Here is a 57,671-nt window from a genome sequence, read left to right on the forward strand (position 1 = left end):
TGATGCGAATGGCGGAGTCATCGAGGACAATGCGCTGCTCCGGTGTATCCACGAGATTTCCCAAGGCCCTGGCGGTGGCACGGAGTTCCTGAATGGTCTCCATGACCTGCACGGGCTGCTCGATGAAGGCGTTTCCGACCTGGGTGGTCCACTCCAGATTTTCGTCGAGCCATCTCAACGTATCGGGGTAGTGGGCCAGTGCTTTGACGCTGGGATCCCAGGATTCCGTCTGCAATTCATCGAGAGGACGGTTGGCAGTGACCTGACGTGCGCACAGGACGATGTCCAGCGGAGCGGTGGAGGCGGGCAGGATCAACGCCACCAACGCATCCGGATACAGAGCGATGGGGCCCAACAGTTCCGAAAGCTCCGCAGGGGTGCGTGCCGGGATGGGGACAGCATCCGCCGATTCTTGGGCGGCCAGGGGGCTGACGAGGTAGAGCCCCAGCAGCAGGGGCAGAAAGGTTTTCATCGTGCCCAATCATAACCCCTCCTGCGTAGGGCGGACCATGGGGTGTACACCCCATGGTGGACCCCGGTGGCTGTGGATACCTTTTGGGGAAATGAAATCCGGGAATCCCGTCTCTCCCTTGCCATCCCGCGTTGGGACGGCTCGTTGAGCTTATCCCAATACCTACCATGAAAACGAAATCCTATCTGAAACTTGCTGGAGCCGTCATCGTTCTGAGCCTGGCGAGCTGCGTGGACACCTATGATCACAATGACCGGCATTCGGGCCATGATCACGATGGTGATCGCAATCATGACAGCCGGCATTCAGGGCGAAACACCGGCGATCTCAATCAACACGGAGATTCCCATGGGCGAACCATGCGCGGAAGCGTGTATGGAGGCCAGTCTTCCCGAAGGTACTAGGGTGTAACTCAACGCGGTCCTTGGAGCGCACGGGGCTACAGGATGGTCATCTGCACGCTGTTCTCAATGATGCCCGTGGCGATGGCGTGACGGGTGAGGCTGGCGATGTCATGGATGTTGAGTTTTTCCATAAGGCTCTGGCGGTGCTTTTCCACGGTCTTGACGCTGATGTGAAGGATCTCCGCGGTTTCCTTGTTGGTCCTGCCTTCAGCGATGAGTTGCAGCACCTCAGTCTCCCGGGAGCTCAGCCGGGAGGGGTCCTTTTTTGAAGGAAGATCCCCTTGGGTATGGGCCTTTTGGGCATGGTGGTTGCGGCGTCGGGAGATGGTGGGGCTGAAGAAGCGGTTGCCCTGGTGGACCTCCCGGATGGCTTTTGTGAGGGTGTGGGCGGCGGTTTGCTTGATCAGGTAGCCGGATGCACCCAGGGCCATGACCTGCTCCACATAGGCATCATCACTGTGTGCGGAAAGGATGAGGACCTTGGGCGGGGAGGCGCTCCTCAGAATCTGGCGTGCGGCCTCGAGGCCGTTGAGGCGGGGCATCGCGATATCCAGAACGACCACATCGGGGCAGAGATCGAGACAGAGTTCCACCGCTTGATGCCCGTTCTCCGCCTGGCCCACGATTGCGATGTCATGTTCAAGCTCCAACAGAGCGCGAAGGCCTTCGCGGACGATGGTGTGATCTTCTGCGAGGAGTACGGTGATGGGGTTCATGGGGAGCGAGGTGTAGAGCCAGGGGGTTCTTTGCCCACAGCGAGTTTGGAGGGGCGAGTGCGGGAGGGAAGTTTCTTGCCTGGAAGCTCCACCTGAACGGTAGTTTCCTTGCCAGGTGCGGAGGTCACGGCGAAGGTGCCCCCCACCATTTCCACCCGTTCCTTCATGCCCAGCAGGCCAAGGCATTTGCTGCTTCTGGCGAAGGCGTTGCCCTCCACCTGAAAGCCGCGGCCGTTGTCATGAATCTGCATGCTGACGGTGTTCGCATGGAGGCGAATGGAGACATTCGCCTGACTGGCTTTCGCATGGCGGGCGACATTGGTGAGGGCCTCCTGGGCAACGCGATAAAGGACGGTCCGGCGGGTGCTGTCGATGGTGTCAATTGTAGGAGAGACCGAGAAGCTGACCCTGATGCCGGTTCGTTGCATGTAGGAGGTCAAATAGGATTTGAGCGCGGGGATCAATCCCAGATCGTCCAGAAGCGTCGGCCGCAAGTCACGGGCAAAGCGATGGACAATCTCGACGGACCGCTCGATCACCCGCTGGGTCATCGCGATTCTCCGTCGCAGGTTTCTGGCGTTTAAGTTGCTTTCGGTTTTCAGGGTGATCAGCCGCAGATTGATGCTGGTCAAAGCCTGGGCAACGACGTCATGCAATTCACGGCTGATTCGTTTGCGTTCCTCCTCCTGGACGGTGAGCAGCCTGCGAGAGAGATGGCGCAGGTCCTCCTGCATGTGGCGGGACTTTTTGAGCAGCTGGCTGGAGGTCATTTCACTGGTGATGAGCGAGGCCTCCACGGACTTGCGGTGGACGATCTCGTGTTTCAGTTTGTCGTTGGAGGCGGCCAGTTGATGAGTGCGGCGGGTCAGGCTGTTGACGAGTTTTTCCAGTCGAATGTTTGCCTGCCGCATGCTCCGGTGGGTTTCTTCAATGGGCGTGATGGCTTCGGTGAAGAATGCTGTCCCGCGTAGGGTTTTGGACTTCTTGCGGGCCGGAGAGACTTCGCCAGATAGCAGGGTCTCCAGGGCACTCTCATGGATCTTCGCAAGAGCCAGAGTTTCCATGCCTGTTTTAGTGGCCTTGATGCCGAAGAGCCGGGCGCTCTTCAGACCGGATTCATTGGATCCGTTGTGATCGAGATGTTCGCGCAGGGAGGCCAGGTAGGTCCGTGACAGGGAAGAATTTTTTGTGTTCATGCGTTTTCCCTGAGTCGATGGCGGGGCTGTTGCCTGCTTAGACCCTGTTTTCCGAATTTCCGTTGGGTATTTACGCCGAAATCGTGGATGGTCGTGACTTCGTGATGGCGGCAGGATGCAAGCAAGCCTCAAAAGGAGGCTAGGAACGCTTAAGCTGGCGCCCCCACCACGCGTCGTGACGGGTCATGGGTGGTCCCATGGGAGTATTGTGGTAGAACCAGTGAACCGGTTTGTAGAACGTCACAAGATCTTCAGGCATGGGGCCGGAGATGCGTCCACTGGAGTACAGTGCCTGAACGGGACCAAAGCTGAACAGGTAACCGGCGGCCAGCAACAGGAGGAAGATGACGATGCTCCCCCGCCGGGATGATGAAGGGAAGTGTGTGCTCATCCTGGAATGTACGCGATCTGCCGCAAAGCCCAATGGGGTGAAGTGCCCATGGGGACGTTTGTTGCCCCTGGTGTACGGCCGTGATTCTCGTGTTGTCTCCAGAGGTTTGTTGAGTTGGCTTTGAATGGTAGGGTTACACCCCATTTCGACTTGGGAGATGGTCGCCGAGTGTCAGGACCATGCACCATATTACCTGCAAGTCCGTACTGGCCATCCTGTTCTCAGGGGCCCTGTTTTCGCTGGGTCACGTTCGCGCCCAACTGGTGGAAGTGACCGCCGCCCCAGTCACATCGGAAGGGACTGTCAGCAAGGTCTCAGCCCAATCCATTATCATCACCAAGGCCACCGGCGACCAGCCAGTGGAATACCTGTCCAGTGAGACTACCCACTATGTGGATGCCGAGGGCAATCCTGTGGACATTGCGATGATGAAGTCCGGGCTGCCCGTGACGGTTTACTACACCGAGACGGGCGAATCGTTGGTGGCGACCAAGGTCGTGCTCGGGAGAGCCCAAGTGGTGAATTCCTCTGCTGCCGCTGAAAGAGACGCAGTGGCTGCCATGAACACGGCCGGAATCATCAGTGAATTGGGAGAGTCAAGATTCTTGATCAAGTCGGAAACAAGCCCTGATCCCGTCAGCTACAACTACAGCAAGACCACCACCTACATGGATGAAGAGGGCAAACCCGTGGATGTGTCGGTGGTGAAGACTGGAGTCCCCGTCACGGTCTATTACACGAAGGTGGGCGACTCCATGGTGGTTTCCAGAGTGGTGGTGCGGAAGGCGAAGCTGGCTCCCACACAGGAAATTGAGCGGAAGAAAACCACCACCACGGAAACCACAACGGACCGTTAATCGGTCCCCTCCCACACAAACAAGATGAAACTATCATCCCTTATCTGGACGCTGATCCTGGCGGGCCTTTGGCTCACCAGTTGCAGCTCCCCCCGTCAAAACCAGTCGAGGATGTCGATGGACTCGACATCGACGACTACCCATTCCTCCAAGTAACCTGCGGAGTCCAAACTTATGAAATCCATTCTGATCATTGGCGCGGCGGTTCTTGGTGCTCTCCTATGCCTGTCAAGTTGTGAGACAGTGCAAGAGAGTGCACCACCCACTCGCACCACCACCACCACTACGGAGCAGACCACCTACCGCAGTCCCTCGGTGGGAGTCACAGAGACTCAGACCGTACGGGCCTACTGACAGCCGGGAGTCCTTCCTCAAAAACGTGTCGGCGAAAGCTGGCGCGTTTTTTTGGCACCGATGGCTGGCGCAGCTGATCAAGGGGGAGTGAGGGCGAAATGGCACCGCAACCATGATTTCAGGAAAGACCTGAATTTTGTGTTTTGAGTTTTGAGGAATTTTTGCGAATGCTGGGGCATGCCCGCTGCAAAAGATCGCATCAAACCTCATCTGGAAGACGCCTGGCTGGGCGATGCTGTGCTGGAGTTGTACGCCCGCTCCTGGATCTTGCGGCAGTACGGGAAGGTGGACGCCGATTTGAAGAGCCGTTTCACCAGCAACCAGTTTCTCAACGCATTGGGACAGCCCACGATGGTGGAGGCTGAGGTGGGCCGGATTTACAAAGAAGGGGGCCTGGAAGGAGCGTTTGCGCACATTCAGACAAAGATCGAGCCCCTGTTTGTGAAACAAGAGGGCAAGCGCCAGCGTTCGCAGCGCTGATGACATTTGCCTTCCTCTCTCTGAAGAACCGGTGCGCTGCTCTGGCGCTGTGCCTGTTCTCCCTTTTCGTCGCCGTGTGCGACGGAGCTCCGGCGACAACGGGTCGTCCCAACATCATCTACATCCTCGTGGATGACATGGGTTATGGCGACCTGGGATGTTTTGGCCAGAAGACGCTCACGACACCCAACATTGACCGCATGGCGGCGGAGGGGGTGAAGCTCACCCGGCACTATGCGGGAAGCACCGTGTGCGCTCCCTCCCGCTGCGTTCTCATGACCGGGCTGCATACGGGGCACTGCCGGGTACGTGGCAACGGCCCGTGGACGATGCCTGACAACGACGTCACGGTGCCCAATCTTTTGAAGAAGGCGGGTTATGCCACGGCGTGCTTTGGCAAATATGGTCTGGGGAAACCGCTGCCGGACGACGACCCCAATCGCAAGGGGTTCGATACCTTCTTCGGCTACGTGGACACCAGCCACGCCCACAATTTCTATCCCACCTATTTGATCCGAAATGGACAAAGGGTGACCTTGAACAACGTCACCGAGCCGGACAGCCGCAAGTCAGGGCATGAAGATACGGGTTTCGCCACAGCGGATGGCCGCAAGCAGTTCGCCCCGCAACTGATCGCCGATGAACTGCAGACCTACCTGCAGGGACGGGCCACGGGCAAGGAGCCGTTCTTTGTCTACTACGCGCTGAACATGCCCCATGCGAACAATGAGGCGGGCAAGAACTCGCCGATGAAGCATGGCATGGAGGTGCCCTCCTATGGCGAGTATGCGGGCAAGGACTGGCCGGACGTCGAGAAGGGGTTTGCGAGCGCGATGCGATTTGTGGATGACCAGGTGGGGGCCGTGCTGGCCGCCTTGAAAAAATCGGGCCTGGATCAGAACACGCTGGTGATGTTCGCCTCTGACAATGGCCCTCATGCTGAGGGAGGGCACAGCTCGGACTTCTTTGACTCCAACGGCGCGTTCAGCGGGATCAAGCGGAGCATGACAGACGGTGGCATCCGGGTGCCGCTCGTGGCCCGCTGGCCTGCTGCCATCAAGGCCGGCAGTGAGAGCGAACACGTCTCTGGATTCCAGGATCTGCTGCCCACCGTGGCGGACCTGGCAGGCACGAAACTGGAAGGGGAAACGGACGGGCTCTCCATGGTGCCTACTCTGACCGGCAAGGAGGCGGAGCAGAAGCAGCACAAGTACCTCTTCTGGAACTTCGATGAACAGGGGGGCAAGCGGGCCGTGCTCAAGTGGCCGTGGAAGCTCATTCATCTGAATACGGGAGCCGCTCGCCCGGGCAAAAACGCAGGCGGAAAAGCACAGCCGGTTCAGCCCAAGTCACTGGAAGTGCAGCTCTACAATCTGGAGGAAGATGTGGGTGAGCAGAACAACCTCGCCAGCCTCAAGCCGGATGTTGTCGCTGAGCTGGAGGGTTATATGAAAGAAGCCTGGCGGGCACCGCAGACCCAGCCAGAGTAGAGCGAAAAAAAGCTCCAGCCTCCTCATCATGGGCAGGCTGGAGTCGGGGGGCGTGCGGGGAGGGGGCTCAGGGTTTTATTTCCTGTACCGGTGATTTGCTGGCGTCATCATGGAGGCGTTCGACCGCCTCTTTTCGGGCCTTTTCCGCAGCGGCACGGGCATTTTCCAGAGCTTTGGCGAGATCCTCGGCGCTCTCTTCCAGTCTCTTCAGGGTCTCGGACTTGTTGCGCTCCAGGTCTGTCTTGGACTTCTCCAGCTGCTTGCGAACGTCCACAAGATTCTTCTCCACGGACTTGATCACGTCGGCTCCCACGCCGGCTTTCTTCAAGGCTTCCTGCACCCGCTCAAGCTCCACGGGAGCGGGGCTGCCATCCGTGGTGGCGGTGATGACGTTGCCTTTGGAATCCACCACGAGGGCCCTGGTCTGGAAAATGAGAGGATCCATATAGGCACCGGCCACGCTCGGGGTGTTCGTCACAAAGGAGGACACACTCCACGGATCGTCTCCTCCCAGGCGGATGCCCAATTTCACGTCCAGCACCAGATCGATCCCCTTGCGGAAGACGGTCAGCTTGATGGTGTCCTGCTCCTTCTTGCCCGAGACGAGGGCGCGCAGTTGGGCGGGGTTTACCAGCAGCTGGTCATCCAGCTTGGCGAGGATGTCGTAGCGCTGAAGTCCGGCTTTGAAGGCGGGGCTGTCTGGCACCACGCTGCGGACGAGGACGCCGGTGCCAGCGGCCAGGGGCGGTAGCTGGGCGCGCACCTCCTCTGGTGCTTCATCGGTGGCGACTCCCAGCCACGTTGTTGGCACCGGGGGAGTTGTGGGCATGGCTGGAAGGGCGGGGACGCCGGCGATCGCCAGACCGTGTGGCCCCGGGAGCCGTTCGGTGAGCATCTTTCCTCCGCCGACCAAGACCTTGCGGGCATTGCCCACATTCACACGCCGGACGATTTCCTCGCCATCCCTGTGGATATGGACCGCTGCTTCCGTCTGGCCTTCCTCGGGAGGGGAAACCCTGATGGAGAACTCCCTGGGTGCGCCAGAGGGGATCGGTCCTTCCGCGCCTTCAGGACCGGCGGCCGCCAGGAGCGTGAGAAATTCGCTCTCCAGCTCGACAGGGAGTGTGGGTTGCGTGGGGACTGGCTGGTGAAAGAGAGGGAGGCTGGTCTCGGCATTGGCCGGGACGAAGATGGTGCCCTCTTGGGCGGAGACAAACGGCAGCGGCAGGGCGCAGGCGAGCAGCCTGGCAAGAACAAAGCGTGGTGTTTTCATGGGATCGAGGTGGGGTGGGGGTGAAAGGGTTGAGGTGTCAGGGCTGGCTAGTAGGTCTGAAGGGCCACGGGGATGATCTCTGTGCGCGATTCCTGGCGCTGGAAAGTGCTGACGCCGTCGTCGCCACGGTACGTCACATCATCCACCCAGAAGGTGCGCATGAGCTGAATGGGGCGCTCAGGATCAGTTTCCAGAACGCCCACTTTTTCCACTTTCACCAGGGTGCTGGTTTGCTCGATGGGGAGAAAGACCCGCAGATCCTCCAGGGATTCTACAGGAGTTTCGGTGGCGACTGCGGGTGGGGGAATAGGAGCGGAGACTGTCTCGGTATGTGGGGGAAATCGGAGGAAAAGCACTGCCACTGCGGCCATGGCGGCGGCCAGATACCACCAGTGGGGGCGCTTCGGGCGGGCATGCTGAAGCCGTGCGGTCAGGGCCTCCGGAACCGCTGCGGGCTGGAGTGCCTGGAGGCGGCGCTCAAGTTCGTCATCTTCGATGTTCATGGCAAATGGGGTGAGGCGGGCTGGGAAACCTCGGGTTGTTTCATCGCCTTGCGCAGATGGTCGAGGGCGTACCGGTAGCGGGAGGCGGCGGTGTCGGCGGGAATGTCCAGAGAAAGGGCGATCTGCTGGAAGGTCAGCCCGCCCCAGATCCGGACGATGAGCACCTCCCGGAGGTGATTGGGCAGGCGCTGGACGGCTTCGTCTAGGGCGGGATCAATGCCTGGTCCGTCGGCAGGCTGGTCCAGCCACAGAATTTCATAGGCGGTCTGTTCCCGGCGCTGCCGACGTTCCGTGCTGCGGAAGAGGTCAATCGCCCGGCGGCGGATGGTGGCGTACACCAGGGCATCGTCCGGTGCCTTGTGCCCGGCCCTCCGCCAGGTTTCCACCAGGGAATCCTGAAGCACGTCGTGTGCGTCCGCCTCGCACCGGGTCTGAGACCGGGCGAAAAGCAGGAACTGGCGGGAGCGCTGGCCGAGCCACGAGTTCCAGGAGGTGGTTGAGGTTGAGGGGGAGGCGTCCACGCAGGCGTGAGGTGATTCACGGGGGATAGCGGCACTGGCGGGGACTTTTGTCTGTAGAACGGGAAAAATGTTGAGACGGGTTGTCAAATGACATGACCCCGCGTGATGAACGGCAGTGCCGGGGATGAATGAAATTACCCGGTTTGGCTAAGTTGACCGCAAGCGGTAGCCCCAACCCGTCAATTTGATGTCAATCCAGCAGCACGGGGCGAGAAACAGGCTTTCCACGCCATCCGTCGCCCAGGAGAGCGGAGGCTTTTCGGGCAGTAGACTGACATGGACGGGGTCGACAATCTCCATCACGAAATCATCCATCCCATCCGTGAGGCGAGGACCGACAAGCGTGACGCGATAGCGGTCTGGCACGCTGGAGCGTACCACCAGATAGGGCAGTGGATAGGCGATAAGGGCCACAGCCAGAATTGGCCAGAGGCGATGGACGCGAGGAGGCACCGCATGAGTAAGGCAGAGACAGCCGGCAGGCGTCAATGGGAGGTTTCATGACCTCAAAAGGCAGGGAGAGACCGTCGCAACGTCTCCGGGGGGCAATTCTTTCCTAAAAGACACAAAAGCCGCTGCACCGCAATTCCAGTATTGCATTTCCATGTCTAATCGGATTGCATGCCAATTCGCACGCATTCCACAACCACATGTTAGCGAAACCTGCATCCACCCCGATGTCGCCGGGCCTTTATGCCCCGCATTCCCTCCGTAACGCGGTCATTCGCTTCGCGGGCAATTCACAGGATGGCATCCAGTCCATCGGCGGCTTCCTGGCGAGATTGGCCGGACGCACCGCTCAGGAGGTCATGACTTACATGACCATCCCTTCCACGATCAGTGGTGGGCCGTCCATCTTCCAGGTGCACATTGGCTCCGGGGAGGTGTTGCATGCAGGGGACGAGGCGGATGTGCTGGTGGCCTTCTACCAGCACAGCTACGACAGCCATCTGGGCGCGCTGCGCGATGGAGGCGTCTGTCTCTATGACAGTGGGGAAGTCAAAGAGGTGCGCCATGAGCGCGGCATCAAGCACATCGGCATTCCCTTCACCGCGGCTACGGTGGAGGCGGTCGGCGGCTCCACGAGGGATCGCGGAAAGAACATGTTTGTGCTGGGTCTGGTGTGCGCGGTCTTCAACCTCGACAAGGAGAAGCTCATCGGCATCGTCAGCCGGCAATTTGGCAAAAAGGATGAGAGCGTGCTGCGGAACGCCATGCTCGCCTTTGACGCGGGCTTTGCCTACGAGGTGGGGGATCTGGAGCGATTCGCCTTTGAGCATGGTGAGGCCGGTGACGGGCACCGCATCAGCACCGATGGGAACCAGATGCTGACCGCGGGGCTCATCGCCGCGGGAGTGCGATACGGCGCGGCTTATCCCATCACCCCCTGGTCGTCCATCATGGAGTCTCTGCGCGCAGAGTTGCCCAAGTACGGCGGCATCTATGTGCAGGCGGAGGATGAGCTGGCGGCCGTGAGCATGACTCTGGGCGCGGCCTTTGCCGGGCACCTGGCGGTGACGGGCAGCGCGGGCCCCGGACTGAGTTTGAAGATGGAGGCGTTGAGTTATGCCAGCATGGCGGAGCTGCCGATCATCGTGATCAACGTGCAGCGCGGTGGGCCTTCGACTGGCCTGCCCACGAGCGTGGAGCAGAGTGATCTCATGCAGGCCATCTACGGCAGTCACGGGGACTGTCCGCGCATCGTGCTGGCACCGCAGGATGTGGAGGACTGCTTCTACATTGCGCTGGAGGCCGGGCGTCTGGCCCGCAAGTACTCCTGCCCGGTGATCATCTTGAGCGACCAGGCGTTGAGCAGCCGCATTGAAGCCTTCGCCGAGCCAGATCTGGATGTCCACTGGGTGGAGCCACACATTGATCTCTCCACGCGACGCGAAGACTATCGTCCCTATCCGTTGGATCGCACCACTCAGCATGCGCCGCCCGGTTCGCGCATGAGCAGTGGGAAGTATCCCGTGATCTCAGGGCTGGAGCACGATGAGTGGGGGCACCCCAGCGGCAGCCCCAAGATGCACAGCCAGATGACGGGCAAACGGCGGCAGAAGCTCATCGATGCCGCGGCAGAGTTCCCGTTGCCCAAGGTGCACGGCCACCAGGAGGGGGATGTGCTCATCGTGGGCTGGGGCAGCACGTACGGACCGATCAAGGAGAGCGCCGACCGGCTCCCGGCGGAGGGCTTCAAGGTGGGGGCGCTGCACCTGCGTCACCTGCATCCGCTGCCCAACGGGCTGGAAACCATCTTCAACCGCTACGAGCACATCGTGGTGGTGGAGATGAATGACTACGGTGCGTACGGCTATGGCCAGATGGCCACGCTGCTGAGGGCGCGCTACTGCAATCCCGCCATCAAGTCCCTCTGCAAGACAGACGGTCTGGCGTTCCGCATCCGCGAGATTGTGACTGGGGTGGAGAAGCACCTCGCCGGGGCAGGCTGAACCGGGCCTGATGAACCATGTTTCCTTAAACCAATTTCCACTTCCTCACCGCCATGTCCACCGTCCTTCCTTCCGCCACTGTCACCGAGCCCGAGGACCGGCTCACGAAAAAGGCCCTGACCGCCGACCACCCCACGTGGTGCCCCGGCTGCGGGGACTTCGCTGTGCTCAACATCTTCTACCGGGTGCTGGAGAAGCTGCAGTATCCGCATGAGAAAATTGTCTGTGTGGCGGGCATCGGCTGTTCCAGCCGGTTTCCGTATTTCATGAACACGCATGGCATCCACTTCATCCATGGTCGTGCCCTGCCTTTGGCCACTGGCATCTCGCTGAGCCGGCCGGATGTGCATGTGTTTGTCTTCGGGGGAGACGGCGACGGCTTCTCCATTGGCGGCAATCACCTGAACCATGCCGCCCGGAAGAACGTGAAGCTCACGTATGTGATCATGGACAACTTCGTGTATGGACTGACCAAGAAGCAGACCAGCCCGACCTCACCGATTGGATTCAAGTCCAAGACCGACCCGACGGGCTCCGTGGACCGTCCCATCAACCCGATGAAACAACTCCTGGCCAGCGGGGCCACCTTCATCGCCCGTACCCACGCGGCGCAGGTGAAGCATATGGAGCAGATGTTTGAGCGGGCGATCTTGCACGACGGTTTCAGCGTTGTGGAGTGCCTGAGCGAGTGCGTGATGTTCTACGCCGGCGCCTTTGACGACAGCACACCCCGCAAGGGTGGCACCTTCGAAGCCGTGGATGAGACCCAGCACGATGTGACGGACGAGGTCGCGGCCTTCAAGCTGGCCGAGAATCTGGCTCCCGGAAAGTTTGGTGTGTACTACCAGGTGCAGCGTCCCACCAAAAATGATCTGGAGCAGAAGTGGATCACGGACACCCAGGCAAAGACCGGAGGTGTGAGCCAGAAAGATCTGCTGCGAAAGCGGCTGGAGGCGATGCGGTAGGCGGGGTTGAGGAATTAACCACAGGGTCACGGAGAGCACAGAGGGTGACTCTGGTTGGGCCTGACATGACGCCAGCATCTGCGGATGCTGGCGTTTTATGTGGCGGCATGAGAGTGGGTTCGTGATCTCGCAAAGGAGGAGGCACACAAGGGTTGCATCCCCGCGAGATCGAAGCCATGAAGCTGGCACGATGCAAGTGCACACGATTGACCTTCATTTTCAAGGGCTGCCGGAGATCATCGCGGCTTATTTGGTGGAATCTGACGGTGAGCTGGCTCTGGTGGAAACTGGACCGGGTTCCACGTTGCCGACGTTGTTTGAGGGAATCGAGCGGTTGGGCTTTGCTCCTGCGGACATCAAGAAAGTGCTGGTGACGCACATTCACCTGGATCACTCCGGTGCGGCCGGGTGGTGGGCGCAACAGGGGGCGACGGTTTATGTGCATCCTAAAGGGGCGCCCCATTTGATTGATCCGGAGAAACTCATCTCCAGCGCCCAGAGGATCTATGGCGATCGCATGGACACGCTGTGGGGTGAGATCCTGCCGGCTCCGGCGGAGCGGGTGGTCTCACTTCAGGATGGTGACAAGGTGAAGCTGGGCCGTCGGGATCACTTCATTGCGCTCGACACGCCAGGACATGCCCGGCATCACCTCGCGTATGCGCTGGGGGACGGTTGCTTCACCGGGGATGTGGCAGGGATGAAGCTGCCACGGTGCCCGTACCTGAGTGTCACGGCCGCGCCACCGCAGTTTGATCCTGTGGCCTATGATGAGTCTCTGGAGCGCCTGCACTCCATGGGCTTCGCCAGACTTTATCTCACCCACTTCGGTGAGGTGACCGAGGTCGCTAGGCATCTTTCCCAGTACAGCCTGCGGGTGCATCAGGTGCATGAGTGCGTTCAGAACCTTCTGGACCAAGGGCTGCGGGGTGACGCGCTGAGGGAGGCCTTCACCGCCGCAGAGCATGAGGTGGCGGTCAAAAGCGGGGCTGGCAGCGCCGAGTGGCACCTCTTTGAGTCCGCCAACAACGCCGCGATGTGTGCGGACGGGATTGCTCTGTACTGCGAGAAAGCGGGCCGATAGCCGCCGCCAGTCTCCGTCACAAAGACGGCCTTGCCCCGGCTTGACGCCTCTGGCCTCCCGTCCCATCTTGCAGGCTCCCTCAGTCAATTTTGTGCCCATGAACATCTTCGAAGACCTACAGTTCCGGGGCCTGGTGGCAGATTTCACCAGTGTTCCGGAGTCGCGTGCCGATTTGCTCCCGCTGCCTGACCGGCTGGCGGCCAAGCCCATCACGCTGTATTGTGGCTTCGACCCGACGGCTGATTCTCTGCACGTGGGGCACATTGTGCCGTTGCTGGCCCTGCGCCGCTTCCAGCTTGCCGGGCACCACCCCATCGCTGTAGCCGGTGGTGCCACGGGGTCGATCGGTGATCCCAGCGGAAAATCCGCGGAGCGCCAGTTGCTCACCCAGGACCAGATCAAGGCCAACGTGGAGGCCGTTCGCCCCCAATTGGCGAAGTTGCTGGACTTCGACTCGCCCGTGAATCCGGCCCGCCTGATGGACAATGCCGACTGGATCGGCCCGATCTCCTACCTGGATTTCCTCCGCGACGTGGGCAAGCATTTCACGGTCAACCAGATGGTGGCCAAGGAGAGTGTCCGCGCCCGCATGGAAGACCGCGACGTGGGCATCAGCTACACGGAGTTCAGCTACATGCTGCTCCAGTCCTACGACTACTTCCACCTCGCCCAGGTCGCTGGCTGCGAATTGCAGATCGGTGGCTCTGACCAGTGGGGGAACATCACGACGGGCATCGATCTGGTTCGCAAGAAGCTGGGGCGTCACGCCTACGGCCTGACGATGCCGCTCATCACCAAGTCGGACGGCACCAAGTTCGGCAAGTCCGAAGGGGGGGCGATCTGGCTCGATCCCAAGAAGACGAGCATCTACAAGTTCTACCAGTTCTGGATCAACAGCGACGACCGCGACGTGGTGAAGTACCTGAAGTTCTTCACCTTCCTGCCGCATGATGAGATCCGTGCCCTGGAGGAGGAACACGAGGCCAATCCGGGGGCGCGAAAAGCGCACCAGGCTCTGGCCCGCTCCATCACCACGCTGATTCACGGTGAGCAGGCCACCAATGATGCGGTGCGTGCCAGCGAGATCCTTTTCGGGGGCAGTCTCGAAGGCATCTCTGCCTCCACGCTCCAGACCTTGAGCGAAGAGGTGCCCAATGCCGCAGTGACCGCAGACCAGTTGGAGGGCGAAGGCCTGCCGCTGGTGGAGGCGCTGGTGCTCTCCGGGCTCTCGCAGAGCAAGGGGCAGGCGCGGAAGGACGTGGAAGGGGGCGGGGTGTACGTGAACGGAGACCGCGCCACCGCTGCGACGGACCGCCTCGTGGTGGACCGCACGCTGCACGGTCGCTACGTTTTGCTGCGCAAGGGCAAGCGCAACTATGCCCTGGTGTCGGTGGTCTGAGTGCACATCATGAGTGACGTCGTTTCTCCTCCCAGCCGCCCTCGCATCGGCTTCCTCCGGCCTGCCCGGCTCACCAACGGCTACACGGCGGCGGCGCGATTTGCGGCGCACTACAGCGGTCGGGTGGATGCCATGGGCACGGTCTTCGAGCCCGTGGCTTACTCCTCCCATCCGGAGATCATCGCGGCGCAGGCGCGAGGGGAAATTGACTTTGGCGTCATCGCGATCGAGAACACGCTCGACGGCATCATCGTCGAGTCGGTGAAGGAGCTGGAGCGTCTCTTCGAGACGCCCCGCCAGCGTCGCACGTTTGTGGTGTGGGAGGAGTTGCTGCCCATCCAGCACTTCCTGATGAGCCAGAGCGGCGGCTTGATTGGCATCGATGTCATTCGCAGCCACCCGAGCGCCCTGCGCCAGTGCTCCAAGACGCTGCAGCGCATCAAGGACCATCTGGAAATCCGGGTGGAGCAGACAGAAAGCACCGGTGCCGCCACGCTGGAAGCGGTGGCCAATCCCTCTGTGGCAGCGATTGCCTCCCGCGAGGCTCTGGACGTGTATTCCGGCAGTCTGAGGGCGGTGGATCTGGCGGAGCTGGAACGCGATCATCAGCTCGGCCTGGAGCAGACGCGCAGCCTTTCTGACTATTCCAACGGCTTCACGCGTTTCTGGATTCTCGGCGAGGAAAAGCTCATCCAGCGGATGGACAGCGTCACCGTGAAGGACACGGAGAAGAGCCTGAACAAGACCTGTTTTCTGCTGAGCCTGCCCAATGAAACGGGTACGCTCTATGATGCCTTGGGCGTCATCAGTGCGCATGGCGTTTTCCTTTCGATCATCTACCCGTTCCCGCGGGTGGAGCGGGACTTTGAGTATATGTTCTTCGTGGAGGTGGAAGGCCACCTCCAGGATGCCGCCATCAAGGGCATTCACGACAAGCTCAACGAGAAGTTTCCCCAGCGTCCCGACTGGCCGCCGTCGTGCGTGTGGCTCGGCTCCTTCCCGAACACCGAGCTGCTCAAGGAGCTTCCTGAGCATCAGACCCTGTTCCGCAGGCGTTATTATCCCGGTGACATGAACTGGCCGGAAACGGCCTGAGCGTCTTTGCCTTCGCCAGCCCCATCCCTTTTTCCATCTCCCTGTCCTGTGTCCTTTGTTGAAACGTTCAATGCGCTGCCTGTGCGAAAATCGCCGCTGCTGCGCAAGTTGCTGAGCCTGCTGGAGCCCAAGTCACCCCGGCAACTGGAGGCCATGGCTGCAGAGGCCGCTACGCTGACTCGTCAGCATTTCGGCCGGACGATGCGGTTGTTTGCCCCGCTCTACCTCTCCAACGAGTGCGTTAACAACTGCGCCTACTGCGGGTTCTCCCGGGACAATCCGATCTTCCGGGTCACGCTTACGATGGATCAGGTGATCAAAGAAGCCAAACACCTGACGGGGCTGGGCTTCCGCCATATCCTGCTGGTGGCAGGGGAGCATCCCAAGTTTGTTTCCAACGGATACCTTGAGGAGTGCATTCGCGTGTTGAAGCCCTTTGTGCCGACGATTGGCATTGAAGTGGGCCCTACGGAGCAGCCCGAGTACGCCCGCATGGTGAACGAAGGGGCGGAAGGTCTCGTGGTGTATCAGGAGACCTACGACCGTACGGCTTATCAAGAGTACCACACGATGGGCCCCAAGCGGGACTTCGACTGGCGTCTCGAGTGTCCGGAGCGCGGCTATGCCGGCGGGTTTCGCCGCATGGGGCTGGGAGCCTTGTTGGGCCTGGCGGATTGGAAGACGGAGGCCCTCGGGCTGGCCGCCCATCTGGAGTACATGCAGAATCACGGTTGGAAGGCCTCGTACACCATTGCGTTTCCGAGATTGCGTCCCGCCGCCGGTGGATTTCAGCCGAAGTATCCCGTGGATGATGCCAGGTTCATCCAACTGCTCTGCGCCTTCCGCTTGTGTTTCCCACAGGTGGGCATCGTCATGAGCACGCGGGAGTCAGCGGCCTTGCGCGACGCCTTGATCCCCATCGGCATCACTACAATGAGCGCCGGAAGTCATACCGAACCGGGCGGTTACACGGGGCAAGGGCGGGAGGATCTGCACCTGACGGTGCGCGGTCGCCGCGTGGAGCTGGCCGAACACAAGCCCGAAGACGAAGCCACGGGACAGTTTGACATCTCTGATCATCGCAGCCCCGAGGAGATTGCTGCGGTGCTCTCCAAGCGGGGATTTGATCCCGTTTGGAAGGATTGGGACGAGGCGATTCTCAGCAACTGACGTCGGAGCAGGGAATGGAGATGCCAGGGGAGCGCACGCATCTTGCGTGCTGTTTCCGGTATCTTGCCGGGAACGTCAGCCCGCGTGTGGCATAGCGACGTGCAACATCGCATTCGAGCGACGTGGAGGCGTTGAAGACGGTGGGAGGGAAAGCAGATGCTCGCGGCCTTCCCACCTGATCATCCTCTGCGGAGGCACCCAGGGTTGACTCGCTTGAGGCTCGTCCAACCACTGGGCTGTGCTACAAATCCCCTTCAGGGATTAACTACGGACTGAGCCGGAGTCGGTTCCCTGGCGGCCACTCCAAAATGAGCGCGGTTGGGCGGCTCTCCTCACGTCGCATTGTTTTTTCGTCATATCTTGCTGGCAAGGTGGATACCTACCAGATGCCTGCCACTTCCTTGGTTGTCGCTGTCCGTGATGCGCCTGTTCCAGGTGGACCACGCAGCCGATGGGTTGTGGCAAGGCTGATGAATTGATCTAGGAAACAATCCCGGGATTTGGGGGCTTGCCGTGTCGTTGTGTTGTGCGACGCCCTCTCCGGGCGGGTGTCCCTGGTCCTGCCCATGACTTCATGACCACGCCACGCTACCTCACCACAACCTCTATCGCTGGAATCATCGCGTGCGCGATGGTTGCCGTGTTTCCTTCGCCCACCCGGGCGCAAGGCCCCCTGCCGAAGCCTCCCGCAGAGAAGCTGCCAGAAGGGGTGATTCGCGTCAGTCCTTCCGAGTTGAAGATCGACCGGCCTTCGATCACTCCGGGTTGGATACCCAAGCCGCTGCCGCAGGGTGAGGTGGATCTCAATCCGCCGTGGCTTCACGTGAGCGTCCCGGTTCTAGATGGAAACGAGGCCTCGAACCCGGAGCGCAAGGCCAAGCGCGAGGCGCAGAAGTGGAAGCGCCGTTACTACTTCAAACTCTCCCAGGATCCCACCTTCACCCGGGGCGTGCTACAAAGCGAGCCGAAGCGCTGGTCGTTTTTCAACCCCTATCGCAAGCTTCCAGTAGGCACCTGGTACTGGACCTACGGTGTCGCCCGCGCGGAGACACCCGACAAGCCGGTCTGGAGCAAGGAAACTTACTCGTTCATCATCACTGGTCGGGAGTACAGCCCCGAGATCCCGCCCTCTCCGGAGCAGTTCCTGGCCGCGATCAAAAAGCGGACCACTGGCCCGATTACAACCTGTTTTCAGGAAGACATTGGCAATCTGTTGCCGACGCAGACGGATCCAGAGCTGGCCAAACAAATGCTGGCAGACTGCGAAAAAGCATTCGCCGGCCTGAGCAAGCAAGACCCACCTTCCACCGGGCCCCGGGATATGGTTGAGTGGCGGAGGGTCCACACGATCGTCTGCGGTTATCTTTTTACCGGGGACCAGAAGTACAAAGATCTCGCCATCAAATACCTATCGAGCAGTGGCAAGGCTAGTCCGCCTGTTCCTGGCGAATTGCTCGCCCTGCGCCGGCCTGAGGGCTACAAGGGCCTCCCTGGGGGAATTTTGCCGCTCGATATGTTCTACAACGAGCTGTCCAAGGTGGATCGCTTGAAATATGCCCAGCACTTTTACTCTCTTTGCGATGAAGGCAGCGACAGCCCTGACATGCATGAGGTTATTGAGCACCAGTTGTACGACAACCACGGCTGGCAGGGGCGCATCCCTGGCCTGATCAAGGGCTCGGTCATCCTGTGTCGTTATGACTCGCGGTTCGACGACTGGGTGAAGTACGGCTATGAGCTCTATCTCTACCGTTCCCCGGCTTTCAGCCGGACAGATGGCGGCAGCAGTGAGGGCAATGGCTACCTTGGCGTTCACGACGACCCGCTTACAGACATCCCCTGGCTCATCTACAGGCTGACAGGTTACAACCTCTACCGGAACAAGCCTTGGTTCCAGAACTTCGCTCGTTACATGGCGCTCTCCAACCCTGCGGGGAATCCCGGTATTTCCTTCGAGGACTCCGGGGCTGATGGGGGATCGGACATGCAGTATTTGACTGAGGCGCTGGCCTACATGCGTCCGGACAATCCGTGGAATCTGTGGCAGCACAAGTCGATGGGTCGGCGTGACAACCGCTACTTCAGCGCAGATCTGGCCAAAGGGTCCAAGGCATTGGACCTGCTGGCGATCTGGCGGAAGTTTCCTAAACCGGACACCAGCAAGATGCAGGCTCCGCGGGAAAAAGCCGCCGCCTTCGGTGATGTCGGTCTGGTCTGTATGCATACTGACCTGACCCAGGCGTCCAACAACCTGATGCTCAATTTTCGTGCGGGTCCCTATGGATCAGAGGGGCATACTCATCCAGCCCAGAATGCCTTCACGGTGGCTTACGGCGGGCAGGAACTCTTCTGGCGCACGGGCTACTACAACGGAGGCGGGCCGCACAATATATACAGCTACAAGAGCTCCCAGGCGCACAACACCATCGCGGCCAATGGCATGATGCAGGGGTTCTCTCAGAGCGCCTTCGCCTGGATAGCCAGGTTCGCGAATGGCGAGCGCATCAGCTACGCATTGGGCGACGCTTCTGGTGCCTACAATGGCAAGCACCACTACTTTACCATCCCTTACGACCCGGACCTCAAGTCCACGAACAAGGTGGAACAGCGCCGCAACTGGAAGGAGGCCACAGCGGAAAACGGCTTTGGCAATCCCGGCGTGAAACGGTTCCGTCGGCACATGGTGATGCTGCGGCCGCATCACATCCTGATCTATGATGAACTGGAAGCGGCGACTCCGATCCCCTGGACCTTCCAGCTTCATTCAAAGATGGAAATGAAGCAACTCAGCGACTCCACGTTCAAAACGGCCAACGAGCATGCGTTGGGCGCTGCCCAGTTGTTCTGCGCCTCACCGGTGAAGGGGGCGCTCACTGACCAGTTCGTGAGGGCTGCGGTGGATGAAGAGAACAAACGCAAAGGACAGAATCCACCCAACTGGCACGCGACCATCACCACCAAAGAGCCCCTCAAGGCGACGCGATTCCTGACGGTGATCAGTGTCAGCCCCCAAAAGGGGCTGAGTGATGTGCCAGCTCCCTTGCTGCCCAGGAAGACCGACCGGACACAAATCGAAGTGGGTGACTATGCGGTGACGGTCGAGTTGGACCCCAGCAAGCCTTCCTACCTCGAGGTGCATGACCGCGCTTCCACCTGTGCCCTCGTGACCGGGCAGGCCGCGCAGCAAATCACGGTGGGCGGCAAGCAGCGCACTGCTCAGGCCCCCGGGAGCACCTTGCTCTGGGAAAGCCAGACTCCGCGGGGCGAGGTGTTCATCGAGAAGGTGGACCAAGTGCCGGACGTCTTGCGGTACGGGAACCCGTTCTGATGACTCAGCCAAGCCGGACGCGGCGATGGGGCAACCCGATCGCTCGTCCGGCTCTGGCGCAGAGCAGACAGCTGGATCTGCAAGGCAGAGCGACTACTGACAGCACACGTATTCGTCTACCTCGGCCACATCGGTGCGGCCCAGCACGGAGTCCACGCTGCCGGAGCACAACAACTGCCCCACGCCATCGCGGACCCCGATGAATGCGAGGTGATCGGCGACATTACGAGCCTGGCGGAGATTGTGGGTCACCAGCACGATGGTGTGGCGGGACTTGAGCCTTTTGATGAGAGCCTCAATGGCCTCGGTGCTACGGGGATCCAGGGCGCTGGTGGGTTCATCCATGAGGATGACTTCCGGTTTCGTGGCGAGCGTGCGCGCCAGGCAGAGGCGCTGCTGCTGGCCTACGGAGAGTTTTGCCGCCGGGGTCTTGAGACGATCTTTAACCTCGCTCCACAGAGCGGCTTCCTGGAGCGCTGACTCGGCAAGCTCTGTCTGGGCAGATTTACTAAGGCTCTGCAGACGTCTCGCGCCGAAGAGGACGTTGTCCACGATGGAAGCGGGGAACACCACCGGCTGCTGGAACAGCATGCCCACGCGGGCCCGGAGGGCATTCGCATCCATGCCGGATTTGAAGATGGACTGTCCATGCAACTGGACGTCTCCAGTGACCTTCAAGCCGGGAACCAGATCGGTGAGGCGGTTTAGCGCTCGGAGCAGGGTGCTCTTGCCAGCGCCAGAGGGACCAATGAGCCCGAACACCTGGTGTTCTGCGATGGTGAGGGAAACATCTCGAACCAAGGCCCGGCTGGTGGCGGTAACGCAGAGCTCGGTTGTTTGGAGGATGTGGGGGCGCTTATCCATGATGGGCTTCTTCGTGAATCCGCAGGCGGGTGGGCAGGGCGGCGAGGCTGAGGGAGAATACAAGGCCGAGCAGAACGAGGGCGGAGCCCCAAAGCTTGGAGCCCACGCCGGGGTCAAACGAGTCCTGGGCGAGAATGAAGATGTGGTAGGGCAGGGACAGCACCGGACTTTCTTTGATCGCATGGGGCATCGTGGCCCCGGCGAAAATCGTGGCGGTGAACATGATGGGAGCCACTTCGCCAGCAGCGCGGGCCAGTCCCAACAGGCTGCCAGTGATCAATCCGCCCCAGGATTGAGGGAGGAGCACCGCCCAGATGATTTGAGCGCGGGAGAGCCCCAGGCCAGCGGCTGCCTCCACGTACTTCGCTGGAATGGCCTTGAGACGTTCCATCAGCGCCACGGTGACGGTGGGAAGAATGACCATGGCCAGGATGAGTCCGCCCGCCAGCCAGGATTTGCCCCAGCCACACCACTGCACCAGCACAATGAAGCCGAAGATGCCGAAGACGATGCTGGGCACACCGTTGATCGCATAGAGCCCGGTCGTCAGGATGCGACGGCTCGTTTCGCCCTTGAGCCAGACGCGTTCCATCAACGCCAGTGCAATGGCGATGGGGGCGCTGGCCAGGAAGGCGGTCAACAGCAGAATGAGGGTGCCGATAAGGTTCCAGAAAATGCCGCCCGCAGCGCCAACGAGGCGAATTTGCTCGGTGAAGAAGCCCCAGGAGATGGCCGGGCCACCTTTCTGAACGATCACGTAAACCAGTCCACCCAGCAGGGCCAGGGCCAGCAGCGCGCAGGCAAAGGCGACCAGTGCCGTCGCAGCATCGAGGAACTTACGCATGAGGTTTGCGGGTGAAGGCGGTGCCAAGCAGAGTGGCGGCCCCGGTCATGACCAGGAGGATGAGGCCCAGCCCCACGATCGCTCCCCAGTGGATGGCGTCACCGTAGGCAATGTTCGTCTCGGAGCTGACCAGCTTGCTGGTGATGGTCTGGCCGGAGTCCAGCCAGGCGCGGAGGGAGAACCAGTTGTCGGGCAGGTTGTTGTCCTGCCGGCCTACCACAAGGAAGACGGCGGTGGTTTCTCCCATCGCCCGTCCCAGCGCCAGGAGTACGGAGGCCCCGAGGCCACGTCGCGCTTGAGGTACGACGATGAAAAGGATCGATTCGGCTCGCGTCAGACCCAAGCCGCGGGCCGCCAGTCTCTGGGCGGAAGGAATGCTCCTCAGGGCGTCGTCACTGAGGGTCACTACCGTGGGGAGGATCATCACGGCGAGGAGGATGCCAGCGGTCAGTAGGGTGTCGCCGCTCAGGGGCTCGAATTTTTCAAAGCCGTCGTACACCCAGTCGCGCAACAGCAGGATGCCCAGCAGGCCATAGATCACCCCGGGAACGCCGGCGAGGAGTTCGATCAGGACCTTCACTGCCATGCGAAGGCGGCGGGGCAGATATTCTGAAGTGAAGATCGCGGCACCCCAGCCGACGGGAACGGCCAAAACCAAGGCGATGAATGAGACGACCAGCGTGCCGTACACCATGGGCAGCACCCCGAACTCATGCTGCCGGAAGTACCACTTTTTCTCAAGGAGGTAACCCCATCCTTCGTGCTTCCAGACCGGCACACTCTGCCAGATGAAGATGGCCAGCAGCAGCCCCATCGTGGCCACGGCCAGGAGGCTGAAAATCCAGCTTAGCGTTTTTGTCATGAGTGCTTCTATCCGTGTCTGCGCCTTGTTCTGATGATGGTGGAAGGGGCGGCAGACCTCTACGCAAAGTCCGCCGTGGGTCTCACGGCGGACATGGGAAATTGACAGAGCGATGGGGCTGATGCCTGGAAGCGTACAGCCGGGTGGTTCAATATTTCTGCCCGCCCACTGCCTTGAGATTCATGTAGCCGTGCTTGGGAAGCAAGGTCTGGCCGCGCTCGCTCAAGAGGAAGTCGAGCATGGTCTTGGCAGTGCCAGTGGCCGGACCATTGGAAAGCACTGTCAGGGGGCGGCTGAGCGGGTAGGTCTTGTTGGCGATGTTCTCGTTGGTGGACTCCACCTTGCGACCGTCGTCCAGCACCATGGCCAGAGCGAAGACCTTCTGGCCGTCAGCCCAGGAGGCGGAGAGCTGGGACATGGCACCACGGGTGCCAGCCACCTTGTTGCGGGTTTCCTCATTGCCACCCACTTCCGGGAAGCTGACCTGAGGGGCGGCCTTGGGGCTGCCATAGACCCAGTGGACAAACACTTCCCAAGTGCCGCGGCCGGGCTCCTTGTTGAAGAAGGCGATGCGCTGGGACTTGGCACCGCCCACCTGGTTCCAGTTCGTGATCTTGCCTTCGTAGATGTCCTTGAGCTGTTGCTTGGACAGGGCGCGCACGCCGTTGTCCCAGACGTCTTTGGAAACGATGATGGCCACGGAGTCCACGCCAATCGTATTTTCCACGAAGTTGACCTTGGGATACTTGGCCTTGTCGTCGTCGCTGACGTGCTTGGAGATCATGCCCAGTTGCACGAGGCCGTCCGCCAGCATGGAGATGCCGCCGGCGCTGCCGCCCTGGGTGTCCACCTGAATGTCCAGCTTGTTCTCCGCCCGCAGAATCTCAGCGGCTTCCGCGACCACAAGATTCACGGTGGTGGAGCCATTGATCTTGAGGGTGTCTGCCGCCGCCGTGGAGACGAGGGATCCCGCAATGGCCAGTGCAGTCAGAAAGGAAAAAGGTTTCATGGGTGCGCAATTGAGCATATATACGCAATTTCTGGCAAGCGAAAATAGCGTAACTTCCGTCAATCCGGCGTCTGGCGGTTTATTTTGCTGCTTTGTCGAAGCGGAAAGTGCAACAGCCCAGATCCAGGACGTTGTCGTTCTTGGAGAGGTGGGACTGGAAGTCTTCCGCCAGAGAGTAGAAGCGTTGCTGACCTTCTTTCTTGATTTCGAGCAGTCCGGCTTCGCGCAGCACCCGGAGGTGCTTGGAGACGTTGTATTGCGTGATCGTCAGAGTCTCAGCGATCTCGTTCACGCTGCGTTCTTTCTCCAGCAGCATCTGCACGATGCGAATGCGCGTTTCCTCGCCCAGGGCTTTTAGTGCGTGGATGCATTCGAATATCTTCACACTTGTAGTGTTAAGCAGGAGAATGACCGGATTTCAACAAAGAACTAAGTGTGCAAGTGGGGGCAAGGGCAGAGTTTTTGAGTGCCGAAATTGAGACTGCTTATCATGCCCTGCCTGAGGGGGGCTTTTAGAAGCTCACCGTCATGCGCAAACCGTACTCCCGCGGGGCTCCGACGGACCGTGCGCGGAGGGTGGTGTTGATGTTGGTGTAGTACTCTTCGCCCGTGAGATTGGTGGCATAGGCCGTCACGGTGAGCGGTCCTTTGCGCCAGCCAATCGCGGTGTTCAGGAGGCCAAAGGTGCCTTGCTCAAACTCTGGCCGGTTCCGGTCATCATAAGTGGTCGGTCCCGTGATGAGATACTCCACCCGGGTGAAGAATCCGCATTCCAGATGGAAGTCGGCGGCCAGAAGGCCATTCCACTCCGGAGCATAGGGGAGGGTGTTGCCATCCAGGGAGGTCCCGGTGACGGGATCCGTGAAGCGCTTGAACTCGGCATGCGTCCAGCCGAAAGAGCCGGAGAGGGTCAAGCGGCGATGTGCGCTCCAGAGGGTCTCAATCTCGGCACCGTAGGTGACAGCGCGGTCGGCATTGAGCACCACGTAGTCTGCCAGGGACAGCCCGCGCTCGGTTTGGTAGTCGCGGATTTCATTGTAAAAGCCTGCCACATTGACCATCAGGTCTCCATCAAGCCATTGGGTGCGGAGCCCTGCTTCGGTGTTCCAGCATTTCTCCGGGTCAAAGGCCAGAAGCCGCTCATCATCGGCATAGGCGCTGTAGCCTCCCGGTTTGAAGTCGTGTGTGCCCTTGGCATACACCTGGGCGTCTGGAGAGAGTTTCCATTCCACTCCAGCGGTGGGGGTGAGGTGTGTCCACTCCTCCTGCACCTTCGTCCGGGGGGAGGCATTGCGGAACGTCGTTTCGGTGGTGAAAGGCTCCGGTGTCGGCACCGGGATGATCAAGGGGGCGCGACGGGGCAGGGGGACGACCAGAGGAGCCACCGGTTGGACTCGCGTCAGCGTGGAGACGTCTGTGGTCACAACGCTGTCGCGCTCCATGGCCTTCCGTACCCAGTCCACACGGGCACCGGCGTGGAAGGTGAAGGGCTCCCAGCCAGACCAGCTTCCGCCTGCAAAGAAGCCCGCCGTTTCCTCTTCCAGGTGGTAGCGTGTGACCCGGGTGGACGAGATTTCGGAATCGGACACCGCGACGATTTCCACCACCGGCAGCGGGATTCTGCCCAATCTGGGGAGGGTGATACTCAAGGCCAGCGGGGTGACGGTGATGTCCTGTCGCTTGGTGAAAAACGTGCGGACGTTTGCGCCATCCGTCTCGGTGGTTGAGCCGAAAAGGCCGGCGGTCCATTGGAAAGGGCGCTCTGCATCTGCGCTGCTCCAGCGAAATTCCTGGCTCCACGTTTCCTGCTCCAGATCCACGTCGAATACCCCCAGGGGCTCCGCTGTGTAGTCCGCATCCAGGCTGAAGGGGGACATCAGCCAGCGTCTGCGGGAGGTCACGCTGAGGAACTTCCAGTCCTCGTTTCCATAGGCAATCCGGAGCGCTTGCTGCTCTGTCTCACGGTGCTGGCGGCCTTCGTGATCAGGGGAGGCATCGTAGAACCCGGCCCGCTCGTGCGAGGTAAGGCGCGGAGCTCCATCATCGTCGCGACTCCAGGTGCCAGACAGGCTGATTTCCCAACCTTCCGCTGGCGTGAGATACAGGGCGCCATCCACGTCTGAGTGTTCGATGGAATCGAGGCGGGCTCCAGAGTCTGGGTTTTTGAGATAACCGTCCCGGCTCTCATAGCCACCTCCCAACCGGAATGACAGCACGTCTTTGATCAAGGGCCCTGTCAACCAGGCCGAGGTGTTGGTGAAGTTGTAGGAACCGACGGTGCTCTGAATTTCACCCTCGATCTGGTCTCCCGGACGGCGGGTGCGGACGTTGATCAGTCCGCCGTACGCGTTCGATCCGCCCGAGAGCGGTTGGGGGCCGCGGACAAGCTCCACAGACGAGATGGCGGACGCTCGGAGGGCCTGGGAGATGGGGCCTGTAGCAGGCGCATCATCCACGTACACTGCCACAGCGGGAGGCCCGAAGAAAACCGTATTGCCCAGACCGCGGACGCTCAAGACATCTCCGTAGGCTCCGGAGCCCGAGTCTGTGGCGGAAAAATTTGCCGCCCGACGGACCGCTTCTCCCAGATCCTCCACGTGAAACATTTTCAGATCGCTCCCTTGCAGCACCGCTGTTGAGGCAGCGGAAGTGCTTGCTTCCGGGGCAGGGGAGGCGCTGACGGTGACCTCTGGCAAGGAAACAGGGGACTGGGCTAGGCACCACCGAGTCAGGCCAGCCAGCAAGAGCGAAGGAAGCAATGCTGGACGAAAGGGGGAGGATCGGATCAAGCTGGGCAACATGAAAGACGCGGACTCGGGCGCAACAGAACAGCGGTTTCCTCCCTGCTTGGCAAGTCTCATTCTTGCCGTGCCCGGCGGTTTGGGGCTCTCCCGGAATCTTCCTGGTAAATGTTGGGCGGCGGTATTGCGAAAAAACAAAACCTCCCATGGTGCTGAGGACGTATAATTTAAATAGCTTGCACCGGCATCAAGACCCGTTACAATCCGCGCCACTTTTTTCAGCGGCCCGTGTTTGGATACAAAGGTCGTTTGGAGAGAGTGCAGGCTCCCGGCTTGCGCACTTCATTCCTCACTGCCATGGCCACGAAACCTTCGAAAAATACCGCGGCGGACGCCAAGAATGGGGCCAAGTCAGCCCCTGCCCCCAAGGCCGCAACGAACAAAAAGCAGGAAACCGGTGTCAAAGCGCCGCCTGAGAAAAAGAAGAGTGCACCGGTTGCATCCAAGGGCACTCCTGCCCCTCAACCATCCAAGAAACCCGCTGACCCCAAGGCCAAACAGACCACTTCAGCAGCGGGCACCCCAGTTCCTTCCAGCGTGAAAAAATCAGCGACCCCTACAACCGAAAAAGCCACCGCCACAGCCTCTAAAGCCAAGGATGCCAAGGCCCCTGAGAAAAAAGCCGCAGTGAAAGCAGAAGGCGCCGCCGAAGACGCGCCCGCTCCGGCTCCCAAGGCGACAAAGGCCAAGGCTGAGGCTCCCGCTCCGAAGGAAGAGGCCGCCCCTGCCCCCAAGGCAGCCAAGCCCAAGCCCGCGACGAAGGCCAATGCTCCCTTGACGGCTCCTGCTCCCCCCAGCAAGCCCGTGCCCCCTCCGAAGATCAAAAAGCCCATCTTGGATTCCGCTCCCGAAGTGGTGATCAAGCAGGCCTACAACCCGACCAAGCTTCCTCCTTTCATCAAAAAACAGCAGCAGCGCCTCATCGAGTTGCGCAGTGCTCTGCTGGACTCCATGGACCTCGTGGCCAAGGACAGCCTCCGGAACCGCCCTGAGGGCAGCGAGGCTTCCGTGGGTGGCATGCACATGGCCGATGCGGGCAGTGATGCCTATGACCGCGATTTCGCGCTGAGCATGCTCAGCAAGGAACAGGACGCACTTTACGAAATCAACGAAGCGCTCGACCGCGTGGGCCAGGGTGTCTACGGCGTCTGCGAACTTTCCGGCGAGAAGATCAACGACGAGCGCCTCGAGGCCCTGCCGTACGCCCGCTACACCCGGGAGATGCAGGAGCAGATTGAGCGCGACCAGATGGGTGGCCGCCTCCGTCGCGCCCCTGTCCGCTCGGTCTTCGGACTTGAAGAAGACGGGGAAGAAGGTGAGGACGGCGAGGACGAAGATCGTCCCGCAAACAACAATCAGAACGAATCCTCGCTTGACTTCATGAAGGAGTAGGACAATTTAGCGCCCCGTTTATGCCCCGCGACATCATCATCCTCGAATGCACCGAAGCCAAGGCGGCAGGAATGCCGACCTCACGCTACGTGACCACGCGCAACAAAAAGAGCGTGCGCACGCCTGGCCGTTTGGAAAAGGTCAAGTTTAACCACTTCCTCAAGCGCAGGACGCTTCACCGCGAAATTCGCTAAGCTGAACGCCGCTCTGCCCAGATCACTGCTATGCAACCCAAGACCCGCGAACGTCTCTCCGCCTTCCGCCGCGCCAACCGCAAGCTCCCGCGCCGCCGGATGGACATCCCGATGGACAAGTTGAACTACAAGCATCCTGAGATCCTTGCCAAGTTCGCCACTGAGACCGGCAAAATTCTTCCTCGTCGCGTGACGGGTGTGTCTGCCTATGTGCACCGCACCATCACCCGCGAAATCAAGCGCGCCCGCTCCCTGAATCTCATGCCCTGATCGGGGATTTCCCCGTCACGGTTTCTTTTTCAAGAAAAACGTTCCGGCTTGGCGGCTGGAGCGTTTTTTGTTCTGATGCCACGAAGCGCGTGGTGTCGTTTCCTTTCGCTTGCCTCTGACCATGCTGCACGACACCCAAAACCAACGCGACGTTCGGGGAATCCCTATTGATCGTGTCGGCGTCAAGAACCTCAGATTCCCCCTGAAGATTCGAGACCGTGATCACGCGGAGCAGAGCACAGTGGCCGTCGTCTCCCTGGCGGTGGACCTGCCGCACCACTTCAAAGGCACCCACATGAGCCGGTTTGTGGAGGTTCTGCATGCGCACGGGAACGTGCTGACCGTTGCAGACATTGCCGGGATGCCCAGGGAGCTTCTCGCACGACTTCATGCCGAGAAGGCGCATGTGGAGTTTAAGTTTCCGTATTTCCGCACGAAGAAGGCACCAGTCACCGGGGCAGAAGGATTGCTCGATTACGGGGTGAATTTTCAGGTGAACGCCCAAGGGCAGAACGTGGATTTTGTGGTGACGGTGGAGGTCCCTGTGGCCACCCTGTGCCCTTGTTCCAAGGCGATCAGCGCCCGGGGTGCGCACAATCAGCGTGGGATGGTGACGTTTTCAGTCCGGTTTACCGAGCCGGTCTGGATTGAGGACCTCATCGAACTGGTGGAAGCCAGCGCGAGTTGCGAACTCTACAGCGTGCTCAAGCGTCCGGATGAGAAGCTCGTCACGGAACGGGCTTACGACAATCCGGTGTTTGTGGAAGACCTCGTCCGCAACGTGGCCCTGAAGGCCAAGGAAGATTCCCGCATCACCTGGTTCCGAGTCGAAGCGGAAAACTACGAGTCCATCCACAACCACAATGCGTGGGCGGTGGTGGAGTCGGAAGTTCGGTAGGCCGGTAAGTGGTGAGCGGTAAGAGGTAAGTGGTGGATTAGTTCACGAGGCGCGGCTTTAGGTTCTCGTTCTGTGGTTTGATGCCGGAGGGCAGGGAAAGGTTTTTCCTTCCCATTGGGTGAGTTTCTGGTAGGAAGCAGCCATGAACTCCGTCGTTTTTCGTGGTGGCCTTGTTGGAATCTTTCTGGGGCTGCTGACGCCGTGTGGTCATGCGAGAGCCTTTAAAGACAAGTCAGGGCGGGTGATCGAGGCCGAGATTGTGGCCAAGCAAGGGGAACAGGTGAAGATTCGCCGTGCTGATGGACGCGAGTTCACGCTAGCCGTGAATCTGCTCTCACCGGAAGACCAGCAATTTGTGCAATCCTGGCAGACTCCAGGAGCGTCGGCTGGAGGTGTGGCGGCCAAGGTGACGCCGGCGACGGATGCCCGCCTCAAGCCGGGCGCGACCGTCACGCTGACTTTTCCTGATCTGCCCAAGGATCACAATGGGGAGGCCGCCGCCTGCAACGTTCGCATCCCCGAGTCGTTTGATCCTGCCAAACCCGTGCCGCTCCTGGTCTGGATCGGCGGTGGCAAGGGGAGCAATCAACCGGGAGGCGGCTTTCCTCTGGTGGACAAATCGCAATACGTCATCGCGGGCCTGCCCTATCCCAACACCGCGCCTTCACCCAACAAGGCGATGGGTGAGGGGAAGATGGAGCTGATTCTCGACTACCAGCAGACCATGCTGGCAGAGTTGATCAAACTTCTGCCCAATCTTGATCCCCAAGTCAAAGTGGTGGCAGGCTTCAGCAATGGGGCTCACACCATCGGCAGCGCGGTGGCGTTCGGGCGGAAGGAGTACACGGAGTTCTTCAATGCCTTTGTCGTCATTGAGGGCGGGGCGCAGACCAACTCCGCCAAGAAGAAGCTGCGGGACAAGTATGGCTACTTTGCCTGGGGCAACACGGGCAATGGATCCAAGGAATACATGAGGGCCATGATGCAGGCGGCCAAGGATGCCCGGCTGGAAATCACTGAGCACGAGATGGAGGGGATTGCGCATGAGTTTCCCGAAAGCGAGAAGGCACTCGTGAAAGCATGGATTGAAAAAACAGTGATCCCCGGTCTTCGTGCCACAGGCGGGCGCTCCTGACAATCGTCTTGCAAGCGCGGCAATTCCGCCCACCATCGGAGAATGGGTGCACAATGGAAACAGAAATGGCGGGAACTGGCCGCTGACCAAAAAGGCAAGATCGTCGGCAAGCTGACGCGGGAAATTCAGGTGGCGACGAAACTGGGCGGACCGAGCCCGGAGTTCAATGCCCGACTCGCGGCTGCGATCGCGGTGGCGAAGAAGCAGAGTGTGACCCGTGACACCATTGAGCGGGCCATTGCCAAAGGCTCCGGCACGGGGGCGGATGCCGTGCAATACCAGACGGTCATCTATGAGGGCTTTACCCCGCACCGCGTGCCGGTCGTGGTGGACTGCCTGACGGACAACAACAATCGCACCTCCACGGAGATCAAGATGATCTTCAAGGCCGGAACGCTGGGCACGCCAGGCTCGGTGGCATGGATGTTCGACCATTGCGGACTGGTGGAGGCCCACCATCCTGATGCCTCCACGGACATCGAGATCGCAGCACTGGAGGCGGAGGCGGACAATGTGGAGCCCATGGAGCTGGATGACGAGGAGATCGCCAGTCACGTAGGGGCCCGTTTCTTCTGCCCCATGGCCAGTCTGGATTCTGTGACCAAGGCTCTCAAAGCACAGGGCTGGCTGGTGACCACATCAGAACTGCACTACCAGCCCAAGGACTATCCGGAACTCACGGAGGCCCAGCGCGAAGAGGTGACGAAGTTCCTTCAGGCCCTGGACGGACATGCGGATGTCCACCGGGTGTACGCGGCCGTCAAGTGACCTGATATGTCCTCGAACCAGGGCCACTGCGAAGATGTTTGATGAGCTGTTTTCAGAGCGTGGCCTGTCATTGGACCGGCTGCGTACTTTCCTCGAAGTGGCGGAAGCGGGCGGGATCGCCCGCGCGGCCAAGGACGATGCGGTGCGGCAGAGCCAGTTCAGCCGCCAGATCTCAGAGCTGGAGCAGTTCTTTGGGGTGGCGCTCACGGAGCGCCGGGGCAAGCATCTGGCCCTAAATGAGCATGGCCGCCGTCTTGCAGCGGTGGTGAGAGAGCAGCTCTTGGGGCTGCATGACTTCAAATGTGAGTGCCAGAGCCAGCCCGTGCTCTACACACTTGGCGCGGGAGACAGCATCCTTCAATGGCTGGTGCTTCCCTCCCTTGGGGGCTGGGTGGAGAACATGCCGCAGAGCCGTCTCGGGCTGAAGAATCTGCGTTCCGATCATATTGTGGAGCAGTTGCTTCATGCCCGGCTGGACTTTGGCATTGTGCGCGCGGGCACGGCCGTGGAGCCGTTGAAGCAGGTCGTGATCGGCCAGCTTCCTTACGCCTTGTTTGTTCCTGAAACCCTGGTGCCCAAGGCCCGTCGCGAAGATGTAGCCTGGATGTTGGGCAATCTCCCTTGGGCGACCCTGGCCACCGATGCCAGTTTCCTGCCGCGCGTGAAAGACGCCGCAGTCCGGCATGGGTACAACTTTGAAGTGCTGTTGGAGGCGGAGAGCTTCCCACAAGCGGCTCGTGCCGTGGCGACGGGAGCTTTTGCGGGCATCCTGCCCGTGGCGGCCCGGCCAGATTTTGGCGGCCAGAAGGTGCTGGTCCTAAAGCCGCCGTTCCTTACTGCTGTGGCCCGGAAGCTGGCGCTGGTTTTTCATCCCCGGTTGCTACGGATTCGTCCTCACGCGAGAGCGGCCGCAGATTGGCTGACGCGGGAGTTGAAGGAGTCGCTCAAGAAAGTACCGGGTTGATGTTCGTTGGGCCTGGCTTGATGAGGTCGGCCCTTCAGGCCTTATGAGTGCTCTCAGTTTCGTTCTGGCGGGCATTGCGGGTCACGCAAGCGGGAGGCGATGGCCAGGGTTACTGCCATGAGAGCGGCGGCCACCCAGAACGGGGTACGGCCATAGTGGGCGCCTCCGCGGTCGAATCCGAGCAACCAGCCGCCCAGCACGGGACCTACCGTGCGGCCGAGACTGGCGGAGGATTGGAGGAGCCCCATCGCCCGGCCTTGCCAGGCGTTTGTCACACAACGGGAGGCGAGACCATTGAGGGTGGGTTGCACCAGGCTGTTCCCGACGGCAATCAGACAGCTCACCGCATAGAGGCCGTACAGGCCAGTATCCAGAGGTAGCAAGATGAAGCTGACCAAGAGGATGGCCATGCCGCTGAGTGCGAGCCGGATCTCTCCGTAAGCGGGCAGCAGCTTGCGCATGACCCCGCCTTGCATGATCACCCCCACGAACCCGATGGCGGCCATGACGTAGCCCACATGCTGCTCGTCCATGCCAAAGCGCTCCTGGGCGAAGAGCGAGAACACCGCGGTCATGATGGAGAAGGCGGCGAGGCAGACGAGGTAAGACGCCGCCACCGTGAAATACATGGGGCCATCGGCGTGCTTGGGCAGTGCCGTGAGAGGCTGGGGTGCGCCATGCTGGTGACGCCGTTCCTGAGTCAGGCTTTCAGGCAAGGATGTCCAGATCAACACGGCATTGATCAGGCAAAGAATGCCCACCAGGAAGAAGGGGGCGTTCGGCGAGATCTGGGCGGCGATGCCACCCAGTGCAGGGCCGATGATGAAGCCGATCCCGAATGCCGCGCCAATCATCCCCATGGCACGGGAGCGTTCCTTGGGGCTGGTGATGTCGGCAATGTACGCCTGGGCAGCAGCCACATTCCCGCCCGATGCGCCGTCCACGATCCGGGCAAGGAAGAGAAGGGGCAGGGTATGGGCGAATCCCATGAGGAAGTATCCCGCTGCCGACCCCAGCACACTAAAGATGAGCACTGGCCGACGGCCCACGCGGTCGGAAAGCTTGCCCCATAGCGGAGAGGCCAGGAACACCATGAGGGGGAAAACCCCTATCAGCAGTCCATTGAGAAACTCGCTCGCGCCAAAGGTCTTGGCATACAGCGGCAACACCGGAATGCAGACGCCAAATCCGATGGTGCTGAGCAGGATGGTGAGGAAGACAACCGTGAACTGAGTTTTGCGGGAAGCGGCGGACACAGGGCGGGAACACTGCGTGTTTTTAGCTGGGCTTGCAAGTTTGCCTGAGAAAGAGAATTCAAAGCGGCTTCCTTAGAGGCGATATGGAATATTCCCGAGGGGGCAAGGCATCTCCTCCTAGCAGGATACGGGATTGGCAAATGACTGATCGGATTGAGATCGAGCCACTTAGAACGGAAAATACGTAATCCTACGGATACCCTTCGGCACGCCCTGCGCTATGCTCGGTGAGCGTCGTTTCAGCCTTTCACCAGTGTGTCAGCATGATCATCGGGATTTTTCATCAAGGCGTCACGGACTACGAATTCTTTACATAAGTCTGCGCGCCGCGCTCGTGCATGGAAATCCGATACTGGCCCCGAGTCTGCTTTTCTCCCCCCCAGAACCGCCTCAAAAATCCTCCCTCTTTCATGAGCATCCGCAACGAATCCCTGGCCAGTTCCAGTGCAGAGGCAGCAATGCCTTTGGCAGGTGATCTGGCGCAGCGATTCTCTGCCACCAGGATTCTTGAGGCTGCGGGATTGGTGCTCACGGTATTGCCACCCAGTATTCAGAGCCAGTTGGCCACCACCAGTCTCTGGGTGCATGATGAAGCCCTGGCGAGGATCCAACGTTTTCGTGGGAGTGTCTATGAGGAGCAGGGGACCCTGCCGCTGGACGCAATGCGCGTGGGGCGGCGTTACACCCTGGCCTGTGATACGCAGAACTTCCACCTCGTGCTCAACGAGTCGAACGGACCTCTGGCGGCCAGCCTGCGCTTTCGGTTTTATCGGCCGGGAACCACGGCCTCAGGGCTCAAGTTATTTGAGTCGGTGAGGCGCATGCCGCCCGCTCAAGGAGTCCTCTACACCAGCACCATCAATGCTGCGGTGGCAGAAGGGCGTAGCGAGGGACGATGGGTCGTGGAGGTGAGCGGCCTGGCTGTGGCGTCAGCTTATCACGGTCACCCTGCGATCCGGTTGTTGCCGCTGGCTGCTCTGGCATTGATCCGGTCCATGACGCCTTCATTGGTGTTTGCGCTGATCCCCCAGATGCCCTTTGCGTCATTTATTTTTGATGGGTTTCAGGAGCAAGTTTTTGGATTGGGCTCGGTGGATACGATGAGACTGCCAGCTGCCATCAGCTCTGAGCTGGACCCTCTCATGGAACACATGTTGGGATCTCATCCGCATCTGGCAAACTGCCAGCCAACGGATGGCGATGAATCGCTGCCACCGCTGTTTTTTCAGCAAACCGGCAGCCGTCCCGGAGTGGGCACATATCGTTGAGTTAGAGTGGCTTTGGAAAAGCCCGGCAACGTTGGGCGGAAAGGGGCTCACAATGGCTGCTTGCACTTTTGCAAGCATTGCCGAGAAGGTGGGGTTTTCCGAACGATACTGCCAACATGACCCGTCATCAGCGTCTTCAAACCTGGGTGGATGAGTGTGCCGCCCTTTGCCAGCCGGATCACATCCAGTGGTGTGATGGATCACAGGAAGAGTGGGACTTGCTTTGTGAAAAACTGGTCCAGGCAGGCACCTTTCGCCGATTGAATCCCGAGAAGCGTCCGAACAGCTTTCTCGCCTGGAGTGACCCGAACGATGTGGCCCGTGTGGAGGACCGCACTTTCATCTGCTCGAAGCGCAAGCAGGATGCGGGTCCCACCAACAACTGGGTGGAGCCCAATGAGATGAAGGCCACGCTGAAGCGGGTTTTCCGTGGTTCGATGAAGGGACGCACCATGTATGTGGTGCCTTTCTGCATGGGGCCGCTGGGTTCCAAGTTCAGCGTCATCGGCGTGCAGCTCACCGACTCCGCCTATGCGGTGGTGAACATGAGGCTGATGACTCGCATGGGCAGTGCGGTCATTGAGCAGCTCGATGAAGATGGTGACTATGTGCCCTGCCTTCACAGCGTGGGAGCCCCCCTTGAGCCCGGGGCCAAAGACGTCACGTGGCCGTGCAGCAGTGAGAAGTACATCGTGCACTTCCCTGGTGAGCGATCCATCTGGTCCTACGGCAGCGGATACGGCGGCAATGCTTTGCTCGGGAAGAAGTGCCTCGCGTTGCGCATCGCCAGCGTGATGGGGCGTGATGAAGGCTGGATGGCTGAGCACATGCTCATCAGCGGTGTTGAGTCCCCTGATGGCAAGAAGAGCTATGTGGCGGCTGCCTTTCCCAGTGCCTGTGGCAAGACGAACTTCGCGATGCTGGTGCCTCCGCCAAGCTATGAAGGCTGGAAGGTTACCACGGTGGGGGATGACATCGCCTGGCTTCGCCCAGGGCCCGGAGGCAAGCTGCATGCGGTCAATCCTGAAGCGGGCTACTTCGGGGTGGCTCCGGGAACCTCGTGGGACAGCAATCCCAACGCCATGGCCTCGATGCGGGCTAACGCCATCTTCACCAATGTGGCTCTCACGGACGACAACGATGTCTGGTGGGAAGGCTTGAGCGAGCCGCCGGACCATCTGATCGACTGGACAGGCCAGGAATGGAGCCCCGGCTGTGATCGTAAAGCGGCGCATCCGAACTCCCGCTTCACCGCCCCTGCTTCCCAGTGCCCGACGATTGACCCTGACTGGGAGAAGCCGGAGGGGGTGCCCATTGACGCCATCATCTTTGGCGGGCGTCGCGCCACGACCATGCCGCTGGTGTTCCAGTCCTTCAACTGGGTCCACGGCGTCTTCATCGGGGCCAACATGGGCAGTGAGATGACTGCCGCTGCCGCCGGCACGGTGGGCAAGGTGCGCCGCGACCCCATGGCCATGTTGCCGTTTTGCGGCTACAACATGGGCGACTACTTCAAGCACTGGCTGCACATGCGGCGACGCATCAAGGACCTGCCGCGCATTTTCCATGTGAACTGGTTCCGCAAGGACGCCGAAGGCAACTTTATGTGGCCTGGCTTCGGCGAGAACATGCGCGTGCTGGAGTGGATCGTAAACCGCGGGCGTGGGCGCGGCAGGGGCCACGAAACGCAGCTCGGCTGGATGCCAAACTACGACGAGATCAACATGAGCGGGCTGGAGGGGATGACGCCGGAACGCTTCGAACAGCTCATGAAAGTGGAGCACAAGGAGCTGCGCCAGGAGTTGCTCAATGCTGAGGAGCTGTATTTGGATCTATACGACTACCTGCCCAAGGAACTGGTGTATCAGCGGGAACTGCTCGCGGGAAGGTTCTAAGGCCTCGCAAAACTTCAAGGTGGGAGCGGGTTTCGCGGGCTCTCCTTGAAGATTGAAGTTTGGCATTTGAAGTTTGCCCCCTCTGGGGGTAAGCGTTTTTATGACTGCTGCCGCTGACTCCCTCTCCCTTCTGGGGCGCTCTGAATCCCGACTGCCCGCTTCTCCGGATGAGGCCAAGCTGGAGACCTTTCCCAACCGCACCCCGGGGCGCAACTATCGGATCACGCTCAACTGCCCGGAGTTCTCCTCCCTGTGTCCGGTGACCGGGCAGCCTGACTGCGCGCATGTGGAGATCGTGTATGTGCCAGACCAGCTTTGTGTGGAGACCAAGTCGCTGAAGTTCTACCTCGCTGCGTACCGAAATTTCCCCTCGTTCAATGAGGCCATTGTAAATCGCATTCTGGATGATCTGGTGAAGGCGACCTCGCCCAAGCAGATGACCGTGCGCGGTGATTTTGGTGCCCGGGGTGGCATCCAGCTCAGCTGCGAAGCCCGCTACCCGGACTTCGAAGATGAGGATACTGTGGAGTGTGGCGGCGGTGGTTGCGGTCACGCTCATTGATTGATCTTTGTTTGATCTGCCATGAAGACCCTCGTCCTCCTCAGCGGTGGCATGGATTCTGTGACGGCTCTGTATTGGGCCGCACGGGAGACTGAGGTCGCGGGTTGTGTGAGTTTCGACTACGGCTCCAAGCATAATGCGAAGGAGATCCCCATGGCAGCATGGCATGCCGAGCAACTGGGCGTGCGGCATGATGTCATCCGGCTGGATTTCATGGATCAGCTCTTTGCATCAGATCTGTTGAAGAGCGGCGGAGACATCCCTGACGGTCACTATGAGGAGCAGAGCATGAAGCGCACGGTGGTGCCGTTTCGCAATGGCATCATGCTTGCTATTGCCTGCGGTCTGGCCGAGAGCCAGGAGGCGGGGGGCGTGGTGATTGCGGCTCACAGTGGTGATCATGCGATCTACCCGGACTGCCGGGAGCCCTTCATGCAGAGCATGGCCTCTGCCATGAAGTACGGCACCTACGCTCAGGTGGAGTTGCTCCGGCCCTTCATCGCCCAGGACAAGGCGGGTATTGCCAAGCTCGGCGCTGCCTATGGGGTCGATTTTGTCCACACCTGGTCCTGTTACAAAGGGGGTGACATTCACTGTGGCACCTGCGGCACCTGCGTGGAGCGCCGGGAGGCGTTTCAGGACGCGGGAGTGCCAGACCCCACGGAGTATCTGGACCACGGTCCGCTGCCTGCCAGGCCTTGAGGGCGGAGAGGCACTTACATACTTCTTACACACTGCTGACGGCAGTCTGACTCACGGTGCCGTAAGATGGCGGAGGATGTGGAGAACCACGCTGAAGCCACGATCAATCATGGCGGGGCGGGGTGAACCTCCTGCTCAACTTTGCGTCATGAAACTACCTCTCTTTACTTTGGCAGGCGCGGCCCTTTTCGGCGCGCTTGCAGGCGTCCTGCCAACGGCCGCCGTTGCCGGGTCGCCTCCGGCTCCGGCCTCGACGCCAGCGATGGACCTTTCCGTCGAACTGGCGCACCCGCAGATCCTCGCGGGACGCAAGATGACCACCTACCTGAAGGTGGGCTTGACGGGACAGGAACTGGAGGCATCGGCAAAACGGGCTCCGGTGAATGTGACCATCGTGATCGACAAATCGGGGTCCATGGGCGGGGACAAAATGGTTCATGCCCGCGAGGCTGCCAAACAGGCCCTCGACCGGCTCGGAGCGGGGGACATGGTCTCCGTCGTCGCTTATGACGATGCAGTCTCCCTCATCTCACCTGCGACTGATCTGACGGATCGTGAGCGGGTGAAGGCGGCCATTGACCGCATTCAGGCGGGTGGATCGACCGCCTTGTTTTCCGGCATCAGCAAGGGAGCCGAGGAACTTCGACGCAACAAGCGGCCCAACCAGGTGAACCGCGTGGTGCTGCTCTCTGATGGCATGGCCAACGTGGGGCCTTCTTCTCCTCAGGATCTCGGTCGGCTCGGCGCATCCCTTGCCAAGGAGGGCATCACCGTCACCACGCTGGGCTTGGGGCTGGGTTACAACGAGGACCTGATGACGGAACTGGCCCTGCGCAGTGACGGCAACCATGCCTTCATTGAGAACAGCCGGGACCTCGCGGGCATCTTCCAGACGGAGTTCGGCGACATTCTCTCTGTCGTGGCCCAGCGGATCCGGGTGCGTGTGCAGTGTGCGGAGGGCGTGCGTCCCGTGCGCGTGCTGGGGCGCGAAGCGGACATCCATGGCCAGGATGTGGAACTGGAGATGAATCAGATCTACGCCCGCCAGCACAAGTACCTCCTGCTGGAAGTGGAGATCCCTGAAGGGGCTGCCGATACCGATGCCCCCGTGGCTACCGCGGAGGTGACCTCCGTGAATGCGTTGACCGGTGCTGAAAATCGCAGCCTAACGCGTTCCGTGGCCCGCCGGGTGAATGATCCGGCTCTCATCGCCAACACAGTGAACAAGGCGGTCTTGGTCGAGGTGGCCCGCGCCATCTCCACGGAGAAGGAAGCTCTGGCCGTGAAGCTGAGCGACGAAGGGCGGCACGAGGAGGCGACCAAGGCCTACAATGCCGCGTGCTCCTGGTCCCTGAGCGAAGCCAAGCGTCTGGCTTCACCAGAACTGGAGAAGCTGGGGCTGAGCCAGCAGGAGCGGCTACAGATGTTCAACGCCGGCGGGGTCAGCGCCAATGCCGCACGCAAGATGTCGAAGTCCGAAGACCTGAAGAACCGGACTCAAAACGGCCTCTCGTCCATGCCCGAGCCCAAAAAGTAGATTTCATGCCCCTTTCCGCCCTGTCATGACACTTCGGGCCTGACAACCCCCCGGTTTTGGGTGTTCATGGCAGGGCCGGAGTTTGCTCATGCGCTGGAGATTCACGTTTCTGTTTCTGTTGATGGTGGCGGTGCCGCTGGGTCTGCTGGCCTGGCTGGGCTACATGATGGCGCGGCAGGATGCCGCCAGGGTGCGTGAGGCATGGGTGGCCGGTCTGGGGCGGCGGATGGATCTGGTGGACGGGTGGCTCCTGCAGGAGATGAACCGGCTGGGCAGTGACTTTGATGCGCTCCTGCAGGGGGCCGCTCTGGATGAGGCGTCTCTGAGGACCCTGCCGCGGGAGCAGCCGCTGATCCGGCACGCTTTTCTGCTGGATGCGCGGTCGCGGTTGGTGTTTCCTCGACCCACCAGCGACGCTTCCGGTGAGGTGGCAGCCTTCCTGAGGCGCACGGCTCCCGTGTGGGAGTCGGGCGTGCGGTTCGGGCCGCAGCTCAAAGAGGCTCCTCTGGTGGTGGCAAATGACCAGACGCTGGACCTGAACTCCAGCAGCCGGTGGGCGACCTACGTCCGGAACAAGGAGGGGAGGCCCTTGGTTAAAGGAGATTACAACAAGGAGGCACCTGCGCCGGCGGAGAGCGGCTGGCATGTCTGGTTCTACGGCAACGGGGCGCAGATGCTCTTCTGGCAGCAGCGCAATGACGGCCGGGTGGTGGGAGTGGAGGTGGAGATGGCCGCGCTGCTCTCTCTGCTGGTGAACCGGCTCGGTCAGGCGACGGCCTCAGCACCGTCCGACGAGTTCTGGCGGCTGGTCAATGCCGATGGCGCCATGGTGATTCATCAGTGGGGGAGTCCTCCTGCGGGCAAACCGGGGGCTGTGCCGCCTGTGGGTCGGCGGGCCTGTTCCGCGCCTCTGAGCATGTGGCAGCTGGAGGCCTACGCAGGCCAGCGGGGGATGCCGCGGGGGAATGTCCTCCCCGTATTGCTGGGAGCGGGAGCCGCAGGAGTGGCTCTGCTGGGGCTGGCCTGGATGCTGTATCGCGAAGGCACCCGGGAGATGCGTGAAGCCCGGCGAAGGGTTTCGTTTGTGAACCAGGTGTCGCATGAGCTGAAGACACCGCTCACCAACATCCGTCTGTACGCCGAGATGGCCCAGCAGCAGGCCGAGGCAGCGGGGGAGGAGTCGGTCGTGCGCCATCTTGCCGTGGTGGAGGCGGAGACCTCGCGACTCGGGAGACTCATTCACAATGTGCTCACCTTTGCCCGCCATCAGCGGGACCAGCTGGCGGTGCATCCCCAGCGGGTGGTGCTGGATGATCTGGTCACCCGTGCCCTGGATCTCTGGCGGCCAGGGCTGGAAGCGAAGGGGTTCGAGGTGAAAACGGACCTTCGCGCTCCCGAGCCTTTTCTCTTTGACCCGGATGCGGTGGAGCAGATCCTGGGCAACCTGCTTTCCAATGTGGAGAAATATGCCGGAGCAGGGCGCTGGCTGAGGCTGGCAACGGAAGCCAGTCCCCGCACGGTGCGGCTGGTGGTGGAAGATCACGGGCCCGGCGTGCCGAAGGCGAAGAAAGACGCCATCTTCCAGCCCTTCGTCCGGCTGCGCAATGACCTCGCTGAAGGAGCGTCCGGCACGGGCATCGGCCTGGCCATCTCCCGGGAGCTGGCCCAGTTGCACGGTGGTGGCCTGACGCTGGATGATGCCTGGACCGAAGGCGCAAGGTTTGTCATCACCCTCCCGAACAAGCAGTCATGAAAATCCTCATCGCAGAAGATGATTCCTTCACGCGGGCGGCCCTCTGTGAGGTGCTCTCGGCCGAGGGATTCGGAGTGGTGCCAGCGGCCGACGGCCGGGAGGCTTGGGAGCTCTTCAAGAGCCAGCGGCCCGACTTCGTCTGCCTGGACGTGATGATGCCTCATCTGGATGGCTACGAGGTGTGCCGCCGCATCCGGCGGGATGATGACACCGTGCCCATCCTCTTCCTCACTGCCAAGTCGGAGGAAATCGATGCTGTCCTGGGTCTCGAACTCGGGGCGGACGACTACATGGCCAAACCCTTTGGCGTGCGTGAGATCCTGGCCCGCATCCGTGCCATCACCCGACGGACTGGCTTGCTGCGCCGGACTCAGGGATTTGAGGAGGAATTCAGCATGGGAGACCTGCGCATCGTCCCGCCAGAATTGCGGGCCTATCGTGGCGATCTGGAGATAGGCCTCAGCCTGCGAGATCTCAAGGTTCTGCGTCTGCTGAAGCGGCGCTGCGGGCGCGTGGTGGATCGCGATGAAATGGCCGATGACGTGTGGGGAGCCGACTACTACCCCGGCAGTCGTGCCCTGGATCAGCACATCTCACAGCTTCGCAAACGCATCGAGCTCGATGCCGCGCACCCGTGCATCATTCGCACAGTGCATGGGGCAGGCTACCGCTACGAGGGGCCTTGAGACGGGCCCGGGATCTATGAGACGGGGGCGCTTTGCTGGCGCGGGCGGCAGACGGTGCAGTACTCCTCCCCATCTTCGGTGACCCGGAAGTCGAGATGGGGATCATCCATGTCTGTCTTGCCGCACTGGTGGCACTTGTGGAAATGCGGCGTGTCGCGCTGGTTGGCGGACTCAAAGCGCGACCGGCGCTCCACGACCACTGCCTTTTGCTTCACGGATTTGACCAGGCCAGGGCCAAACGCGATGAAGAAATTGAGCATCGAGAAGAAGATCGGTCCTCTCATTGCAGGGCTGTCGATGAACTGCAACAGGAGGATGGCACCATTAACCATGCCCAGATACTTCACCTTCACGGGCAGGATGAAGAACAGCATGATCTCGTAGTTGGGAACGAGGCAGCAAAACGCGATGAAAATGCTGGAGTACAGCATCAGGCCCAATGCCAGGCTGCCGAAAACCATGGCACCGATGATCATGGAGAGCATGCCGCCGAAAATGTACAAATTCGTGCGAAATGCACCCCAAGCGCGGTCCATTACGCCGCTAATGATCATCATGAAGTAAACCGCGATCAGCATCCAGAATGGATTGGTAAATGAATTAGGAATGAAGACCCAAGTAACCAACCGCCAGATTTCGCCTTCCCAGACCAGCGGAGGCAACAGCATCAGCGAGACGAGGAATGTGGGCTTCAACTGCAGCAGGATCCAGACAGCCGCCTGAAGGGTGGCGAGAATGGCCACCAACCCCGGGACAGCAAAGCGCCCGAACCGATTTTCCATGGAATTAAGCACCGACATTGTAGCTCTAAGTACGCCCCGAAACGAGGGTTGCCAAACCGATTCGCAGTGTTTGACAAGGGAGGGTGGGCCGCCAAATTGGCCGCCTGTGTCCGAGTCCACGTTGAATCGTTCCCCGCTCCATGAGGCCCACCTGAAACTGGCCGCCCGCATGGTGCCCTTTGCCGGATGGGAAATGCCGGTCCAATACAGCGGCATTGTGGATGAGCACAGGGGGGTGCGGGAGAAGGTCGGGGTTTTTGACATCTCCCACATGGGCCAGTTCCTGATCAAGGGGACGGGTGCTGAAGCTTTCCTCAACCGGGCGCTCACCAACAACGTCAGCAAGCTGGGGATTGGCGAGGGGCAGTACACCCTGATGCTCAATGATCAGGGCGGGGTCATCGATGACCTGATCGTCTATCGCCTGAGCGACCGGGAGTATTTTCTGGTGGTGAACGCCTCCATGATCGCTGAAGACGAGGCGCACCTGCGTGGCCTCGGCTTTGGCGAGGGCGTGGAGTTTGCCAATATTAGCAGCGCCACAGGCGGCTTGGCGGTCCAGGGGCCAAAGAGCCGGGAAGTTTTCGCCGCCGTGTTTGGTCCGGACGCCGTTTTCCCGGAGCACAACAAGATCCTCTTCAGTCTCACGGGGGAAGGGGTGCTGTATCTCTGCGGCACTGGGTACACCGGCGAGGAGGGGTTTGAATTCTTTGCTCCCGCGACCACCATTGAAGGCTGGTTTGACAAGATTGTGCAGGGCTGTCGGGATGCGGGTGGTGGGCCCGCCGGGCTGGGGGCTCGCGACACCCTCCGACTGGAGATGGGCTACCCGCTCAATGGCAATGACCTGGCTCCAGACAAGACGCCGCTTCAAGCGGGGCTTGGCTTCTTCGTGGACCTCACCAAGGAGGACTTCGTTGGCAAGTCCGTCCTCGATTCGCAAAAGGCCTATGGGATCCCGACCAAGTTGACCGGGTTTCGCATGACCGCGCCCTCCCCGCCGCCGCGCGCCCACTATCCGGTGGTGCATGACGGGCAGGTGGTGGGCGAGACCTGCAGTGCGGGCCTTTCCCCCTCGCTGAACCAAGGCATCGGCATGGTTTATCTGCCGGCCTCGATCGCCAAGTCCGGAATTCCCATCGAAATCGAAATCCGTGGCAGGCGTTTTGCTGCGGAGACGGTGAAGAAGCCGTTTTATCGCAAACCTCAGGCATCCTCCTAGAATCTCCCTTTTCTCCATCAACCGAACGCATCCTTCCTATGAGCCTTGTTCCAGACCAGTTGCACTACCGCGAATCGCACGAGTGGGTTGATTCAGCCACCGGCGCGGTGGGCATCACCGATCACGCCCAGCACGAACTGACCGATGTGGTCTATGTGGAGCTGCCCAAGGTGGGCGCAGTCGTGAAGGCTGGCGACCATATTGCCGTGGTGGAGTCCGTGAAGGCGGCCAGTGACATCTACTCGCCCGTAAGCGGGGAAATTGTCGAGGCCAATGAAGCGCTCAGCGCGGATCCTTCCCTCCTGAATACCGATCCCTATGACAAGGGCTGGATCTGCAAAATCAAGGTGGCAGATCCCGCCGAGACCGGCGCCCTCATGGACGCCGCGTCCTATCGCCAGCACATCGCGTAATTGTAGTTCACAAGAAATGTCATTCGTCCTGCCGTTCGCCCGTCGTCACATTGGCCCCTCTCCGGCCGAAGCTCTCGAAATGGCCCGCTCCGTCGGGTGTGAGAGTCTAGATCAGCTTATTGAGGCCGTGGTGCCGGAGGCGATCCGCAGGGCGGAGCCGCTTCAACTGCCTGCTCCGCTTTCCGAGGAGGAGGCGCTGAAGAAGCTCAAGGGCGTGATGAGCGCCAACAAGTTGGTGCGCTCGTTCCTCGGCCTGGGCTACCATGACACGTTCACTCCGCCGGTCATCCAGCGGAACATCTTTGAGAACCCCGGCTGGTACACCGCCTATACACCGTATCAGGCGGAGATCAGCCAGGGGCGTCTGGAGGCGCTGCTGAACTTCCAGACCATGATCTGTGATCTGACCGGACTGGATGTGGCGAACGCCTCTCTCCTGGATGAAGGCAGTGCCGCAGCCGAAGCCTGCGGACTGGCCCTGGCCGGCAAACCAGGTGCCACCCGTGTGGTGGTCTCGAACCGTTGTCACCCGCACGTCATCGACGTCGTGCGCACCCGCATGGAACCTCTGGGCGTGACCACAGATGTGGTGAACGTTCTTGAGTTCGAAGGCGCTGGGGTGAAGGACGTGGCCGCCGTGGTGGCCACTTATCCGGACACCCTCGGGGTCATTGAAGACCTCGCTCCCGTAGCGGCACAGTGCAAGGCCGCCGGCGCTCTCTTTGTGGTCTGTGCCGATCTGCTGGCGCTCACCATCCTGAAGCCGCCAGGCGAGTTTGGCGCGGACATCTGTGTGGGCAACAGCCAGCGCTTCGGCGTGCCGCTTGGATTTGGCGGTCCGCATGCTGCTTTCATGTCAGTGAAGGACGCTCTCAAGCGTCGCATGCCCGGTCGCCTGATCGGCGTTTCAAAAGATGCCCAGGGCAATCCCGGGTACCGTCTCTCCCTGCAGACTCGTGAGCAGCACATCCGGCGGGAGAAGGCGACCAGCAACATCTGCACAGCGCAGGTGCTCCTGGCTGTGATGGCCTCCATGTATGCCGTCTGGCATGGTCCGGAAGGCCTCCGCAACATCGCACGGGGTGTGCACGGTGCTGCCGTCTGGCTCTCCACCGAGCTTCAAGCCGCAGGCTTGAGCATCGCTGGCCAGAATTATTTTGATACCCTGACCGTGGAGGTTCGCAGTGCGGAAGCCGTGGTGACCCGTGCTTTGGAACTGGGCTTGAACCTTCGTCAGCAGGATGCCACCCATGTGACGGTGGCTCTGGATGAGCGGGTGACCGTCAAGGAGCTTCAGCAGGTGCTGCTGGCCTTTGGTGTGGTGCCCAAGGATGAGCCTGCACTCAGTGGGGAGGTTCCGGTGGGCTTTGACGCGGCCTTTGGCAGGCTTTCGACGTACCTGACGCATCCGGTGTTTAACGCCTACCACACGGAGTCGGAAATGATGCGCTACCTGCGCCGTCTCGAGGCCAAGGACATCGCCTTGAACCGGTCCATGATCCCTCTGGGCTCCTGCACCATGAAGCTGAACGCCGCTGCGGAGATGATGCCGCTGAGCTGGCCGGAAGTTTCCTCGATCCACCCCTTTGTGCCGGCCGACCAGAGCCGGGGCTATCGCGAGATGTTCTTCGGTCTGGAGTCGTGGCTGGCGGAGTGCACCGGTTTCGCCGCCGTGTCCCTGCAGCCCAACGCCGGCTCCCAGGGGGAGTATGCCGGTCTCCTTGCCATCCGCAGGTATCTCGCCGCCCGGGGTGAACTGCATCGCGACGCGTGTCTGATCCCGGTCTCCGCCCATGGCACGAATCCGGCCAGCGCGGTGATGTGCGGGTTCAAGGTCATTGCGGTGGCCTGCGACGAAAACGGCAACGTGTCTCTGGACGATCTGCGTGCCAAAGTGGAAGCGCACGCGGACAAGCTGGGGGCGCTGATGATCACCTACCCGAGCACCCACGGGGTGTTTGAGGAGAGCATCAAGGAAATCTGTGCGCTCATCCACGAGAAGGGCGGCCAGGTGTACATGGACGGTGCGAACATGAACGCGCAGGTGGGCCTCACGTCCCCGGGATTGATTGGCGCAGACGTCTGCCATCTCAACCTGCACAAGACCTTCTGCATTCCGCATGGCGGCGGTGGTCCTGGTGTCGGCCCCATTGGCGTCGCGGCGCACCTGGTGTCCTACCTGCCGGGCCACGCCACCTTCCCTGAAGATCAGCGGGAAGGGGCCGTCTGCTCCGCTCCCTGGGGCAGTGCCAGCATCAACTCCATCTCCTGGATGTATCTGGCCATGATGGGAAGCGAAGCGGTGCAGAGCACGCGCTACGCAATCCTCAACGCCAACTACATTGCCAGAAAGCTCGCCCCCTATTTCCCGGTGCTGTACACCGGTGGCAACGGTTATGTGGCGCACGAGTGCATCCTGGACCTGCGTCACTTCAAGACAGTGACCGTGGAAGATGTGGCCAAGCGTCTCATTGATTTCGGCTACCACGCCCCGACGATGAGCTGGCCAGTGACCGGCACGCTCATGATCGAACCCACGGAAAGCGAGAGCCGCGCGGAGCTTGACCGCTTCTGCGAGGCCATGATCGAGATTCACGGGGAGATCGAGTCCATCGAAACCGGCCTGATGGATCCCGCCAACAACGTGCTGAAGAACGCTCCTCACACGGCAGATGTCCTGCTGGCGGATGAGTGGACCCGTCCCTACTCCCGGCAGGAGGCGGCCTTTCCGCTGCCCTGGGTGAAGGCGGACAAGTACTGGCCCTCTGTGGGACGCGTGGACAATGTCCATGGCGACCGTCACCTCATCTGCACCTGCCAGGGTATGGAAGCCTATGCAAGTTGACTGGGCTTCCTGGCAGCCCACGGTCCGCGCCACGCTGCTCTTCATTCAGAAGGGCGGCAAGGTGCTGCTCATTCGCAAAAAACGCGGATTTGGCAAGGGCAAGATCAACGGACCCGGCGGCAAGCTTGACCCCGGTGAGACCGAGCTGGATTGCGCCATCCGTGAGACCGAGGAGGAGTTGCACATTCGCGCGCGGAACGTTCGCAAGCGGGGGGAGCTCTGGTTCCAGTTCGTGGATGGCTTGGCCATGCATGTGGCGGTGTTCATGAGCAGTGAGTTTGAAGGCGAGGCCACGGAGACGGAAGAGGCGGCACCTCTTTGGTTCCCGGTGGACGAGATCCCCTTCGATGAAATGTGGGCGGACGACCGTCACTGGCTTCATCGCATGCTGGTCGGTCAGGAGAACTTCTGGGGTCGGTTTGCGTTTGCTGATGACACCATGCTCACGCACGAAGTAGACTGGCACTCCCAGCCCGGCGCCTGAGGGGAGTTCTCTACGGACGGCGGATTTCAGCCATGTCCGCACCCAGTCTTCCCACAAGCACGCGTCGTACTTTCCTCAAGCAAGTCACCCTGGCCATCGGTGGCCTGGGCCTTGGAGAGATTCATGCCTCCACCGTGCCTCTGGTGGCACAGGGGCTGGCAGAATTGCAGAAGCGTTATTGGTGTGAACCCATCCAGATCTGGCTGGACCGGGAGGGGGACCAGTTGAGGGCTCATTGGGAGGGGAAGGTCAATCCACCCTGGTGGTCGGCGGCCAATGCGGTGGAGCTGATGTTGGACCATCTGGCGGCGGGCGGCGGCGGTGGCCAGGACTGGCTTCCCCTGCTGGAAGGCATGCATGATCTCAACCAGGACCCGATCCAGCGCTGGCCCAGGGTGGCCGAGGCACTGCGGGCCCGGGGAGACTGGAAAGATGCGGACGAGGCCAGGCTCCGGCAGCGGATGTCCCGGCCGTCAGCACACACGGGTTTCAGGAATGAATACCTGGATGACTCCGCGTGGTGGGGCGTCGCATGGTTGAAGATGCATGATCGCACCCGCGCCACGAAGTATCTGGACACGGCCCGGGGGATCCAGGCGCACATGGCCCACAACTGGCGGCCCGACTTGGCGGGCGGGGTGATCTGGTGTGAGGAACCCGGGAAGCAGAAGCCCAATGCCATCACCAACAGCCTCTTTCTCATTCTGACAGCGAGGCTGGCGCAGCGGACCGGGGAGGCGGCGTATCGCAGGCAGGCGGATGACGTCTTCAAGTGGCTGCAGGATCAGAAGTTGTTTGATGGAACCGGCGTCGTGGATGCCCCCGGTCACAAAGGGGACTGGTGGAGCTACAACCAGGGGACCTATCTTGGCGGGCTCGTAGAGTATGCTGGATTGACCGGTCAGGTCGCTCCTCTGGACGAAGCGGCCCAGGTGGCGGAGTCTGTGCTGACACGTGCTGGATTCGTGGACGCTGGCGGGATCATGGTGGAGAAGCTGGGAACTTCAGGCTGGGACGGATGCCTGTTCAAAGGCATCCTGGCACGGTATCTCCGCCAGACGAGGGACGCACTGGTGGCAAAAAGGTTGTACTCCGGTGTTGCTGCGAAAATAGATCGTGCGCTGGAAGCGACGGCAAAGGTGCTGTCGCAACCGGAAATGCTTCAAGGCGGATTGTTGCCCGCAGAATGGCATCCCGGCGCCAAGAACCTGGAGCGCAATTTCAACACCCATCTGTCGGCGCTGATGGCTTTGGAAGCGGGGAGGGGCTGAGGGACCGTGCGAACCCGATCTTGACGGAAGGCTGTTCCTTCTCTCTTGTCCCGTTCCTCGACATGCCCGAAGAAAAATCTCCTCCAGCGAACAAAACCAAGTCGGGTGCACGTCCCCTGTTTCACCTCGACTACCCCACGCGATCGCCGGGCTCACCCGAGTTTCCTGTCGCGGGATGGGTGGCTGGGATCCTTCCTCTTCAGGCGGTTCGCGTGAAAGACCTCCCGGACCAGTTGCTCGAACTCGTGCCGCGTCCTGATGTCCAGCGGATGATGGCGCAGTTTCCCCACGTCTCCGGGTTCCGCGGTTTGATCCGGGGGCTGTCACCGCGCCAAGATCTGTGTCTGCAGTTTCTCATGGGTGACGTTTGGGTGGAGAAGGTGTTTCTTGGGGGCGAAGTTCAAGATGTCACCAACAGGAGGTTGTTGCATCGCGTGAATGAACTGGAAAGGGGTCTGGCCGCTCTCACCGCGAGCGTGGACCTGCTCAAATCCAAGACGGAGCTGCCCTTGGATAGCTGGAAACGGCTGCAGTCGTTGCGTCGCGAAGCCAGCCCTTCTCCAGAGCCTCTGGTTTCGGTCTGCATTGCCACTCACAACCGGGTGGACCTGCTCACCAGGCGTTCGCTGCCTTCCGTTCTGAACCAGAGCTACCGGAACCTTGAGGTCATCGTGGTGGCGGATGGATGTACCGACGGCACAGTTGAGGCCGTGCGAGCTCTCGGAGACAGCCGCGTGCAGATTCATGAAATTGAACGCGATCCGGTAAGACTGGATGATGTGGATCGGCGTTGGATGGTCTCAGGGAGCCGCCCCATGAATGCCGGCGCGGCGCTCGCGAATGGAGACTTCATCACGCACCTGGATGACGATGATGAGTATGTCCCAGACCGGATTGCGAAACTGGTGGCATTTGCCGCGAGCGAAGAGGCTGATCTGGTTTATCATCCGTTTCATTCGGAATCGGGGCAAGGCGACTGGCTTGTCAACGAGGCCTTTGAGCTTCGGGTGGGGCAGGTGACCACTTCCAGCATCTTCTATCGGAACTGGATCAAGAACATTCCGTTGGATCTGGACACCCATTTGCTGGCCGAGCCTTCGGACTGGAATAGAATCCGAAGAATCATCTACGCCGGTGCCAAGTGTGTGAGGCATCCAGAGCCGCTCTTAAAGCACTATCGGGAACGCAATCAGGCTCTCACTGCCGTGCAGCCGCCAAGCCAATCGGGAGTTAACGGGATGCAAGCGGGCAAGTCGCATGGGCAAGCTGGTCTGGTGCAGCTCGTGGGCAGATTCGCATTCGGCTTGCGACACGAATGGGCGCAGGTAATGGATGAACTGGAGGCCATCTATGGAGGTGGCCCAGTGGCCATGCTCAGTGGAGTGGACTGGCAACTGATGTCGGGGGAGCCATTCCCGAATCCCTGGGTTGGCGTGTTTCATCAACCCTTCGCGTCCTTCGAACCCTGTGTGGGCCTTTTCGGCCTGAAGGGTGCCTTGGAGAAGGCGGGTGCGCTGAAAACCTGTAAAGGGCTCTATGTGCTGACGGATTATCAGAAGCGGTTTCTGGATGAGTCCGCGATCGGCGTTCCAGTGGAACGGTTGTGGCATCCCACGGTGTTTGATGTGCCTCAATGGTCCCCAGACAGCTGGCTGGCGGACCGGCGCATCGTCTTTTTGGGGCGCTGGATTCGTCGTGTGCAGGCCATCCAGGAATTGCAGTGCCCAGGGGTTCGCAAGTTGTGGCTGGCCAAGCAGTCCGAGCCCATCGCTGGCGTTGAGGAAAATGGCAGTGTGCAACGCCTGGGGTACCTGGAGGCGGGTGCCTACGATGAATTGCTCACGGGTTGCGTGGCGATGACGGAGGTTATTGAGGCCGCTGCCAACAACGTGGTCCTGGAGTGCATCTCCCGTTCCACGCCCTTGTTGATCAACTGGAATTCTGGCGTGGTGGAGTATCTGGGCGCAGACTACCCGCTCTATTATAGTTCCATGGCCGAGGCAAACTGGAAGGCGGCCAGCGTGAGGCAGGTGCTGGCGGCGCATGAGTACCTGCGCAAGATGGACAAATCGCGATTCACCCTGGATCGCTTTGTCCGCGATTTTGGGAGCGGTTCCATTTGCGCCCGGCTTGCAGCGGAGAGGTAACCTCAGCCGCTAGCGGGGGCCGACTCTAAGACAAGGCTGCCAGGGACGTTAGGGGCATATGAAGTCAGATGTTCTTCGGCCATGGGCGGCAGTCTTGTTTGGGGCGGTGCTGGCAGGGGCTCCAGTGCTGCTGCTCCGCTTTCATGAGGGGGCGGCGACAGTCCGGCTCCATCATGCCGACAGGACTTTGGCACTACTGGAACAGCTGAAAGCGGAATGCGATCCGCGTTCGGTGACCAATGAGTATATCTTTTCCATGACGGCCCAGCCGACGGAAATAGCCCGCGGGGAGATCATGGGTAAGCTAGCACTTTTGGACGAGGAAGAACCGGTGATGGAGGTGCTCCGACAGCATCTGGATCGGCGTGATACCACAGAGTTTGGAGAGATGCTGCAGGTGATGATGCTTGGCTTGGGGGACAGCGAATCTCTCCGGCCCGTCGGAGAGTTAATGGTGTTGTCCGAGTATCCGGCGGTGCGCATCTGTGCGGCCAGGGTGCTGCGCCGGATGCATGAGGTAGAGACGGGGCAGTACTTCATTGATGCGCTGGGCGATGCCCGCTTTGTGCGGAACGATGCCTGTGGGGTTCATCCCGGAAAATACTATCCTGTCCGGACCATTGCCGCTCTGGCCCTGCACGAGATGAACCTGTACGAGCCGCTCAACTACAACCTGGACTGAGCGAGCGCCCTCCTCGTCGGAGTACAAAAAAACGGCCGGACCCCGATGAAGGATCCGGCCGCTCTTCAAACAAGTGGTGTTACTCTGGCAGTTCTTCTTTCGGTTCCGGAAGGAAGAATGAGAGGGCAAATCCGACCACATAGACGCCCAGGCCCACGGCGGCAGCGGTGTAGGCGAGCTTGGTGGGAGCCGCGGCCACATCCGAGGTGGTGGCCAACGCGGTGGTGATCCAGGCAAAGGACGTGCCGATCAATCGACCACCGATGTTGGCCGCGAAGCTCTCCCCGGTACCGCGCAAGTGAACGGGATACACGCGGGGCAAGTAGTTCCCCCAGAAGCTGAACTGGCCGACGGTGAGCAGGCCGGCGAAGAAGATGCCAATCTGCAACGGTATCAAACCGGTCACGGCGCAGTAGCCAAAGACCACAGGCATGACCAACAGACCCGGAGCGATAAACAATCGCAGCAGCTTCTGGCGACTGACAATGACCACGGCGAGAGCTGCCAGAAGGAACCGGCCGACCAGACCGCCCACCTCCTGCACCTTGGTGGTGTTGGCCGCAATGGCCTGTTCTGCCTTCTTCCCGGCACCAATCGATGCCTTCTTGATCACGTCGGCCGGTTTGCCTTCATTGGCTTTGGCGGCGGTCTCGGAGGCCGTTTTGGACGCATCCTTCACTTCAGCAAGACCGGGGATGATGCGGGGAATGTGCTGGATGGCACCGAATGCGGCTCCGTAGGCCATGGCGAACATGGCGGTGGTGACCAGGGTGGTGCGGCGTAGCTCTGGAGTGAACAGCTCGCCGATGCTCGGACGTTTGAGGGTGCCTTCGGCCTTCTTCTTCGACCAGGCGGGTGACTCAGGCAGGAAGGGGCGGATGAGGATCAATGGGATGGCGGGAATCAGGCCGGACATCAACGTGTAGCGCCAGGCAGCGTGTTCATCAGCCACTACGCTTCCACCGAAAGTGCTGGTGAGGAAGTCCGGGAAATGAATCGCCGGAAGGCTGGTGGAGTATTTGATGCAGAGACCGTTGGCCACCGCGACCAGAAGTCCGCCGATGGAGGAGAACGCCTGGGTGTAGCCGAGCACTTTTTCGCGTTGCTTCGGGTCTGGGAAAAGTTCGGCCAGCCACGCGACGGCGGCGACGAACTCCACACAGACGCCGACAAAGACGAGACAGCGGAAGACCAGCAGCATCTCCACACTGGTGGAGTAGCCCGCAGCAAAGGCTGAGAAGGCATAGAGCAGAATGCTCCAGGTGAGCACGCGCCGACGGCCCAGCCGGTCCGTCAGGTAGCCTCCCAGCAGCCCGAAGATACCGCCGGCAATGGCCGGAATGTAGAACAGCTTACCCACCCAGGCATTGAACAAGGGCGTGCCGGGAGCGGCCCCGATCAACTCCTGCAAGGCCGGGCCCACGATGAGCGGCAGCATCAGCAGTTCATAGATATCGAAGGCAAAGCCCAACGCTGCGATGAAGCAGATGAGCCATTGGGTGGTGGTGAGCTTGGGAGCTGTGGACATGGAGGGGAGGTTGATCTGTGTTGGGGAGGGGAGCGGCCGGGGTCTCGTTTAACCGTGCCCCGGCATCAAAATGGACATACTACCAGTCACTCAACCCAGGAGTGGGCGGAGATCATTGAGGATCTTGGGCACCGCCACAAAGGGATCCTCTTTCTCTTCGAACTCAAGGGTGAACCATCCCTGGTAGTTGGCATCGCGCAGCGTCTTCAGCACCCTGGGGATGTCGCTGGGGATGCCTTCGGGATTGCCCTTGGGCTTCACTCGCATCTTGAGCTGCACATTGATGGCGTAGGGGGCGATCTTCTCAAGGTCGCCATAGGGGTCCTCCGTGTTGAAATTGCCGCTGTCGAAGTTGATCCCCGCCCAGGGGCTCTTCACGGACTCGATAATCTTGATGAGGTTGGCGGGATCCGCCACGAGGCCATGGTGGTTTTCGATTCCCAGGAAGACGCCCTTGGTTCCAGCGTAGTCGAGGCACTCCTGATAGGCCGCGATGCAGTTCGCCAGAGCCTCGTCGAAGTTCATGTCCTTCTTCGGATTGCCGGCGAACACACGGATATGCGGCGCATTGAGGATCGCGGCAAAGTCGATCCACTTTTTCACGTCGGCGACCTGGTCATCCAACTCCTTGCCCTTGGGCAGGGCGAAGTTGTTACCCACGGCGGTGCCGGTAATGCTCACGCCGCGGAGATAGGCGCGACGCTTCACTTCCAGCATAGTGGCGGCGTCGGCGTTTGGAGGGAAGAAGTAGCTCGTCAGCTCGGCTCCTGGCACGTTCTGCTCGGCGCAGTAGTCAATGAAGTCTGAGACTTCCCACTGCGGCTTGCCATCCTTGGGTTTCTGCTCCTTGCCCCGCATCCACTTGAAGTATTCGCGGAAGGAGTAGGCGGCCAGACCCAGCATCATGCGAGACTTCCCGGGGCGATTGACGGGACCGGTGGCAAAAGCAGGAAGGGCGCTGGCTCCGAGGGTGGCCAGGGTGGTGGAGAGGAAATCGCGACGTTGCATGGTGACTGGGTGGATAAGCCGGAATCAGTTCAGAAAAAGAAGATGGCAGGAAACGGACTCGGGGGCTGAAACTGACTTTTTTTAAGCAGATTGGACGGAATTCCCGCAACAGGAAAGGCGGGGATTGGTAGATTCTCTGCATCAAGCCTCCAGCAACACCCGGCGATAGGCGGACAACATTCGCGCCAGGGTGAAGTGAGCCTCGATGTGGGCACGGGCCCCCCACGTGCAATGGAGTCGAAGATCTGACTCAGTGGCCATCCGGACCATGGCCGCTGCCAGTGCTGCGGCGTCTCGCGGCGGGACCAGCAAGCCCGTCTGCTCGTGAATCACCTGCTCACGGGCACCTCCGAAATCCGTGGCGATCACAGGCAGTCCAGCGGCCAGGGCCTCCAGGGATGCATTAGGGCAACCTGCGGGCTCGGAGATCATGACAAAGGCATCCAGACTGGCATGGAAGGGGGGAAGGTCGGTCAGCTCCCCAAGCCAGACGACGGGCAGGCCGGCGGCGCGATGGTGCAATTCTTCAACATACTCCGCTCCGTCGTGCTCGGGGCCACCCGCGATGTGAAGTTCACATGAGGGGAGCAGGGGCAAGGCCAGGCGGAAGGCTTCCAGCAGATCGCCGAGCCGCTTCTGCGGGCTGAGACGTGCGGCGGTTCCGAAGATGAATGTCACAGGGGCTACAGGGCGGGAAGGCAAAGGTTCGGGCAGGATGACCCCGTTGGGGACCACATGAGTGGGTGCTCCTAGAAGCTCCTGCGCCCGTTCAGCCTCGTCGCTGTATTTAACAATCACCCCGCTGAGCCGCTGACCGTAGTCCTGTGTGGAACGAATGGGCAGGGCGGGCCGGGGATTGAGGAAATAGCGCTCCAGCGATGCAAAATACATTTCTCCCGGGCTCACATCAAAGATGCGGGCGGACCAGACGGCATCGGCAAAGAGGAACTTGTAAACCGGGATGGCATTCCAGAACACGAGGGTGGCGGGAGGAGTGGCCGCCACGCTGTTCAGGATCTCCCGCACCGCCACGGCAGGATCGATGGTACCAGCGGGGGCTGGCACGATGAAGGGAATGCCGGACTGTTCCAGAGCCGTCCGACCCAAGGTGGGGTGTTCGGGATACTCCTGGAGGAGCGCGATCGTGACGGGTACCCCTTGTGCCTGTAGGGACAGAGCCAGGCGGCGCAGAGAGGATTGCGCTCCACCAGTGGAGAGATTGTTGGTGACAAAGAGGATGCCCTTGCCGGTGGGCGAGGCGGCCTGAGTGGCCAGACTCTGAAGCAGCCAGCCCACCCGCCGGGACATGTGGTGGGTGGAAAAGTCACGGGCCACAGCTTCCGCGCCAGAGGCCGGCGGAGATTGGGCGAGTGCCACCAGTGCGTCGGCGAAATCGGCAGGGGAGGCGTCCAGGGGCAGGAGGGTCAGAGCGGGATTGCCCGGAGCCAGTTCCCGAGTGCCGCCCGCATCCGTGGAGACCAGCGGCAGCCCCATGGCCAGGGCTTCCATGTGCGCGAGGCTCAGCCCTTCGTAGGCGCTGCAGGAGATGGCCGTATCGGCTTGGGCCAGCACGCTCTTGGTGTCCAGTTCGCCATGAGTCCAGGTGATCGCCGAAGTCACGCCGTGTCGGGCGGCTTCCTGACGGATTTGCTCATAACACTCCAGCGCACTGGGACTGCGTGAGGAGGCCTCGCCCGCCAGAATGAGGCGGACCTGACGCTTCATGCCGCAGCGATCAAAGGCCCGCTGGGTGGCGGCGAGAATCCCCGGGAGCAGGTGAAGCCGCTTTTGTGGGCGGGGATTGGCCACACAGGCGAGCACAAATTCAGGGCTCGCTGGCTTAGGAGACTGTGGGCCCGAATACTCCTCCATGGAGATGCCGTTCCAAACCGTGCGCAGCGGAGCAGGCAGTTTCAGTTCTGCCAGTTCCTGCTCCACCTTCTGGGCGCAGGCGATGAGTAATCCGGCGTCTCCTTCGGCCAGAGATTCCAGACCTGCTGGCCACGCAGCCCGGGTATTGTGGATGGTGGTGGCGAGGGGGATGCCGGTGGTGCTGAACAGACGCATGTCCTCTTGGTCAATGAGGTGACCGTGGAGGACATCCGCCCCGAAGTGGTGCGCGACGATGCGGAGGCGCTCTGCCCGGGCTTCGCGGTCGTATTGGCTCAGGTCGAGGGTGCCGGGCAGTGCCGGAAGGGTGCGGCGCAAGGGTTTGCCCAAGGCGATGAGTCGCGTGGCAATGCCCGTCCGGGGAAGCTCCTGGGCCAGATCCCAGGCAATGCGCTCTGCGCCGCCGTGTTGCAGGCTGGTCACAATCTGCAGACAGCGCAGCCCCGGCGCAAACCCGGCATCCAGCGGAGACCAATGGAAGATGCGGGGTGGCTTGAGTGCCGTGGCGACTGGCAGCGGGCTTCCCGTGAGCCGGGCTTCAGCAAGGCCGGTGGCGACGGCTGCTTCATCGAACCACTCGCACGCACAGGGAGGAAGCGTCTCCGCCTGGGAGAAGTCCCCACCGTGCGTTTCAAAGAACCGTGACCAGGCTTCCGCCGGACCCGTGCCCGCGACGTGTCCCACCGCCATCACAGGATGGCTGGCAGGATGAAAAGGCGGAGCCTGAAAGTGAGCAGGGTGGCGTAACCAGGCTCCGGCGCGGAGGAGGAGCACCGACCCCGATCCGGCGAGACCTTGCGAGGCACTGCCAACAGCGAGGATCGTAATCTTATCAAACCCGGCGGCCCGCAGGCTGCGGACACTGCGAGCGGCAAGATGCGGAAAGCGAGGATCCGCGTCGAAGACAAGAGCTTCCACGAGAGGGGCAGCGTGACAGCCTGGATGCCGGGATTAGTACGCCGAAGGATAGGTGGGGGGACGGTTGTCGTCTCGGTCGAAGGCGCTGCCCCGACGGTTGTCGCGATTGTCCGAGTCGTACACGAAGGCGTCGTCCATCGGCTGACCGCCTGCTTCGGTCACGCGCACGTTCTCGGGTTTCGCTCCCGTGTAAACATACTGTCCATCGGGCCCCGGTTGATACTGGACCTGGCCGCTTACGTCCATGCCGCCGTGGGGACGGTACACGTAGCGGACGGTGCTGCCGCGGGCGAGATCGACGAGGATCCAGAACCCGTCCTCGACGATGCGGATGCGGGGGGCGCGGCCTGATCCGGAGGGCTGCTGGAGGGCGTCTGCCAGGGCAGCTCCTGCGCTCTGGCCTCTGCGGGACGGCGGCATGGGGGGCGTGGCACCCTGGTTTTTGCTTCTGACCGCACGAACCACCAGCCAGATCACCAGACCGATGACGACAAAGGGGCAAAGGAGGCACAAGAGGCCGACCAGAAAGTCCAAGGGGCCGCCTTTTTTCTCTGGGGGTGTCGTGCCGTGGTCATGAGCATCGCTGGAAGTGGGCGACGGGGTGGGTTGAGTGGTGGAAACTGGTACGGTAGGCCGACCCACTGAAGGCTCCAATCCGCCCTCCATCCGT

General features: G+C 60.8%; 51 protein-coding genes and 1 pseudogene (1 of these 52 running past the window's edge). 32 read left to right on the forward strand and 20 right to left on the reverse strand.

Translation table 11 applies throughout. The features are described from left to right. Positions 1-472: DUF3300 domain-containing protein (locus tag BV034_RS07925; RefSeq protein WP_265592760.1), on the reverse strand; the 472-nt coding region annotated here is incomplete at its 3' end. A gap of 167 nt (positions 473-639) precedes the next feature. Between BV034_RS07925 and BV034_RS35850 the strand changes: the two genes are divergently transcribed. Further along, positions 640-876, forward strand: a complete 237-nt coding sequence (locus BV034_RS35850) for a hypothetical protein (RefSeq protein ID WP_265592761.1) — start codon at positions 640-642, stop codon at positions 874-876. Positions 877-911: 35 nt separating this feature from the next. On the opposite strand, the gene BV034_RS07930 is transcribed toward BV034_RS35850, so the two are convergent. The 3 genes from BV034_RS07930 to BV034_RS07940 all read right to left on the reverse strand — a co-directional run bounded on the left by BV034_RS07930 (position 912) and on the right by BV034_RS07940 (position 3,179). After that, positions 912-1,592 carry a response regulator transcription factor gene (locus tag BV034_RS07930; RefSeq protein ID WP_050025819.1) on the reverse strand — a complete coding sequence of 227 codons (681 nt, stop codon included), beginning with the start codon at positions 1,590-1,592 and terminating at the stop codon, positions 912-914. Next, positions 1,589-2,788 carry a sensor histidine kinase gene (locus tag BV034_RS07935; RefSeq protein ID WP_050025822.1) on the reverse strand — a complete coding sequence of 400 codons (1,200 nt, stop codon included), beginning with the start codon at positions 2,786-2,788 and terminating at the stop codon, positions 1,589-1,591. The genes BV034_RS07930 and BV034_RS07935 overlap by 4 nt, the downstream gene beginning before the upstream one ends. A 139-nt stretch (positions 2,789-2,927) precedes the next feature. Next, the gene (locus BV034_RS07940) at positions 2,928-3,179 is read right to left on the reverse strand and encodes a hypothetical protein (RefSeq protein WP_050025824.1); all 252 of its coding nucleotides are present in this window, start codon (positions 3,177-3,179) and stop codon (positions 2,928-2,930) included. 179 nt (positions 3,180-3,358) lie between these two features. Here BV034_RS07940 and BV034_RS07945 point away from each other — a divergent pair, with 179 nt between their 5' ends. The 3 genes from BV034_RS07945 to BV034_RS07955 all read left to right on the forward strand — a co-directional run bounded on the left by BV034_RS07945 (position 3,359) and on the right by BV034_RS07955 (position 6,360). After that, a complete protein-coding gene (locus BV034_RS07945) occupies positions 3,359-4,036 on the forward strand; it encodes a hypothetical protein (protein WP_050025826.1) in 678 nt (225 codons plus the stop codon). A 531-nt stretch (positions 4,037-4,567) separates the two neighbouring features. Beyond that, entirely contained in the window at positions 4,568-4,870 is a 303-nt protein-coding gene (locus BV034_RS07950; RefSeq protein WP_050025828.1) for a ribonuclease III domain-containing protein, read from the forward strand. Then, complete coding sequence (locus BV034_RS07955; RefSeq protein ID WP_050025829.1) at positions 4,870-6,360, forward strand: arylsulfatase; 1,491 nt, start codon at positions 4,870-4,872, stop codon at positions 6,358-6,360. The genes BV034_RS07950 and BV034_RS07955 overlap by 1 nt, the downstream gene beginning before the upstream one ends. A gap of 67 nt (positions 6,361-6,427) precedes the next feature. Here BV034_RS07955 and BV034_RS07960 read toward each other — a convergent pair whose 3' ends face one another. From BV034_RS07960 to BV034_RS07975, 4 genes are all read right to left on the reverse strand, one after another. Next, positions 6,428-7,633, reverse strand: a complete 1,206-nt coding sequence (locus BV034_RS07960) for a PDZ domain-containing protein (RefSeq protein ID WP_050025831.1) — start codon at positions 7,631-7,633, stop codon at positions 6,428-6,430. A 47-nt stretch (positions 7,634-7,680) separates the two neighbouring features. Beyond that, positions 7,681-8,136: a hypothetical protein gene (locus BV034_RS07965; protein WP_050025833.1), complete on the reverse strand. Its 456-nt coding sequence runs from the start codon at positions 8,134-8,136 to the stop codon at positions 7,681-7,683. After that, on the reverse strand, positions 8,133-8,657 hold the full coding sequence (locus tag BV034_RS07970) for an RNA polymerase sigma factor (RefSeq protein WP_050025834.1): 525 nt from the start codon (positions 8,655-8,657) through the stop codon (positions 8,133-8,135). The genes BV034_RS07965 and BV034_RS07970 overlap by 4 nt, the downstream gene beginning before the upstream one ends. A 147-nt stretch (positions 8,658-8,804) precedes the next feature. After that, positions 8,805-9,110 (reverse strand): hypothetical protein, encoded by a 306-nt coding sequence (locus BV034_RS07975; RefSeq protein ID WP_050025836.1) that lies wholly within the window; start codon positions 9,108-9,110, stop codon positions 8,805-8,807. Positions 9,111-9,307: 197 nt separating this feature from the next. Here BV034_RS07975 and BV034_RS07980 point away from each other — a divergent pair, with 197 nt between their 5' ends. From BV034_RS07980 to BV034_RS08010, 7 genes are all read left to right on the forward strand, one after another. Further along, a complete protein-coding gene (locus BV034_RS07980) occupies positions 9,308-11,110 on the forward strand; it encodes a 2-oxoacid:acceptor oxidoreductase subunit alpha (protein WP_265592762.1) in 1,803 nt (600 codons plus the stop codon). Between the two features lie 53 nt (positions 11,111-11,163). Continuing rightward, a complete protein-coding gene (locus BV034_RS07985) occupies positions 11,164-12,075 on the forward strand; it encodes a thiamine pyrophosphate-dependent enzyme (RefSeq protein WP_050025839.1) in 912 nt (303 codons plus the stop codon). 190 nt (positions 12,076-12,265) lie between these two features. Then, entirely contained in the window at positions 12,266-13,159 is an 894-nt protein-coding gene (locus tag BV034_RS07990; RefSeq protein ID WP_050025840.1) for an MBL fold metallo-hydrolase, read from the forward strand. A 97-nt stretch (positions 13,160-13,256) separates the two neighbouring features. Further along, a complete protein-coding gene (gene tyrS / locus BV034_RS07995; RefSeq protein ID WP_050025957.1) occupies positions 13,257-14,558 on the forward strand; it encodes a tyrosine--tRNA ligase in 1,302 nt (433 codons plus the stop codon). Positions 14,559-14,567: 9 nt separating this feature from the next. Further along, positions 14,568-15,653 carry a prephenate dehydratase domain-containing protein gene (locus BV034_RS08000; RefSeq protein ID WP_265592763.1) on the forward strand — a complete coding sequence of 362 codons (1,086 nt, stop codon included), beginning with the start codon at positions 14,568-14,570 and terminating at the stop codon, positions 15,651-15,653. Between the two features lie 48 nt (positions 15,654-15,701). Beyond that, complete coding sequence (thiH, locus tag BV034_RS08005; RefSeq protein WP_050025843.1) at positions 15,702-16,823, forward strand: 2-iminoacetate synthase ThiH; 1,122 nt, start codon at positions 15,702-15,704, stop codon at positions 16,821-16,823. 574 nt (positions 16,824-17,397) lie between these two features. Continuing rightward, positions 17,398-20,151, forward strand: coding sequence for a DUF4962 domain-containing protein (locus BV034_RS08010; RefSeq protein ID WP_081887662.1), 2,754 nt, complete (start codon positions 17,398-17,400; stop codon positions 20,149-20,151). A gap of 93 nt (positions 20,152-20,244) precedes the next feature. Here BV034_RS08010 and BV034_RS08015 read toward each other — a convergent pair whose 3' ends face one another. The 6 genes from BV034_RS08015 to BV034_RS08040 form a co-directional block, all read right to left on the reverse strand. Then, positions 20,245-21,015 carry an ATP-binding cassette domain-containing protein gene (locus tag BV034_RS08015; RefSeq protein WP_050025847.1) on the reverse strand — a complete coding sequence of 257 codons (771 nt, stop codon included), beginning with the start codon at positions 21,013-21,015 and terminating at the stop codon, positions 20,245-20,247. Then, positions 21,008-21,859 (reverse strand): ABC transporter permease subunit, encoded by an 852-nt coding sequence (locus BV034_RS08020; protein WP_050025850.1) that lies wholly within the window; start codon positions 21,857-21,859, stop codon positions 21,008-21,010. The genes BV034_RS08015 and BV034_RS08020 overlap by 8 nt, the downstream gene beginning before the upstream one ends. Continuing rightward, positions 21,852-22,721 (reverse strand): phosphate ABC transporter permease subunit PstC, encoded by an 870-nt coding sequence (pstC, locus tag BV034_RS08025; protein WP_050025852.1) that lies wholly within the window; start codon positions 22,719-22,721, stop codon positions 21,852-21,854. The genes BV034_RS08020 and pstC overlap by 8 nt, the downstream gene beginning before the upstream one ends. Positions 22,722-22,869: 148 nt before the next feature. Continuing rightward, on the reverse strand, positions 22,870-23,730 hold the full coding sequence (locus BV034_RS08030; protein WP_265592764.1) for a phosphate ABC transporter substrate-binding protein: 861 nt from the start codon (positions 23,728-23,730) through the stop codon (positions 22,870-22,872). Between the two features lie 79 nt (positions 23,731-23,809). Next, positions 23,810-24,115 (reverse strand): metalloregulator ArsR/SmtB family transcription factor, encoded by a 306-nt coding sequence (locus BV034_RS08035; protein ID WP_050025856.1) that lies wholly within the window; start codon positions 24,113-24,115, stop codon positions 23,810-23,812. A gap of 127 nt (positions 24,116-24,242) precedes the next feature. Next, positions 24,243-26,519 (reverse strand): TonB-dependent receptor, encoded by a 2,277-nt coding sequence (locus BV034_RS08040; RefSeq protein WP_265592765.1) that lies wholly within the window; start codon positions 26,517-26,519, stop codon positions 24,243-24,245. A gap of 309 nt (positions 26,520-26,828) precedes the next feature. Between BV034_RS08040 and BV034_RS08045 the strand changes: the two genes are divergently transcribed. From BV034_RS08045 to BV034_RS08075, 7 genes are all read left to right on the forward strand, one after another. Then, the gene (locus tag BV034_RS08045) at positions 26,829-27,923 is read left to right on the forward strand and encodes a TraR/DksA C4-type zinc finger protein (protein WP_265592766.1); all 1,095 of its coding nucleotides are present in this window, start codon (positions 26,829-26,831) and stop codon (positions 27,921-27,923) included. 20 nt (positions 27,924-27,943) lie between these two features. Further along, positions 27,944-28,117 (forward strand): 50S ribosomal protein L33, encoded by a 174-nt coding sequence (gene rpmG / locus BV034_RS08050; protein WP_009964264.1) that lies wholly within the window; start codon positions 27,944-27,946, stop codon positions 28,115-28,117. A 30-nt stretch (positions 28,118-28,147) separates the two neighbouring features. Further along, the gene (gene rpsR / locus BV034_RS08055; protein ID WP_009964263.1) at positions 28,148-28,387 is read left to right on the forward strand and encodes a 30S ribosomal protein S18; all 240 of its coding nucleotides are present in this window, start codon (positions 28,148-28,150) and stop codon (positions 28,385-28,387) included. Between the two features lie 121 nt (positions 28,388-28,508). After that, on the forward strand, positions 28,509-29,285 hold the full coding sequence (gene folE2 / locus BV034_RS08060; protein ID WP_050025863.1) for a GTP cyclohydrolase FolE2: 777 nt from the start codon (positions 28,509-28,511) through the stop codon (positions 29,283-29,285). A 142-nt stretch (positions 29,286-29,427) separates the two neighbouring features. After that, a complete protein-coding gene (locus BV034_RS08065) occupies positions 29,428-30,420 on the forward strand; it encodes a hypothetical protein (RefSeq protein WP_050025866.1) in 993 nt (330 codons plus the stop codon). Between the two features lie 42 nt (positions 30,421-30,462). Next, complete coding sequence (locus BV034_RS08070) at positions 30,463-31,188, forward strand: YebC/PmpR family DNA-binding transcriptional regulator (protein WP_050025867.1); 726 nt, start codon at positions 30,463-30,465, stop codon at positions 31,186-31,188. Positions 31,189-31,222: 34 nt separating this feature from the next. Then, a complete protein-coding gene (locus BV034_RS08075; protein ID WP_050025869.1) occupies positions 31,223-32,152 on the forward strand; it encodes a LysR family transcriptional regulator in 930 nt (309 codons plus the stop codon). A 53-nt stretch (positions 32,153-32,205) separates the two neighbouring features. Here the strand turns inward: BV034_RS08075 and BV034_RS08080 are convergent. After that, positions 32,206-33,420, reverse strand: a pseudogene (locus tag BV034_RS08080) (MFS transporter); the annotation flags it as partial. 398 nt (positions 33,421-33,818) lie between these two features. On the opposite strand from BV034_RS08080, the gene BV034_RS08085 reads away from it, so the two are divergent. The 7 genes from BV034_RS08085 (at position 33,819) to BV034_RS08115 (ending at position 41,811) form a co-directional block, all read left to right on the forward strand. Then, positions 33,819-34,676 carry a hypothetical protein gene (locus BV034_RS08085; protein WP_265592767.1) on the forward strand — a complete coding sequence of 286 codons (858 nt, stop codon included), beginning with the start codon at positions 33,819-33,821 and terminating at the stop codon, positions 34,674-34,676. Positions 34,677-34,792: 116 nt separating this feature from the next. Further along, positions 34,793-36,571: a phosphoenolpyruvate carboxykinase (GTP) gene (locus BV034_RS08090; protein WP_050025875.1), complete on the forward strand. Its 1,779-nt coding sequence runs from the start codon at positions 34,793-34,795 to the stop codon at positions 36,569-36,571. A gap of 100 nt (positions 36,572-36,671) precedes the next feature. Next, a complete protein-coding gene (gene queF / locus BV034_RS08095) occupies positions 36,672-37,133 on the forward strand; it encodes a preQ(1) synthase (protein ID WP_038171938.1) in 462 nt (153 codons plus the stop codon). Between the two features lie 21 nt (positions 37,134-37,154). Further along, positions 37,155-37,835, forward strand: coding sequence for a 7-cyano-7-deazaguanine synthase QueC (queC, locus tag BV034_RS08100; protein ID WP_050025878.1), 681 nt, complete (start codon positions 37,155-37,157; stop codon positions 37,833-37,835). Between the two features lie 148 nt (positions 37,836-37,983). Continuing rightward, complete coding sequence (locus BV034_RS08105; protein ID WP_265592768.1) at positions 37,984-39,372, forward strand: VWA domain-containing protein; 1,389 nt, start codon at positions 37,984-37,986, stop codon at positions 39,370-39,372. An 88-nt stretch (positions 39,373-39,460) separates the two neighbouring features. Further along, complete coding sequence (locus BV034_RS08110; protein WP_050025882.1) at positions 39,461-41,125, forward strand: HAMP domain-containing sensor histidine kinase; 1,665 nt, start codon at positions 39,461-39,463, stop codon at positions 41,123-41,125. Further along, positions 41,122-41,811 carry a response regulator transcription factor gene (locus BV034_RS08115; protein WP_038171931.1) on the forward strand — a complete coding sequence of 230 codons (690 nt, stop codon included), beginning with the start codon at positions 41,122-41,124 and terminating at the stop codon, positions 41,809-41,811. The genes BV034_RS08110 and BV034_RS08115 overlap by 4 nt, the downstream gene beginning before the upstream one ends. Positions 41,812-41,825: 14 nt before the next feature. On the opposite strand, the gene BV034_RS08120 is transcribed toward BV034_RS08115, so the two are convergent. Then, entirely contained in the window at positions 41,826-42,593 is a 768-nt protein-coding gene (locus tag BV034_RS08120; RefSeq protein WP_265592769.1) for a hypothetical protein, read from the reverse strand. 121 nt (positions 42,594-42,714) lie between these two features. Here BV034_RS08120 and gcvT point away from each other — a divergent pair, with 121 nt between their 5' ends. From gcvT to BV034_RS08155, 7 genes are all read left to right on the forward strand, one after another. Further along, on the forward strand, positions 42,715-43,815 hold the full coding sequence (gcvT, locus tag BV034_RS08125; RefSeq protein WP_063768714.1) for a glycine cleavage system aminomethyltransferase GcvT: 1,101 nt from the start codon (positions 42,715-42,717) through the stop codon (positions 43,813-43,815). A gap of 38 nt (positions 43,816-43,853) precedes the next feature. Next, on the forward strand, positions 43,854-44,228 hold the full coding sequence (gene gcvH, locus BV034_RS08130) for a glycine cleavage system protein GcvH (protein WP_050025889.1): 375 nt from the start codon (positions 43,854-43,856) through the stop codon (positions 44,226-44,228). 16 nt (positions 44,229-44,244) lie between these two features. Then, complete coding sequence (gcvP, locus tag BV034_RS08135) at positions 44,245-47,073, forward strand: aminomethyl-transferring glycine dehydrogenase (RefSeq protein WP_050025891.1); 2,829 nt, start codon at positions 44,245-44,247, stop codon at positions 47,071-47,073. Then, a complete protein-coding gene (locus tag BV034_RS08140; RefSeq protein ID WP_050025893.1) occupies positions 47,063-47,557 on the forward strand; it encodes an 8-oxo-dGTP diphosphatase in 495 nt (164 codons plus the stop codon). The genes gcvP and BV034_RS08140 overlap by 11 nt, the downstream gene beginning before the upstream one ends. A gap of 32 nt (positions 47,558-47,589) precedes the next feature. Next, positions 47,590-48,828: a glycoside hydrolase family 76 protein gene (locus tag BV034_RS08145; protein WP_050025895.1), complete on the forward strand. Its 1,239-nt coding sequence runs from the start codon at positions 47,590-47,592 to the stop codon at positions 48,826-48,828. Between the two features lie 62 nt (positions 48,829-48,890). Beyond that, the gene (locus BV034_RS08150; protein WP_050025896.1) at positions 48,891-50,975 is read left to right on the forward strand and encodes a glycosyltransferase family 2 protein; all 2,085 of its coding nucleotides are present in this window, start codon (positions 48,891-48,893) and stop codon (positions 50,973-50,975) included. Between the two features lie 58 nt (positions 50,976-51,033). Beyond that, complete coding sequence (locus BV034_RS08155) at positions 51,034-51,657, forward strand: hypothetical protein (RefSeq protein ID WP_050025898.1); 624 nt, start codon at positions 51,034-51,036, stop codon at positions 51,655-51,657. A gap of 79 nt (positions 51,658-51,736) precedes the next feature. On the opposite strand, the gene BV034_RS08160 is transcribed toward BV034_RS08155, so the two are convergent. The 4 genes from BV034_RS08160 to BV034_RS08175 form a co-directional block, all read right to left on the reverse strand. After that, entirely contained in the window at positions 51,737-53,185 is a 1,449-nt protein-coding gene (locus BV034_RS08160; RefSeq protein ID WP_050025900.1) for an MFS transporter, read from the reverse strand. 90 nt (positions 53,186-53,275) lie between these two features. Then, the gene (locus BV034_RS08165; protein WP_050025902.1) at positions 53,276-54,193 is read right to left on the reverse strand and encodes a sugar phosphate isomerase/epimerase family protein; all 918 of its coding nucleotides are present in this window, start codon (positions 54,191-54,193) and stop codon (positions 53,276-53,278) included. Between the two features lie 141 nt (positions 54,194-54,334). Then, positions 54,335-57,001: a glycosyltransferase family 4 protein gene (locus tag BV034_RS36715; protein ID WP_304944979.1), complete on the reverse strand. Its 2,667-nt coding sequence runs from the start codon at positions 56,999-57,001 to the stop codon at positions 54,335-54,337. A gap of 33 nt (positions 57,002-57,034) precedes the next feature. Continuing rightward, on the reverse strand, positions 57,035-57,671 hold the 3' portion of the coding sequence (locus tag BV034_RS08175) for a formylglycine-generating enzyme family protein (protein ID WP_050025906.1). 935 nt of this gene lie beyond the right edge of the window; the window shows 637 of its 1,572 coding nt (coding positions 936-1,572); its start codon lies beyond the right edge, outside the window; it ends in the stop codon at positions 57,035-57,037.

It is taken from the genome of Verrucomicrobium sp. BvORR034 (assembly GCF_000739635.1).
Classification (GTDB): domain Bacteria; phylum Verrucomicrobiota; class Verrucomicrobiia; order Verrucomicrobiales; family Verrucomicrobiaceae; genus Verrucomicrobium.

Coding starts and splice junctions, on each gene's coding strand:
- BV034_RS08115 (WP_038171931.1), top strand. CDS start 41,122: ATGAAAATCCTCATCGCAGAAGATGATTCCTTCACGCGGGCGGCCCTC.
- BV034_RS07950 (WP_050025828.1), top strand. CDS start 4,568: ATGCCCGCTGCAAAAGATCGCATCAAACCTCATCTGGAAGACGCCTGG.
- BV034_RS08010 (WP_081887662.1), top strand. CDS start 17,398: ATGACCACGCCACGCTACCTCACCACAACCTCTATCGCTGGAATCATC.
- BV034_RS07930 (WP_050025819.1), bottom strand. CDS start 1,592: ATGAACCCCATCACCGTACTCCTCGCAGAAGATCACACCATCGTCCGC.
- BV034_RS07935 (WP_050025822.1), bottom strand. CDS start 2,788: ATGAACACAAAAAATTCTTCCCTGTCACGGACCTACCTGGCCTCCCTG.
- BV034_RS08090 (WP_050025875.1), top strand. CDS start 34,793: ATGACCCGTCATCAGCGTCTTCAAACCTGGGTGGATGAGTGTGCCGCC.
- BV034_RS07940 (WP_050025824.1), bottom strand. CDS start 3,179: ATGAGCACACACTTCCCTTCATCATCCCGGCGGGGGAGCATCGTCATC.
- folE2 (WP_050025863.1), top strand. CDS start 28,509: ATGCTGCACGACACCCAAAACCAACGCGACGTTCGGGGAATCCCTATT.
- gcvH (WP_050025889.1), top strand. CDS start 43,854: ATGAGCCTTGTTCCAGACCAGTTGCACTACCGCGAATCGCACGAGTGG.
- BV034_RS08045 (WP_265592766.1), top strand. CDS start 26,829: ATGGCCACGAAACCTTCGAAAAATACCGCGGCGGACGCCAAGAATGGG.
- BV034_RS08105 (WP_265592768.1), top strand. CDS start 37,984: ATGAAACTACCTCTCTTTACTTTGGCAGGCGCGGCCCTTTTCGGCGCG.
- BV034_RS08020 (WP_050025850.1), bottom strand. CDS start 21,859: ATGCGTAAGTTCCTCGATGCTGCGACGGCACTGGTCGCCTTTGCCTGC.
- rpsR (WP_009964263.1), top strand. CDS start 28,148: ATGCAACCCAAGACCCGCGAACGTCTCTCCGCCTTCCGCCGCGCCAAC.
- BV034_RS08160 (WP_050025900.1), bottom strand. CDS start 53,185: ATGTCCACAGCTCCCAAGCTCACCACCACCCAATGGCTCATCTGCTTC.
- BV034_RS08110 (WP_050025882.1), top strand. CDS start 39,461: ATGCGCTGGAGATTCACGTTTCTGTTTCTGTTGATGGTGGCGGTGCCG.
- BV034_RS08075 (WP_050025869.1), top strand. CDS start 31,223: ATGTTTGATGAGCTGTTTTCAGAGCGTGGCCTGTCATTGGACCGGCTG.
- BV034_RS08145 (WP_050025895.1), top strand. CDS start 47,590: ATGTCCGCACCCAGTCTTCCCACAAGCACGCGTCGTACTTTCCTCAAG.
- BV034_RS08070 (WP_050025867.1), top strand. CDS start 30,463: ATGGGTGCACAATGGAAACAGAAATGGCGGGAACTGGCCGCTGACCAA.
- BV034_RS07980 (WP_265592762.1), top strand. CDS start 9,308: ATGTTAGCGAAACCTGCATCCACCCCGATGTCGCCGGGCCTTTATGCC.
- BV034_RS07945 (WP_050025826.1), top strand. CDS start 3,359: ATGCACCATATTACCTGCAAGTCCGTACTGGCCATCCTGTTCTCAGGG.
- BV034_RS08065 (WP_050025866.1), top strand. CDS start 29,428: ATGAACTCCGTCGTTTTTCGTGGTGGCCTTGTTGGAATCTTTCTGGGG.
- pstC (WP_050025852.1), bottom strand. CDS start 22,721: ATGACAAAAACGCTAAGCTGGATTTTCAGCCTCCTGGCCGTGGCCACG.
- BV034_RS08085 (WP_265592767.1), top strand. CDS start 33,819: ATGAGCATCCGCAACGAATCCCTGGCCAGTTCCAGTGCAGAGGCAGCA.
- queF (WP_038171938.1), top strand. CDS start 36,672: ATGACTGCTGCCGCTGACTCCCTCTCCCTTCTGGGGCGCTCTGAATCC.
- BV034_RS07955 (WP_050025829.1), top strand. CDS start 4,870: ATGACATTTGCCTTCCTCTCTCTGAAGAACCGGTGCGCTGCTCTGGCG.
- gcvP (WP_050025891.1), top strand. CDS start 44,245: ATGTCATTCGTCCTGCCGTTCGCCCGTCGTCACATTGGCCCCTCTCCG.
- BV034_RS08000 (WP_265592763.1), top strand. CDS start 14,568: ATGAGTGACGTCGTTTCTCCTCCCAGCCGCCCTCGCATCGGCTTCCTC.
- tyrS (WP_050025957.1), top strand. CDS start 13,257: ATGAACATCTTCGAAGACCTACAGTTCCGGGGCCTGGTGGCAGATTTC.
- BV034_RS07990 (WP_050025840.1), top strand. CDS start 12,266: ATGCAAGTGCACACGATTGACCTTCATTTTCAAGGGCTGCCGGAGATC.
- BV034_RS35850 (WP_265592761.1), top strand. CDS start 640: ATGAAAACGAAATCCTATCTGAAACTTGCTGGAGCCGTCATCGTTCTG.
- rpmG (WP_009964264.1), top strand. CDS start 27,944: ATGCCCCGCGACATCATCATCCTCGAATGCACCGAAGCCAAGGCGGCA.
- BV034_RS08155 (WP_050025898.1), top strand. CDS start 51,034: ATGAAGTCAGATGTTCTTCGGCCATGGGCGGCAGTCTTGTTTGGGGCG.
- BV034_RS07985 (WP_050025839.1), top strand. CDS start 11,164: ATGTCCACCGTCCTTCCTTCCGCCACTGTCACCGAGCCCGAGGACCGG.
- BV034_RS08165 (WP_050025902.1), bottom strand. CDS start 54,193: ATGCAACGTCGCGATTTCCTCTCCACCACCCTGGCCACCCTCGGAGCC.
- BV034_RS08150 (WP_050025896.1), top strand. CDS start 48,891: ATGCCCGAAGAAAAATCTCCTCCAGCGAACAAAACCAAGTCGGGTGCA.
- BV034_RS07965 (WP_050025833.1), bottom strand. CDS start 8,136: ATGAACATCGAAGATGACGAACTTGAGCGCCGCCTCCAGGCACTCCAG.
- BV034_RS08015 (WP_050025847.1), bottom strand. CDS start 21,015: ATGGATAAGCGCCCCCACATCCTCCAAACAACCGAGCTCTGCGTTACC.
- queC (WP_050025878.1), top strand. CDS start 37,155: ATGAAGACCCTCGTCCTCCTCAGCGGTGGCATGGATTCTGTGACGGCT.
- BV034_RS08120 (WP_265592769.1), bottom strand. CDS start 42,593: ATGGAAAATCGGTTCGGGCGCTTTGCTGTCCCGGGGTTGGTGGCCATT.
- BV034_RS08140 (WP_050025893.1), top strand. CDS start 47,063: ATGCAAGTTGACTGGGCTTCCTGGCAGCCCACGGTCCGCGCCACGCTG.
- BV034_RS08030 (WP_265592764.1), bottom strand. CDS start 23,730: ATGAAACCTTTTTCCTTTCTGACTGCACTGGCCATTGCGGGATCCCTC.
- BV034_RS07960 (WP_050025831.1), bottom strand. CDS start 7,633: ATGAAAACACCACGCTTTGTTCTTGCCAGGCTGCTCGCCTGCGCCCTG.